40 protein-coding genes and 1 pseudogene are annotated in these 51151 nt (G+C 71.1%); 23 read left to right on the top strand and 18 right to left on the bottom strand.

Annotated elements, in window-relative coordinates; all coding sequences use genetic code 11:
* From AB0K18_RS42545 to AB0K18_RS42505, 9 genes and pseudogenes are all read left to right on the top strand, one after another.
* A pseudogene (locus tag AB0K18_RS42545) lies at window positions 1–3549 on the top strand (hypothetical protein); the annotation flags it as partial.
* A complete protein-coding gene (locus AB0K18_RS42540) occupies window positions 3542–4219 on the top strand; it encodes a GntR family transcriptional regulator (protein ID WP_364926571.1) in 678 nt (225 codons plus the stop codon). The pseudogene AB0K18_RS42545 and the gene AB0K18_RS42540, both read left to right, overlap by 8 nt.
* 90 nt (window positions 4220–4309) lie before the next feature.
* A complete protein-coding gene (locus tag AB0K18_RS42535; RefSeq protein ID WP_364926569.1) occupies window positions 4310–5929 on the top strand; it encodes an ABC transporter substrate-binding protein in 1620 nt (539 codons plus the stop codon).
* Window positions 5929–6888: an ABC transporter permease gene (locus tag AB0K18_RS42530; protein WP_345398858.1), complete on the top strand. Its 960-nt coding sequence runs from the start codon at window positions 5929–5931 to the stop codon at window positions 6886–6888. Before AB0K18_RS42535 ends, AB0K18_RS42530 begins: the two co-directional genes overlap by 1 nt.
* The gene (locus AB0K18_RS42525; protein WP_345398855.1) at window positions 6881–7726 is read left to right on the top strand and encodes an ABC transporter permease; all 846 of its coding nucleotides are present in this window, start codon (window positions 6881–6883) and stop codon (window positions 7724–7726) included. Before AB0K18_RS42530 ends, AB0K18_RS42525 begins: the two co-directional genes overlap by 8 nt.
* The gene (locus AB0K18_RS42520) at window positions 7723–8688 is read left to right on the top strand and encodes an ABC transporter ATP-binding protein (protein ID WP_364926567.1); all 966 of its coding nucleotides are present in this window, start codon (window positions 7723–7725) and stop codon (window positions 8686–8688) included. The genes AB0K18_RS42525 and AB0K18_RS42520 overlap by 4 nt, the downstream gene beginning before the upstream one ends.
* Window positions 8685–9653 carry an oligopeptide/dipeptide ABC transporter ATP-binding protein gene (locus AB0K18_RS42515; protein ID WP_364926565.1) on the top strand — a complete coding sequence of 323 codons (969 nt, stop codon included), beginning with the start codon at window positions 8685–8687 and terminating at the stop codon, window positions 9651–9653. Before AB0K18_RS42520 ends, AB0K18_RS42515 begins: the two co-directional genes overlap by 4 nt.
* 52 nt (window positions 9654–9705) lie before the next feature.
* Entirely contained in the window at window positions 9706–11460 is a 1755-nt protein-coding gene (locus tag AB0K18_RS42510) for a gamma-glutamyltransferase family protein (RefSeq protein WP_364926575.1), read from the top strand.
* Window positions 11457–12203, top strand: coding sequence for a sulfite exporter TauE/SafE family protein (locus AB0K18_RS42505; protein ID WP_364926563.1), 747 nt, complete (start codon window positions 11457–11459; stop codon window positions 12201–12203). The genes AB0K18_RS42510 and AB0K18_RS42505 overlap by 4 nt, the downstream gene beginning before the upstream one ends.
* 6 nt (window positions 12204–12209) lie before the next feature.
* On the opposite strand, the gene AB0K18_RS42500 is transcribed toward AB0K18_RS42505, so the two are convergent.
* From AB0K18_RS42500 to AB0K18_RS42490, 3 genes are all read right to left on the bottom strand, one after another.
* On the bottom strand, window positions 12210–13295 hold the full coding sequence (locus tag AB0K18_RS42500; protein ID WP_364926561.1) for a glutamate--cysteine ligase: 1086 nt from the start codon (window positions 13293–13295) through the stop codon (window positions 12210–12212).
* A gap of 75 nt (window positions 13296–13370) precedes the next feature.
* Window positions 13371–14021, bottom strand: a complete 651-nt coding sequence (locus tag AB0K18_RS42495) for a M15 family metallopeptidase (RefSeq protein WP_364926559.1) — start codon at window positions 14019–14021, stop codon at window positions 13371–13373.
* Window positions 14022–14033: 12 nt separating this feature from the next.
* The gene (locus AB0K18_RS42490) at window positions 14034–15182 is read right to left on the bottom strand and encodes an ROK family transcriptional regulator (RefSeq protein ID WP_364926557.1); all 1149 of its coding nucleotides are present in this window, start codon (window positions 15180–15182) and stop codon (window positions 14034–14036) included.
* A gap of 137 nt (window positions 15183–15319) precedes the next feature.
* Here AB0K18_RS42490 and AB0K18_RS42485 point away from each other — a divergent pair, with 137 nt between their 5' ends.
* The 4 genes from AB0K18_RS42485 to AB0K18_RS42470 all read left to right on the top strand — a co-directional run bounded on the left by AB0K18_RS42485 (window position 15320) and on the right by AB0K18_RS42470 (window position 20003).
* Entirely contained in the window at window positions 15320–16633 is a 1314-nt protein-coding gene (locus AB0K18_RS42485) for an extracellular solute-binding protein (protein ID WP_364926555.1), read from the top strand.
* A gap of 2 nt (window positions 16634–16635) precedes the next feature.
* A complete protein-coding gene (locus tag AB0K18_RS42480) occupies window positions 16636–17646 on the top strand; it encodes a sugar ABC transporter permease (protein ID WP_364926554.1) in 1011 nt (336 codons plus the stop codon).
* Complete coding sequence (locus tag AB0K18_RS42475; RefSeq protein WP_364926552.1) at window positions 17643–18494, top strand: carbohydrate ABC transporter permease; 852 nt, start codon at window positions 17643–17645, stop codon at window positions 18492–18494. Before AB0K18_RS42480 ends, AB0K18_RS42475 begins: the two co-directional genes overlap by 4 nt.
* Before the next feature lie 69 nt (window positions 18495–18563).
* Complete coding sequence (locus AB0K18_RS42470; protein WP_364926550.1) at window positions 18564–20003, top strand: glycoside hydrolase family 3 protein; 1440 nt, start codon at window positions 18564–18566, stop codon at window positions 20001–20003.
* A gap of 39 nt (window positions 20004–20042) precedes the next feature.
* Here AB0K18_RS42470 and AB0K18_RS42465 read toward each other — a convergent pair whose 3' ends face one another.
* The gene (locus AB0K18_RS42465) at window positions 20043–21224 is read right to left on the bottom strand and encodes an ROK family transcriptional regulator (RefSeq protein WP_364926548.1); all 1182 of its coding nucleotides are present in this window, start codon (window positions 21222–21224) and stop codon (window positions 20043–20045) included.
* A gap of 182 nt (window positions 21225–21406) precedes the next feature.
* Between AB0K18_RS42465 and AB0K18_RS42460 the strand changes: the two genes are divergently transcribed.
* Window positions 21407–21856 carry an Rrf2 family transcriptional regulator gene (locus tag AB0K18_RS42460; protein ID WP_345398828.1) on the top strand — a complete coding sequence of 150 codons (450 nt, stop codon included), beginning with the start codon at window positions 21407–21409 and terminating at the stop codon, window positions 21854–21856.
* 99 nt (window positions 21857–21955) lie between these two features.
* On the opposite strand, the gene AB0K18_RS42455 is transcribed toward AB0K18_RS42460, so the two are convergent.
* From AB0K18_RS42455 to AB0K18_RS42445, 3 genes are all read right to left on the bottom strand, one after another.
* Window positions 21956–23029, bottom strand: a complete 1074-nt coding sequence (locus AB0K18_RS42455) for a hypothetical protein (protein WP_364926546.1) — start codon at window positions 23027–23029, stop codon at window positions 21956–21958.
* 111 nt (window positions 23030–23140) lie between these two features.
* The gene (locus AB0K18_RS42450; protein ID WP_364926544.1) at window positions 23141–25051 is read right to left on the bottom strand and encodes a serine/threonine-protein kinase; all 1911 of its coding nucleotides are present in this window, start codon (window positions 25049–25051) and stop codon (window positions 23141–23143) included.
* Window positions 25048–26967 carry a serine/threonine-protein kinase gene (locus AB0K18_RS42445; protein WP_364926542.1) on the bottom strand — a complete coding sequence of 640 codons (1920 nt, stop codon included), beginning with the start codon at window positions 26965–26967 and terminating at the stop codon, window positions 25048–25050. The genes AB0K18_RS42450 and AB0K18_RS42445 overlap by 4 nt, the downstream gene beginning before the upstream one ends.
* A 143-nt stretch (window positions 26968–27110) precedes the next feature.
* Here AB0K18_RS42445 and AB0K18_RS42440 point away from each other — a divergent pair, with 143 nt between their 5' ends.
* Entirely contained in the window at window positions 27111–27890 is a 780-nt protein-coding gene (locus tag AB0K18_RS42440) for a DNA-formamidopyrimidine glycosylase family protein (protein WP_364926540.1), read from the top strand.
* Here AB0K18_RS42440 and AB0K18_RS42435 read toward each other — a convergent pair.
* The 7 genes from AB0K18_RS42435 to AB0K18_RS42405 form a co-directional block, all read right to left on the bottom strand.
* Window positions 27887–28243, bottom strand: coding sequence for a helix-turn-helix transcriptional regulator (locus AB0K18_RS42435; protein ID WP_345398809.1), 357 nt, complete (start codon window positions 28241–28243; stop codon window positions 27887–27889). The genes AB0K18_RS42440 and AB0K18_RS42435 overlap by 4 nt on opposite strands.
* Window positions 28244–28529: 286 nt before the next feature.
* The gene (locus tag AB0K18_RS42430) at window positions 28530–29021 is read right to left on the bottom strand and encodes a nicotinamide-nucleotide amidohydrolase family protein (protein ID WP_364926538.1); all 492 of its coding nucleotides are present in this window, start codon (window positions 29019–29021) and stop codon (window positions 28530–28532) included.
* A 3-nt stretch (window positions 29022–29024) separates the two neighbouring features.
* Window positions 29025–29600, bottom strand: coding sequence for a CDP-diacylglycerol--glycerol-3-phosphate 3-phosphatidyltransferase (gene pgsA, locus AB0K18_RS42425; protein WP_364926536.1), 576 nt, complete (start codon window positions 29598–29600; stop codon window positions 29025–29027).
* Entirely contained in the window at window positions 29597–31009 is a 1413-nt protein-coding gene (gene rimO / locus AB0K18_RS42420) for a 30S ribosomal protein S12 methylthiotransferase RimO (protein WP_364926534.1), read from the bottom strand. The genes pgsA and rimO overlap by 4 nt, the downstream gene beginning before the upstream one ends.
* 82 nt (window positions 31010–31091) lie before the next feature.
* Window positions 31092–31853: a RodZ domain-containing protein gene (locus AB0K18_RS42415; protein WP_364926532.1), complete on the bottom strand. Its 762-nt coding sequence runs from the start codon at window positions 31851–31853 to the stop codon at window positions 31092–31094.
* Window positions 31854–31935: 82 nt separating this feature from the next.
* Complete coding sequence (locus AB0K18_RS42410; RefSeq protein ID WP_364926530.1) at window positions 31936–34446, bottom strand: DNA translocase FtsK 4TM domain-containing protein; 2511 nt, start codon at window positions 34444–34446, stop codon at window positions 31936–31938.
* Between the two features lie 93 nt (window positions 34447–34539).
* The gene (locus tag AB0K18_RS42405; protein ID WP_364926527.1) at window positions 34540–34800 is read right to left on the bottom strand and encodes a hypothetical protein; all 261 of its coding nucleotides are present in this window, start codon (window positions 34798–34800) and stop codon (window positions 34540–34542) included.
* Between the two features lie 95 nt (window positions 34801–34895).
* Between AB0K18_RS42405 and AB0K18_RS42400 the strand changes: the two genes are divergently transcribed.
* Window positions 34896–37343, top strand: a complete 2448-nt coding sequence (locus tag AB0K18_RS42400; RefSeq protein WP_364926526.1) for a SpoIIE family protein phosphatase — start codon at window positions 34896–34898, stop codon at window positions 37341–37343.
* A 1-nt stretch (window position 37344) separates the two neighbouring features.
* Here AB0K18_RS42400 and AB0K18_RS42395 read toward each other — a convergent pair whose 3' ends face one another.
* The 3 genes from AB0K18_RS42395 to AB0K18_RS42385 form a co-directional block, all read right to left on the bottom strand.
* The gene (locus AB0K18_RS42395; RefSeq protein WP_364926524.1) at window positions 37345–38277 is read right to left on the bottom strand and encodes an aldose epimerase family protein; all 933 of its coding nucleotides are present in this window, start codon (window positions 38275–38277) and stop codon (window positions 37345–37347) included.
* Window positions 38274–39236 carry a LacI family DNA-binding transcriptional regulator gene (locus tag AB0K18_RS42390; RefSeq protein WP_364926522.1) on the bottom strand — a complete coding sequence of 321 codons (963 nt, stop codon included), beginning with the start codon at window positions 39234–39236 and terminating at the stop codon, window positions 38274–38276. The genes AB0K18_RS42395 and AB0K18_RS42390 overlap by 4 nt, the downstream gene beginning before the upstream one ends.
* 112 nt (window positions 39237–39348) lie before the next feature.
* Window positions 39349–40143: an NAD(P)-dependent oxidoreductase gene (locus AB0K18_RS42385; protein ID WP_364926520.1), complete on the bottom strand. Its 795-nt coding sequence runs from the start codon at window positions 40141–40143 to the stop codon at window positions 39349–39351.
* 235 nt (window positions 40144–40378) lie between these two features.
* Between AB0K18_RS42385 and AB0K18_RS42380 the strand changes: the two genes are divergently transcribed.
* The 5 genes from AB0K18_RS42380 to AB0K18_RS42360 all read left to right on the top strand — a co-directional run bounded on the left by AB0K18_RS42380 (window position 40379) and on the right by AB0K18_RS42360 (window position 45142).
* Window positions 40379–41593: a sugar ABC transporter substrate-binding protein gene (locus AB0K18_RS42380; protein WP_364926518.1), complete on the top strand. Its 1215-nt coding sequence runs from the start codon at window positions 40379–40381 to the stop codon at window positions 41591–41593.
* Window positions 41590–42519, top strand: a complete 930-nt coding sequence (locus AB0K18_RS42375; RefSeq protein ID WP_364926516.1) for a sugar ABC transporter permease — start codon at window positions 41590–41592, stop codon at window positions 42517–42519. Before AB0K18_RS42380 ends, AB0K18_RS42375 begins: the two co-directional genes overlap by 4 nt.
* On the top strand, window positions 42516–43376 hold the full coding sequence (locus AB0K18_RS42370; protein ID WP_355429370.1) for a carbohydrate ABC transporter permease: 861 nt from the start codon (window positions 42516–42518) through the stop codon (window positions 43374–43376). The genes AB0K18_RS42375 and AB0K18_RS42370 overlap by 4 nt, the downstream gene beginning before the upstream one ends.
* Window positions 43377–43443: 67 nt before the next feature.
* Window positions 43444–44214 (top strand): IclR family transcriptional regulator, encoded by a 771-nt coding sequence (locus AB0K18_RS42365; protein WP_364926513.1) that lies wholly within the window; start codon window positions 43444–43446, stop codon window positions 44212–44214.
* Window positions 44183–45142 carry a 5-dehydro-4-deoxyglucarate dehydratase gene (locus AB0K18_RS42360; RefSeq protein WP_364926573.1) on the top strand — a complete coding sequence of 320 codons (960 nt, stop codon included), beginning with the start codon at window positions 44183–44185 and terminating at the stop codon, window positions 45140–45142. The genes AB0K18_RS42365 and AB0K18_RS42360 overlap by 32 nt, the downstream gene beginning before the upstream one ends.
* A 606-nt stretch (window positions 45143–45748) precedes the next feature.
* Here AB0K18_RS42360 and AB0K18_RS42355 read toward each other — a convergent pair.
* Entirely contained in the window at window positions 45749–47218 is a 1470-nt protein-coding gene (locus AB0K18_RS42355) for an aldehyde dehydrogenase (NADP(+)) (protein ID WP_364926511.1), read from the bottom strand.
* A gap of 89 nt (window positions 47219–47307) precedes the next feature.
* Here AB0K18_RS42355 and AB0K18_RS42350 point away from each other — a divergent pair, with 89 nt between their 5' ends.
* Both AB0K18_RS42350 and AB0K18_RS42345 read left to right on the top strand, forming a co-directional pair.
* Window positions 47308–48579: a glucarate dehydratase family protein gene (locus tag AB0K18_RS42350; protein ID WP_364926509.1), complete on the top strand. Its 1272-nt coding sequence runs from the start codon at window positions 47308–47310 to the stop codon at window positions 48577–48579.
* Window positions 48580–49663: 1084 nt separating this feature from the next.
* Window positions 49664–50848 carry a hypothetical protein gene (locus AB0K18_RS42345; RefSeq protein ID WP_364926507.1) on the top strand — a complete coding sequence of 395 codons (1185 nt, stop codon included), beginning with the start codon at window positions 49664–49666 and terminating at the stop codon, window positions 50846–50848.
* The last annotated feature ends 303 nt before the right edge of the window (window positions 50849–51151 follow it).

Raw genomic sequence — 51151 nt, 5'->3', positions numbered from 1 at the left:
GCGCCCGCGGACCAAAGCCCGGCGAACGGGGTCGCCGGCAAGCACGACACCGCCGCCATCCCCGGTGCTCTGCCCGCCGGTTCGGCGCTGCCCGCCACCGTCCCGGCCGTCGCCGCGGCCGTCCATCCCGTGGAACCGGCCGAACAGGTCACCGCCGAACAGATCACCACCGACCAGGACGCGTCCGACCGGGACGCAGTTGGGCGGGACACGACCGGCTCTCGGGACGAACAGGCCGGCACCGCCCAGCGCGACACCCCCGCCCATCACCCCACCGGGCGCGACACCACCCCGGACGTCACCGGACGTGACACAAGGCCCGACTCCGCCCAGAACGCGGGAAGGGACACGTCCCCCGACACCCGGCAGGAGACCTCCGGCCCGAACGCCCAGCGGGCCCCCGTCGCGACCACCGACCAGCAGACGATCGTCGCCCCGCCGCGTACGGACACGACCGCGCCGCCCCCGCCACCCGCGCGCCAGGCCCACGGCGACCGGCCCGCCGACGTGATCGTCGCCCCTGCCCGGCCGCACGACGTGCCAGGGCTCCCCGCCCATGATCAGACCTCCGCGGCGAGAACGCAGACCCCCCGCACACCCGTCCCGGAGATCGACCGACCCGCACAGAACGGACGGCCCCAGGGCGAGGACGGCCGCCGGCCCGCCGACGCGAGCCCGGCCGGCGAGACCGGCCAGTCCCAGGAGCGTGGGCCCGGCCTGTCCTCGGAGCGGGTGGCGGCGCAGCCGCCCGAGCGGGTAAGCGCCCAGTCGCCGGAGCGTTCGGGCGAGGCGGTCGGTCGCGGCGCCCCGCACGACCAGAACATCCGCCCCAAGGCGGCCGAGCACGCGCCCGAGGCGGGAGTGGCGTCGCAAGAGGCGCGGCGGCCGCTCGTGGCGGCGTCAGGCGGGCCGGATGCCGTGCTGGTCGGCGGGCACCCGGCGGTGGCGCCTTCGCGGCCGCGCAGCTTCGCCGAGGCCGAGGCGACGTTCCACCGCTGGACCCCCGGCAACGGCGAGGGCCGCGCCGACGGCCCCAACCGCATCGAGCGGCTGCTCACCGGCCAGGGCGACGAACGGGGCGACGGACGGGGAGGCGCCACCCGGCCGGATCCCGAGTTCCTGCTGCCCGGCTGGGCCCTGATCAACGAGTTGCCCACGGTGCGCGCCGACGAGGCGACGGCCCTGACCCTGGCGCAGATGCACGCGAGCCTGCCGAGGGAGAATTCGAGGGTCGCGATCGAGAACCTGGCAGAGGAGCTGTTCGACAGCAGGTACGCCGTGGACGCCGTGGTGGAGCTCTACCAGGACGCCCAGCGCCAGGGCATGGCCCCGGAGGTGGCACGCGGCAGTGCCATGCTGGCCGACGCGCTCCGTCTCGCGATGCCCCACGACGATCTTCGCTGGCTCGGTTACCAGCATCGGGCGCTGCTGGACGTGACGACCCCGGAGGACGCGCGCACGCTCGGGCTGCTGGTCAACATGATGTCGCCGCACCTGAGCCTCGAGGGGCTCCACACCTACCTGTCCCCTTGGATGCAGCAAGAGGGGCTCATCCGCTACCACCAGGTGCTACCGCTGGTCCGGGCGGCGGACGCCGCCGGATTCCTTCCTCCTGGGCTGCACTACGTGGCCGAGTTCCATGCGGTGATGGCGGCGTTCCGGCAGGTGGAGCCGGAGCTGTGGACGGGCGTGGTGGCGTCGGTGAAGCTGGGCGTCGACGGGCTCAGCCCGGCCGACGCCCGGATGCTCGGTTCGCTGCACGGCATCGCCGGGGCGCCGGACGTGCCGCCGGGGATGCCCCATCAGCAGCCGCTCGAAAGCCTGGCGCAGCAGCTGGGCCAGGGAGGATCGATCGAGCAGCTGCTCCGTCTGGCCGCGGACGCCCGTACGCACGGCTCCGACCCGACGCGGGCGGCCGACCTGCAGGAGCTCCATGAGCTGCTGGCGACGCATCGGGCGCGGGATCCCCACCTGTGGAACGGCCTGCGGCTGGCCGACGACCACCACCTTCCCGCCGTGCGCGACGACCAGGCACGTGTCCTGAGCAGGCTGGCGGAGCTCGCCGGGCCTGCTCAGGACCGGCCGGCCTGGGTGTTCGACCCGCTGCGCCGGCTCGCGTACGACGCCGGGCTCGGGCACTCGGTGCCGGAGCTGGTGCGGCGGGCGGAACAGGCCGGGGGCAACGGCCTCGACCTCTCCGGTCCGGTGGACCGCCGGCAGGTGGTGGACGCGCTGCGGGGCCCGGGCCCGCGCGACCCGTACGGCGTGGCGGGCGACGGCCGCCCGATGCCCCTGCGTGACGCCGAGCCCGGCCTGCACAATGTGACGCCCGAGGAGGCGCGCGCCGCGCGGCGGTTCGCGGAGCAACGCTGGGAGGAAGCCTTCCGGAACGTGAATCGCATCTTCAACCGCGGCGCCCACACGGCCCCCGAGGAGTGGCGAGCGGCGAAGGCCGAACTCGGCCTGTGGAGTGATCACTGGAGGGCGTGGGGGCGCCGGCCGGACGTCCCCGAGATGTCGTTCACCGGCGATTTCGCCGCCTACCGGCGCGCTTACGAGCGGGCACTGGCGCGGGTGGCCGACGGCGAGACGCTGATCCCGTACATGATGCATAACGTCACCGCGGGCGTCGGTACGCATGACCACGGGCACGGGTTCGCCGTGAAGATCGAGTTCGACCTACCGGCCAGGATCAAAGACGACGCCCTCGCGACCATCGACGCTGTCCTGCGCCAGGCCCGGCTGATCGACGGTGAGCACGGGTGGCAGCTGCTGAGGAGCGCCCCGGCGCACAGCGTGCTGGTCTCACCCCTCATGCACGACGTGCGCTCGACGTGGTCGAACCTGAAGCAGGCCGTCGAGATCATCAACGCTTTCGGCGGCGTCGCGACGTACCGGACCGCCGCCCGCGTCGAAGTGAGCACCGGTCCCATCGGCCGCATGGTGGACGCTCAGCGCGCCCTGGCCACGTACGTCGATCACCACGCCGACACGCTCTTCCGGCTGGCGCAGAACCCGGCACGTGAGGAGCACAACGGGTTGTGGCAGCGCGAGCCGAATGAGGAGCCGCTCGGCCGGGACGCCTCGGCGGAGGAGATCCCGCGCGGGCACGGCCGGTTCAACGCGGTCGACATGACCGGCATCCGAGGCGGGGATGACGACCGGGTCGAGTTCCGGCTGTGGGACGGCTCGCTCGATCCGGCCGTCATCCAGACGCAGGTGAAGCTCTCGCTGGCGATCGTGGAGGCCGCCGTGCGCAACGCGGGCATGGAGGCGCTGCCGAACGGCGGCCATCTGGACGCCGTCGGCAGTCACGACGTCTACCGCGAGGCGGGCGCCGCGGCGGACCTGACGGAGATGGGCAGCCTGAGCTTCCGGATGCTGGCGGACGAGCTGTTCTGGCGGGCCGAGGACAAGGAGCAGCTGCTGGCGCTGTTCGCGGCGACCCGCTGGCCGTCGAGGAAGCTGTGGCAGGGGCCGCCGACCTTGCCGGCGAGGCCGACCCCAGAAGACTTGTCCGTTGTATACGATAAGTTCCTCTATGACTGATCTGACGCTGGGCGCGGCCCATCGGACCTTGCGCGACAAGGTCACCAAGGAGCTTCGCCGCCGCATTCTCTCCGGCGAGCTGGCCCAGGGTGAGCGACTGGTTGAGGACCGGCTGGCCGCCGCGCTCGGCGTCTCGCGCAACCCCGTACGCGAGTCCATCAGGGTCCTGGCCGCCGAGGGCTTCATCGAGGTCGTCCCCCGGCTCGGCGCCACCGTCGCGCGCCTGTCGGCGGAGGAGGGCGAGGAGCTCTTCGACGTCCGCATGGCGATCGAGGGCCTCGCGGCGCGGCTGGCCGCGCGCAAGCACACCCCCGAGGCCGTGGCGAGGCTGCGTCACGTGCTGGAGCAGGCCAAGGCGGCGGTGGACAGCGGCAGCCTCGAAGAGGTCGCCGACCTCAACACCGCCTTCCACCTGGCGGTGGGCGAGGCGGCGGGCAACTCCTACCTGGCGCTGATGATGACGCCGATGCTGCAGCGGGCGCAGTGGGTCTTCAGCCAGACCGCCGCCGTACGCGGCCCGCACTCGTGGCAGGAGCACCTCAGCCTGTGCGAGGCGATCGAGGCGGGCGACGAGGACGAGGCGCAGGCCAGGGCGGTCGCGCACGTGGCGGCGGCGCGGCGGTCGTTCCTCGCGGCGGCGAGCCGGAAGCCAAAACCGGCAAACGATTAGGAAACACTCAGGTAACGACATAGGGTAACGAAACACCACTGAAATGTCAGACCTTGTATACAGTCTCCTAAACGTTTAACCGGAGGCACCATGCGACCGTCACACAAGGTCGTCGCGGCGCTCGTCACTCTCCCCCTTGCCCTGACGGCCTGTGGTGGAGGCGGAACGAGCAGCACCCCCGCGGCACCTAGTTCCATAGCGACCGCCTCGGCCGACCACCGGCCGGTCAAGGCCGGTGGCACGCTCAACATCGCGCTGAACGCCGACCCAGACGCACTGGACCCGAGCGTCTCCACCACGCTCGTGGGCCGCGAGGTCTTCACCAGCATGTGCGAGAAGCTCTACGACATCGATGCCTCGTCCGCCCTCGTCCCGCAGCTCGCCGCGGCCCCGCCCGAGCTGTCCGACGACGGCAAAGAGGTGACGATCAAGCTGCGTGCGGGCGTGAAGTTCAACGACGGCACGCCGCTGGACGCCGAGGCGGTCAAGAAGTCGCTGGACCGGCACCGTACGTGGGAGAAGTCCGCCCGGCAGGCCGACCTGGCCGCGGTGTCGAAGGTGACGGTGGCGGACCCGTCCACGGTCAAGCTTGAGCTGACCCAGGCGTTCACGCCGCTGACCGCGCAGCTCGCCGACCGCGCCGGCATGATCATGTCGCCGAAGGCGCTCGACTCCGAGGGCGACAACTTCGGCGCCAACCCGGTGTGCGTGGGCCCGTTCAAGTTCGCGAGCAGGACCTCGGGCAGCCAGATCGTGCTGGAGAAGTCGCCCGACTACTACGACGCCGCCAAGGTCAAGCTGGACAAGCTCGTATACAAAATCATCGTCGACCCGAACGTACGGGCCGCGAACCTCAAGTCCGGCGACGTGCAGGTGGCCGACCAGCTCGCCACCAACACCGTCAAGGGCGTGCAGGACGACCCCAACCTGACCGTCGTCTCCGGTGGCGGCCTGGGCTACTACGGCTTCCAGATCAACATCGGCAACGTCAAGGGCTCGACCGCGAAGCCCGGCCCCGTGGACACGCCGCTGGGCAAGAGCCCGCAGCTGCGCGAGGCGTTCGAGCTGGCGCTCGACCGGGACGCGATCAACAAGACCGTCTACAACGGGCTGCACGAGGTGGACTGCTACCCGGTGCCGGGCGACAGCCCGTACCGGGCGAAGGACCTGCCGGCCTGCCCCAAGCGTGACCTGGCCAAGGCCAAGCAGCTCGTGCAGGCGTCCGGCGTGCCGACGCCGATCACGGTCACCATGGCCACCCCGAACGACGCCGTCAACCAGCGCCTCGCGCAGGTCATCCAGTCGATGACCAAGGAGGCCGGCTTCGACGTCAAGGTGCAGACGGCCGAGTTCGTCAGCGTGCTGGAGCAGGGCAAGGCGGGCAAGTTCGACGTGCTGCTGAGCGGCTGGTCGGGCCGGGTGGACCCGGACGGCAACCTCACGAACCTCATCACCACGCAGGGCAGCAACAACTACGCCGGCATGTCCGACCCCGGCATCGACGACCCGATCAAGCAGGCCGCGGCCGAGACCGACCAGGCCAAGCGCGCCGAGCTCTACGGCGCCGCCATGAAGAAGGCCGCCGAGCTACGGGGCGTCGTGTACCTGTACCACAACCTGTACTACCTCGGCATGAACAAGAACGTCGCCGGCGTCCAGTACTTCAAGGACGGCCTGCCGCGCTTCGTCACCGCCGGGTTCGCCGCCTGATGCTCTGGTTCATCCTCCGGCGCTGCGGGTCGGCCGTGATCGTGCTGTTCCTGTCGAGCGTGCTGATCTTCCTGGGCGTACGGGCGCTGCCCGGCGATCCGGCCACCGTCATGGCCGGCCAGGAGGCGTCGCCCGCGGCGATCGAGGCGATCAGGCACGAGTTCGGCCTGGACAAGCCGCTGCCCGCGCAGTACCTCGACTACCTCGGCCAGACGCTGACCGGCAACTTCGGGCGTTCGACGCAGGACCAGCTCCCGGTGGCCGACATCCTCCTGGAGCGGCTGCCGGTGACGCTGGAGCTGTCGGCGCTGGCCATGCTGGTCGCGGTGATCGTCGGCGTGGGCGCGGGCATCGTGGCCGCCGTACGGCGCGGCAAGGTCGCCGACTACCTGGCCACCGGCTTCGGCCTGGCCGGGTTGTCGGTGCCGCACTTCTGGCTGGGCCTGCTCGGCATCCTGTTGTTCGCGGTGACCTGGCGGGTGCTGCCCGCCTCCGGGTACGTCCCCTTCACCGAGGACCCCGTGCAGAACCTGCAGCGGATGATCCTGCCCGCCGTCGTGCTCGGCACGGGCTTCGCGGCGATCCTGATGCGGCAGACCCGCTCGGCCATGCTGGGCGCGCTGTCGGCCGACTACGTCAGGACCGCGCGCTCGAAGGGCCTGCCCGAAGTCAAGGTCGTCGGCGCGCACGCGCTGCGCAACAGCCTGACGACCGTGGTGACCGTGCTCGGCCTGCAGCTCGGCGCGCTGATCAGCGGCGCCGTGGTGACCGAGCAGATCTTCGTCATCCCGGGTTTCGGCAAGCTGACCGTGGACGCGGTGCTGACCAGGAACTATCCCGTCATCCAGGCGGTCGTGCTGGTCACGGTCGTCGGATACGTGCTGGTCAACCTGCTGGTCGACATCGCCTACGCCTTCCTCAACCCGCGGATCCGGTTGTCGGGAGGCGGCCATGACTGAGGTGATGCGCAGGACGCGGCTGTGGCGGCGCTTCCGCCGCAGGCCGATGCCGATGGCCGGGCTCGTCCTTGTGGTCGCGTTCGTGCTGCTGGCGCTGCTTGGCCCGCTCGTGACGGGCGACCCGGCGGCGCAGGACTACATGGCCACACTGGCGCCGCCGTCGGGCGCCCACCCGATGGGCACCGACGACCTGGGCCGCGACGCGTTCGCCAGGATCGCGCACGGCGCGCAGGTCTCACTGCAGGCGGGCGTGCTGTCCACGCTGCTCGCGATGGTGGTCGGCATCCCGATCGGGCTGGTCGCCGGGTTCTACCGGCGCTGGCTGGACCCGATCGTGATGCGACTGGTGGACGTGACGCTGGCCTTCCCGTTCCTGGTGTTCGCGGTGGGCCTGGCCGCCATCATCGGTCCCTCGCTGAAGGGCGTGGTGCTGGCGCTGGGCTTCTCCCAGCTGCCCGCCGTCATCAGGATCACCCGGGGCGAGGTGCTGGCGGTCAGGGAGATGGACTACGTGGCCGCGGCCGTCGCCGACGGCGCGGGCGACGGGCACATCATCTTCCGCTACGTGCTGCCGAACTGCCTCAGCCCGCTCATCGTGCAGGCCACGGTGGCGATCCCCGCCGCGATCATCGGTGAGGCCACGCTGTCGTTCCTCGGCCTGGGCGTGCAGCCGCCGACCCCGTCGTGGGGCGTGATGCTGACGACCGCGCAGCAGTATCTGAGCGACGCGCCCTGGCTGGCGATCTGGCCCGGCCTGATGATCGCCCTGGCCACGCTCGGCTTCAACCTGCTGGGCGACGGGCTGCGTGACGTACTGGACCCGAGGAGCGCCCGATGAGCCTGCTGGAGATCAGCGACCTGAGCGTGGGCTTCGCCACCGAGGACGGGCTCGTGCAGGCGGTCAGGGACATCTCGCTCACCCTGGACGAGGGCGAGATCCTGGCGCTGTGCGGCGAGTCCGGCTGCGGCAAGTCGGTCACCGCGATGTCGGTGCCGCGGCTGCTGCCGCCCGAGACGACCCGCCTGAAGGGCTCGATCACGCTGGACGGCCGCGAACTGACCACACTGCCCGAGCCGGAGATGCGGCGGGTGCGCGGCAAGACGGTCTCGGTCGTCTTCCAGGAGCCGATGACCTCGCTCAACCCGTCGTTCACGGTCGGCTACCAGATCAGCGAGGTGCTGCGGCGGCACGAGAAGCTGTCGCGGCAGGCCGCCGCCGCGCGCGCGGTCGAACTGCTGGAGCTGGTCGGCATCCCGGCGCCGAAGCGGCGCATGAAGGAGTACCCGCACCAGCTGTCCGGCGGCATGCGGCAGCGCGTGATGATCGCGATCGCGGTGGCCTGCTCGCCGCGCGTGCTGATCGCCGACGAGCCCACCACGGCGCTCGACGTGACGATCCAGGCCGGCGTGCTGGACGTCTTCCGTGACCTGCGCGACCGGCTCGGCACCGCGATCATCCTCATCACGCACGACCTGGGCGTGGTGGCCGACATCGCCGACAGGGCCGTCGTCATGTACGCCGGCCGCGCCGTCGAGCAGGCCCCGGTGACCGAGCTGTTCGCCAACCCGCGTCACCCGTACACGCTGGGCCTGATGAAGGCCCTGCCGTCGGCGGCGGTCGACGGCCGGCTGGCGGAGATCCCCGGCATGGTGCCGTCGCCGCTGTCGGACCCCGACGAGTGCGCCTTCCACGACCGCTGCCCGCGCGCCCAGGCCGACTGCCGGCTGTCCAGGCCGCCGCTCACCCGCCAGGGCGATGGCCACCTGGCGGCCTGCTACCACCCGGGAGGTGACCGGTGATCCTGCGCATCGACAACCTGGTCAAGCACTACGGCCCCGTACGCGCCGTGGACGGCCTGTCGCTGGAGATCGGCGAGGGCGAGGTGCTCGGCCTGGTCGGCGAGTCGGGCAGCGGCAAGTCCACGGTCGGCAAGTGCGTGCTGCGGCTGACCGAGCCGACCGCCGGCTCGATCGAGCTGGCCGGCCGGGACATCACCCACCTGTCGCGGCGGGCCATGCGGCCGCTGCGCAGGGACGTCCACATGGTCTTCCAGGACCCGTTCTCCTCGCTCAACCCGCGCTTCACGATCGAGCAGATCGTGGCCGAGCCGCTGCTGCGGCACAAGGTGGGCGACCGTCGCGAGGTGACGGCCAAGGTGGCCGCCATGCTGGAGAAGGTCGGCCTGCGCCAGGAGATGCGCAGGCGCCACCCGCACGAGCTGTCCGGCGGGCAGCGGCAGCGGGTGGGGCTGGCCAGGGCGCTCGTCCTTGAGCCGAAGCTGGTCGTGGCCGACGAGCCGGTCTCCGCGCTGGACGTGTCGGTGCAGGCGTCGGTGCTCAACCTCATCACCGACCTGCAGCGGGACATGGGCTTCTCGTGCCTGTTCATCACCCATGACCTGTCGGTGGTGGAGTTCCTGGCCGACCGGATCGCGGTCATGTACCTGGGCCGGATCGTCGAGTCGGGGCCGACGGCTGAGATCTTCGCGCAGCCGCGGCATCCGTACACGCAGGCCCTGCTGTCGGCGGCGCCGGTGGCCGACCCGGTCAGGCAGCGGGAGCGGCGCAGGATCGTGCTGGGCGGCGACGTGCCGAGCCCGGTCGATCCGCCGGCCGGGTGCCGCTTCCACACGCGGTGCCCGCTGGCGTACGACGAGTGCCGCACCGCCGAGCCCCTCTTGAACGACCCACGTGGCAGCGGTCACCCCGCCGCCTGCCACCTGGTAACGGCGGATCGCGTCCCCGACGCCGCCGCCCCCCGATGAGAAGGAGAAAGTCTTGTTCACCACCAGGCCCGAGCTGTCGGGCGACTTCGGCATGGTCGCCAGCACGCACTGGCTGGCCTCGGCCACCGGCATGGGCGTGCTGGAGCGCGGCGGCAACGCCTTCGACGCGGCGGTGGCCGCCGGGTTCGTGCTGCAGGTGGCCGAGCCGCACCTGAACGGTCCCGGCGGCGAGGTGCCGATCCTGCTGTGGAGCGAGGAGGAGCAGAAGGTGTCGGTCGTGTGCGGGCAGGGTGTGGCGCCCGCCGCGGCCACCATCGAGCGCTTCGCCGAGCTGGGCCTGGACGTCGTGCCCGGCACGGGCCTGCTCGCGGCCACGGTGCCCGGCGCGTTCGGCGGATGGATGCTGATGCTGGAGCGCTGGGGCACCTGGGAGCTGGCGGACGTGCTGGCGCCGGCCATCCACTACGCCGAGCACGGCGTGCCGGTGCTGGAGCGCATCTCGGCCACGATCTCGTCGGTCGAGAGCCTGTTCAGGGACGACTGGCCCACCTCCGCGGCGACGTGGCTGCCCGGCGGGAACGTTCCCAAGCCGGGCACGAAGCTGGCCAACCCGGTGCTGGCGGCGACGTACCGGCGGCTGGTCGCCGAGGCCGAGGCGGCGTCGAGCACCCGTGAGGGCCGCCTGGAGGCCGCCAGGAGGGCCTGGTACGAGGGCTTCGTCGCGGAGGCGATCGCCGAGTTCAGCGCCAAGACGGCCTGGCGCGACAGCTCGGGCGAGGTGCACGGCGGCCTGCTGACCGGCGACGACCTCGCGGGCTGGCGGGCGTCGGTGGAGGAGCCGCTGACCTTCGACTACCAGGGCCACACCGTGGCCAAGACGGGCCCGTGGGGTCAGGGCCCGGTGTTCCTGCAGCAGCTCGCCCTGCTGGACGGCACCGGCCTGGAGTCGATGGAGTTCCTCGGCGCCGACTACGTGCACACCGTGACCGAGGCGGCCAAGCTGGCCTTCGCCGACCGCGAGGCCTGGTACGGCGACACCGACGTGCCCATGGCCGACCTGCTGAGCCCGGCCTACAACGCCGGGCGGCGCACGCTGATCGGCGCGCGGGCCAGCCTGGAGCTGCGGCCCGGCGCCCCCGGCGGGCGCACGCCCAGGCTGCCGGTCTTCCCCGACCCCGGCACGTTCAGCGCCGCGCCCGGTGTGTCGGGCGGCCGCAAGCCGCAGGGGGTCGGCGAGCCGACCGTGGCGCGGGACGGCATGGTCAAGGGTGACACGTGTCACGTGGACGTGGTGGACCGCTTCGGCAACATGGTCTCCGCCACGCCCAGCGGCGGCTGGCTGCAGAGCTCCCCCACGATCCCGCAGCTCGGCTTCTGCCTCGGCACCAGGGCGCAGATGTTCTGGCTGCAGGAGGGCGTGGCCACCGCGCTGCGGCCCGGCGCGCGGCCGCGTACGACGCTGTCGCCGTCGTTCGCGCTCAGGGACGGCAAGCCGTGGCTGGCGTTCGGCACCCCGGGCGGCGACCAGCAGGACCAGTGGAGCCTGAACTTCTTCCTCGCGGTCGTGCACGGCAAACTGAACCTCCAGGAGGCCGTCGACGCCCCCATGTTCCACAGCGAGCACTTCCCCAGCTCGTTCTTCCCGCGCGGCTCCCGCCCCGGCGTCATGCACGTCGAGGACCGCGTGGACCCGGCCGTCGTCGCGGAGCTGCGGCGGCGCGGGCACGAGGTCGAGACGCAGGGCCCGTGGTCGCTGGGGCGGCTCAGCGCGGTGGCCCGTGACGGTGACCTGCTCAAGGCCGCCGCCAACCCGCGTGGCGCCCAGGGCTACGCCGTCGGCCGATGACCCTCCACGACCTGCTCTTCCTGGCGGGGGCGGGCCTGCTGGCCGGCGTGGTGAACGCGCTGGCCGGCGGCGGCACGCTCGTGTCCTTCCCGGCGCTGCTCGCGCTGGGCTATCCGGGCCTGACCGCGACCGTGACCAACGCGGTCGCGCTCTGGCCCGGGTACCTGGGCGGCGTGCTCGGCTACCGCGCCGAGCTGCGCGGCCAGCGGCGCCGCGCGACCGCCCTGTCGGTAGCGGCGGTGCTGGGGGCCTGCGTGGGCAGCGCGCTGCTGCTGCTCACGCCGGGCCGGCTGTTCGAGTCGCTGGTGCCGTGGCTGGTGGGCTTCGCCAGCCTCGCGCTGCTGGCCCAGCCGTGGCTGCGCAAGCACCTCGGCGGCGAGGAGGGCGCCGGGACCAGCCGCCTGGTGTACGCGGGGGTGTTCGTCGGCGGCTGCTACGGCGCCTACTTCAACGGTGGCATGGGCGTGGTGCTGCTGACCGTGCTGGGCATGTTCCTGCACGACAACCTGCACCGCGTCAACGCGGTACGCGCCGCGCTCTCGCTGGTCATCAGCTCGGTCTCGGTGGTCGCGTTCTCGCTGTTCGGCCCCGTGCGCTGGCAGGCCGTGGCGGTGATCGCGCCGGCCAGCCTCGCGGGCGGCTTCCTCGGCACCCGCGTGGCCCGGCTCATGCCGCCCGCCGTGCTGCGCGGCGTGGTCGTCGTGTTCGGGCTTGGCGTCTCGATCGCGCTCGCTCTGCGCTGAGCCGGTTCAGGCGACAGTGGCCTCGATGAGGTCGTCCACCACCTCCGCCAGGTCGTTGCCCCGCTCGTACGCCCTGCGCTGCCGCATCGCCCCCGACCCGTCGCGCAGCAGCCGGTCGAGGCCCTCCTGGACGAAGCGCAGGTCACCGGCATCGGCCAGCGCCGGGCGCACGTGCTCGAGCAGCCGCCCGGCCAGCACCGCCGCGGGGACGAGCGAGCCGTCGCGCACGTCGAGGATCTCGCCTTGCAACCCGTAGCGCGCCGCCCGCCAGTACGCGGCGCGCAGCACCTCCCCCGGCACCGGCGGCCCCAGGTCACCGCGCCTGACCGCGCCGAGCGCGGTGACCACGAGCGCTCTGATGAGCCCGATCATGGTGAGGCTGTCGGCCACGTCGAGCGGCACGTCGGCCACCCTGATCTCCACGGTCGGCAGGAAGGGTGACGGCCTGGCATCCCAGTAGACGGTCTTGGCGTCGAGCAGCGCCCCCGACCTCGCCAGGGCCTGTAACGCGCCCTCGTACGCCCCGTAGGAGGGGAAGTACGGCGGCGCGCCCGAGACCGGCCAGCGCCCCCAGCTGATCACCCGCCAGGAGGCGTAGCCGGTGTCGCGGCCCACGAAGAACGGCGAGTTGGCGGCGAGGGCGATGAGCGTCGGCAGCCAGGGCCGCAGGTGGTTGCCCACGTAGACGGCGTGCTCCGGATCGGGCACGTCCACGTGCACGTGCAGGGCGCAGATGCTGATCTCGTCCTGCAGCGCCCGGTAGAGCACGCGGCCCTGAAGGTAGCGGTCGTCGTCGGTGAGCGGCGGCGGCATCACGTTGCCGAGCACCGGGATGCCGCTGGCGACGACCGCGAGCCCACACGAGCGGGCTGCGCCCGCCACCTCCTCGCGTGCCGCGCGCAGCCGCCGGCCCAGTTCGCTCAGGTCGGCGGAGGGCGGCGTGCGCGCCTCCACCTGGAAGCGGGTGATCTCTTGCACCACGTCGAGCACGTCCGTTGCGGCGGCCAGGACCTCGGCCGCCCGGGGGGCGACGTGGCGGGTGCGGGGATCGACGACGAGGTATTCCTCTTCGATCCCGATGAGCGGAATCATGCCCACACCTCGCTGGGAGTCCACATCTCCGTAGGGAGTTGTGCCCCCACCTCACCGCCCGGAAAACCCGGGTTGTCAGGGTGTGAACTCGACGGGGCCGTAGAGCGCGTGGTCGTTCTTGGTGGACATCGCCCAGTAGCGGTCGCCGTAGGACCAGTGCCACCACTCGGTGGGGTAGTTGACCAGGCCGGCGGCCTCCAGCGCGACGCCGAGCAGCTTGCGGTGGGCGCGGGCGTCGTCGGAGATGTCGGGGGCGGCGGTGTAGCAGGCGCCCTCGCTCTGCTCGGGGTTGTCGTTGACCTCGGTGCCCATGTCGTACTCGGTGCCGTCGGGCGAGACCAGGGTGAGGTCGACCGCGGCGCCCGCGGTGTGCGGGGCGACCTCGACGGGCGAGACATAGCGGCTGGCGGCGACGTACGACTCCTCGGGCGTCAGCCCGGTCAGCGTGGCCCGGTAGCCGTCGAAGATGCGGCGCTGGGTCGCGACCGGCCGGTAGCCCTCGACGACGAGCAGGTGGTATCCGGCGGGCAGCAGGCTCTCGGCGTGTTCGAGCCGCCGCAGCACCCCGGCCCGCAGGTGGGCGTAGGCGCCCTGGTCGTCGGCCAGGCGGGGGTCGACGCGGAGCCGTCCGCGTACGTCTTCGAGCGGTTCGCCGACCTCCTTGACCGGGATCGAGGTCACACGGGAGTCGGAGATGAGCACGACATCGTTCGGGGACTGCCACATGGGCAGTGATTCTCACACAGTGTCGGAGAAGACCTGCTCCCGGGCCTGCTCCAACGCCGCCACGAGCGCGCCGCGCAGCACCGGGTTGCCCGCCACCTGAGTGGTGACGACGGTCGGCGGGGTGGGGCAGAGACCGGCCACCGCCTCCTGCACCTTCTCGGCCAGCCGCGCGCCGCCCGCTCTGCCGACGTCGCCGCTGAGCACGATGAGCCCGGGGTCGAGCACGACGCTGACGGCCGCCGCGCCGACGGCGATGCGCGCCGCGACCGCGTCGAGGAAGCCGTCGCCGCCGCCGCGCAGCAGGTCGGGCACGGTGTTGCCGGTCACGCCGTGCTCATCGGCGAGGCCGCGCAGCGCGGCGTGGCCCACCAGCCGCTGGTAGGAGCCCGACTGCGGCTCCGCGACGTCGGTCGGCAGCGGCTCGCCGGGCACCGGCAGCCAGCCGATCTCGCCCGCCCCGCCGGTGCTGCCCCGGTGCAACCGGCCGCCGAGCATGACGCCCATCCCCTGGCCGACGCCGGCCCAGATGACCACGAAGTCGTCGTGGCCGACGGCCGCGCCGTAGCGGTGCTCGGCGAGCGCGACGAGGTTGACGTCGTTCTCGATGGTGACGGACGCGCCGAGCGTCTCGCGCAGGCTGGCCAGCACGCCGACGTGCCAGGACGGCAGGTCGTACGACCAGCGCACGTCCCCGCTGCCGGGATCGACCACGCCGCGGCTCCCGATGACGAAGGCCCGCAGCCGCGACAGGTCGATGTCGGCCGCGTCGCAGGCCCGGCGCACGGCGGCGTGCACGGCCTTGACCGGGTCGCGCCCGTCGGCGGGGTCGAGGGTGATCTCGATCACCGTGCGGCCTGTGATGTCCGCCACACCGACCTTGAGGCTGTCGGGCAGGACTTCGAGGCCGGCGACGTACGCGCTGGACGGGACCACGGCGTACAGGGCCGCGTGCGGCCCCCTGCCCCCCGCCCTTTCGCCCGCCACCTCGACCAGGCCCCGCTCTTCCAGTCGAGCGAGAAGCTGACCTGCGGTTACCTTGGACAGGCCGGTCCGCTCGCCGAGCTCGGCGCGGGTGAGCGGGCCGTCTCCGAGGAGCAGTTCGAGTGCCGCGCGGTCGTTCAGCCGGCGCAGCAGCCGGGGGGTTCCCGGGTCTCGGCTCATCGGTGCCCTCTCTCCGTCACGATCGGCTAACGAGCGTTTTTTTTAAGAAAGTTTCTTGTTAGTTTAACACCATCGTTCGACATATGACGATCAGCCTGGTGCGGACCGTTGGCCAGCACCCGGGAAGGGAGAACCCTGTGAGGATCGCGAAGATCACAGCCGCCGCGGCCACCTCGGCCGCGCTGGCTTTGGGCCTGGCCGCCTGCGGCGGAAGCGAAGAACCCACCACGTCCTCACCCAGCGCCGCCGCCTCGGGCCCCGCCTTCGCGGGCAAGACTTTGAGCGTGTGGCGTCTCGGCGACAGCAACCCCGCCGCGGCGAAGTACATGGAGGAGCTCAACGCCGAGTTCAAGGCCAAGACGGGCGCGGACGTCAAGCTCGAGTGGATCCCGTGGCCCCAGGTGGCCGACAAGTTCGCCGCCGCCGCCACCGGCACCGGCCCCGACGTTACCGAGATCGGCAACGACCAGGTCCCCATGTGGCAGAGCCAGGACGCGCTTGAGCCGCTCACGGACATCGCCCGCGAGGGCGACCGCGCCCAGATCCCCGAGAACCTCTACGGCTACGAGACCGTGGACAACGAGATCTACGCCATCCCATGGGGCGCCGGCGCCCGCGCCGTGCTCTACCGCAAGGACTGGTTCGAGGACCTCAAGATCGAGGTCCCGAAGACCTGGGACGAGCTCGTCGCCGCCGCCAAGAAGATCCAGAAGGAGAAGGGCGAGGGCGTGGACGGCTTCGCCTTCAACGGCGGCTCCGACGCCAACCACCTCCTGGCCGCGTTCGCCTGGTCCGAGGGCGGCGAGTACGCCGTCAAGGAGGGCGACAAGTGGGTCGGCAAGCTCACCGAGCCCGGCTTCGCCGCGGGCTTCGCCACCTACACGGGCCTTGTCCAGGACGGCCTGTCCGGCAAGGCCAACCTGACCCAGAACACGACCGACATCCGCAAGCGCTTCGCCAACGACAAGGTCGCGATGTACCTCACCGCCGGCTGGGACCTGCCCGGCATCGAGGAGGACTCCAAGGGCAAGCTGAAGGGCGACAAGCTCGACTTCTTCCCGCTGCCCGCCAAGAGCGGCGGCGTGGCCCCGTCCTTCTTCGGCGGCAACGACATCGCGCTGTGGGGCGGCACCCAGCAGGCCGAGCTGGGCAAAGAGTACATCAAGCTGGCCACCAGCAAGACCTGGGCCGACCGCTACGCCAAGGAGGGCGGCCTGCTCCCGGTCTACCCCGACACCCTGGCCGCGCTGAACGAGGACCCCGCCCAGGGCGCCTTCGCCCAGGCCTTCGCCAAGGCCAAGGCGTTCCCCGCCGACCCCAACTGGTCGGAGGCCGACGCCACCAAGGCCGTGCTGCAGAACGCGGCCCGCGACGTCATCGAGGGCAAGAAGGACGCCAACACCGCCCTCGCTGACGCCAACAAGGAACTCGAAGAGATCCTGAACCAGTAACGATGGCCGACACGACGACGGTCGCCCGGGGCACGGGCTCCTCCCCCGCCCCGGGCCGCCGGAAGAAGAACGACCGGGCTCCGCGCGCCGGGGGCCTGCCGGACTGGAGCATCCCGTACGTCCTGCTCGTCCCCGGTCTGCTGGTCATCGCCGGGCTGCTGCTCTACCCGATGGTCCAGCTCGGCATCATGGCCTTCCAGAAGGTCGGTCTCGCGCAGATCAGGGGCACCAGGCCCGCCGAGTGGGTGGGGCTGGAGAACTTCGAGAAGGTCCTCAGCAACGACATCTTCTGGTCGGCCCTGCGCAACACCGTCGCGTTCGCGGCCGTCGCCGTCAGCATGACGCTCATCGTCGGCACCGCCGTCGGCGTGCTGCTGCACCGGCTCAGCAAGCGGATGTCGCTGTTCGTGGTCATCGGCTGCATGTTCGCCTGGGCCGTGCCGCCCGTCGCGCAGGGCGTCATCTGGCGCTCCCTGTTCGACGCCGAGTCCGGCATCATCAACTGGGCGCTCAACCTGCTGCCCGACTGGCTCGCCGCGCCGCCCGACGGCCAGACGAGCTGGACCGGCACCCCCTGGCTCAACGACACCATCCCGCTCTACATCGCGCTGGTCGTCTGCGTGGTGTGGGCCGGCTTCCCGTTCGTCGCCGTCTCGGTGCTCGCCGGCCTCAAGGGCATCCCCAACGAGCTGTACGAGGCCGCCAGGGTGGACGGCTCCGGCCCGTGGCACACGTTCAGGAACATCACGCTGCCGCTGCTCAAGCCGGTCTTCGCGGTCCTGACGATCCTGTCGATCATCTGGGACTTCAAGGTCTTCAGCCAGCTCTACGTCCTGATGAACGGCCCGACGAACCGCGACGGCTTCAACCTGTCCATGTACGCGGTCGCCGAGGCGTTCCGTCCCCCGCAGAAGCTGGGCACCGGCGCGGCCATCTCGGTGGTGCTGACGATCATCCTGCTCATCGTCACCGTCGTGTACGTCCGGCAGATCGTGAAGCAGGAGGAGATGTGACCCCCCTCGCCCGCAAGAGGCTCGGCAAAGTCCTCCTGAACACCGCCGGAGTGCTGGTCTTCCTGTACGCGGTCTTTCCCGTCTACTGGATGGTCTCCACCGGCTTCAAGGAGAACGACCAGATCTTCACCACGGAGTTCATCCCGTTCCCGACGCACTTCACCTTCGACCACTTCGCGCGGGTGCTGACCGAGGGCGTCGCGAACAACTCCATCTGGCTCTACATGCGCAACAGCGCGATCGTGGCGCTCGGCACCGTGATCATCGGCTCGGCCTTCGCGCTGCTGTCGGCCACCGCCATCGCCCGCTTCCGCTTCAAGGGCCGCGGACTGTTCCTGGTGGTGCTGCTCGTCGTGCAGATGCTGCCCGCCGAGGGCCTGCTCATCCCGCTCTACATGATGGTCAAGCGGGTCGGGCTCGGCGACCAGCTCATCGGGCTGATCGTCACCCAGGTCGCGCTGACGCTGCCGTTCGGGGTGTGGATGCTGCGCACGTTCGTCGCCGCCGTGCCCAAGTCGCTGGAGGAGGCGGCCTGGATCGACGGCGCGGGACGCATGACGACGTTCTGGCGGGTGCTCTTCCCGCTCGTCGCACCCGGTCTGGTGGCCACCAGCATCTTCTCGTTCATCACCGCGTGGAACGACCTGGTCTTCGCCCTCTACCTGATGTCGGGGTCGGAGGGATACACGATGCCGGTCGCCCTGCAGTACTTCTTCGGCCAGAAGGGCGTCGACTGGGGCGCCATCATGGCCGGCTCGACCCTGATGACGCTGCCCGTCGTCGTCTTCTTCCTGCTCGTGCAGCGCCGCATGGTCTCCGGCCTGGTGGCCGGTGCCGTCAAGGGCTGAACGACACCGCACGGGGTCCCCGCACGGCCCTTCGCCGTGCCCAATCTTCCTGCCAACTGATGAGGAGCCATGAGTCAGAGTGATCGGGGGCTGCGCCGCCTCGCGGCCGGCACGCTGCTCGTCGCCTTCCAGGGCACCACGGCGCCCCCGTGGGTGCTGCGCGAGCTGGAGCACGGCCTCGGCGGGGTGACGCTCTTCGGGTTCAACGTGGCCGGTCCGGGCCAGGTGCTCGACCTCACCACCACGCTGCGGTCCGCCGGCGAGCCCGTCATCTCGCTGGACGAGGAGGGCGGCGACGTGACGCGGCTGGCGTACCACGTCGGCAGCCCCTACCCCGGCAACGCGGCGCTCGGGGCCGTGGACGACGTCGAGCTGACCAGGCGCGTCTACCGCGCCATCGGCTCCGAGCTGGCCGCGTGCGGCATCAACCTCGACATGGCGCCCAGCGCCGACGTCAACAGCGAGGCCGACAACCCGGTCATCGGCACCCGGTCGTTCGGGCCCGAGCCGGGGCTCGTCGCCCGGCACACCGTCGCCGCCGTCGAGGGCCTGCAGTCCGTACGCGTGGCCGCCTGCGTCAAGCACTTCCCCGGCCACGGCGCCACCCGCGTCGACTCGCACCTGGCCGTGCCCGTCGTGGACGTCGGCTTGGACGTGCTGCGCGAGCGCGAGCTGGCGCCCTTCCGCGCCGCCATCGGGGCGGGCGCCAAGTCGGTGATGACCGCGCACGTCGCGGTGCCGGTCGTGACGGGTGACACGCCCGCCACACTGTCCGGCGCCGCGCTGACCGGGCTGCTCAGGGGCGAGCTCGGGTACGACGGCGTGGTCGTCACCGACGCGCTCGACATGCACGCCATCACCCGCAGCGTCGGCCTGGCGGGCGGTGCGGTCATGAGCATCGCGGCCGGGTCCGACCTGCTGTGCCTCGGGCCCTTGCCGACGTACGACGACGTGCAGGGCATCATCGACGCGGTCGTCGCCGCCGTGCGCGAGGGGCGGCTGCCGCTGGAACGGCTGGAGCAGGCCGCGGGCCGGGTCGCCGCGCTGCGCTCCTGGTTCGGCGAGGGGGAGCGGATCGCGGCCGAGCAGAACGTCGTCGGCCTGCACGCCGCCCGCCGCGCCGTCCGGCTCACCGGCCGCGCCAAGCCGCTCGTCGAGCCGCTGGTCATCGAGGTGGACACGCCGCCCACCATCGCCGTGGGCGACGTGCCGTGGGGGGTCGGGCCGTGGCTGCCCGAGGCGGAGATCGTCCGCGTCAAGCCGGCCGCCGCCGACGCGCCCGCCCTGCTCGCCAAGGCGGTGGACCGCTCGCTCGTCGTCGTGGTCAAGGACGCGCACCGCCACCACGAGAGCCGCGAACTCGTCTCCGCCCTGGTGGCCGCCCGCCCGGACACGACCGTGATCGAGATGGGCCTGCCGGTCTGGCAGCCGGACACCGCCGCCTACATCGCCACGTACGGCGCCGCCCGCGCCAACGCCCAAGCCGCCGTAGAACTCCTCACCGCCTGACCGTGCCCCCCGCCCTGCCGGAACCGCGGTGGGGCGGGGTCAGGGGGCCAGGAGTTCTTCGCGGGCCTCGTCGAGGGCGGCCAGAACCGCGCCGCGGCGTACCGGATTGTCGTCCGTGACCGTGGTCGTCACCACCTGGGGACGTACGGGGCAGATGCGGGCGACCGCCTCCTCCACCCGCGACGTCAGCGCCTCCCCACCGGCGTGCCCCACCTCGCCGGACAGCACCACGAGCCCGGGGTCGAGGATCACGCACACCGCCGCCACCCCCAGCGCCAGCCGGTGGGCGATCTCGTCGAGCAGCGGCTCGCCCTCGGCCCCGGCCGCCACCGCGACCTTGACGCACTCGGTGGCGCTGCCCACCGCGAACCCGTAGCTGCGCGCCAGCTCGGTCACCGCCTCCGCGCTGACCAGCGACTGCAGGCCGCCCGCCAGCGAGGGCAGCCGTCCCGGCTCGGTGCGGATGTCCTCGGGCAGCGGCACCCCCGGCACCGGCAGGTAGCCGATCTCGCCCGCGCTGCCGGACCGCCCGCGGTGCAGCCGCCCTCCGAGCATGATGGCCAGCCCCAGCCCCCGGGACGCCCACAGCAGCACGAAGTCGTCGAGCCCCTTGGCCGCGCCGTCGGCCCGCTCGGCGATGGCGGCGAGGTTGACGTCGTTCTCGATGGTGACCTTGCGCCGCAGGTCGCCCGCCAGCGCCTCGTGGATGCCCTCGTGCCAGCCGGGCAGGTCGAAGGAGAAGCGCACGTCACCGCTGCGCGGATCGACCACGCCCGGGGTGCCGATCACCACGCCGCGCAGCTTCGACAGGCTGACCTTGGCCCCCCTGCACGCCTTGACGATGGCGTCGTGCACGACGGAGACCGGGTCGTCGTCGGCGGCCGGCTCGACCACGACCTCGGAGATCGTCCGGCCGTGGATGTCGGCGACGGCCGCGGAGATCAGCTCGGGCCCGACTTCGAGGCCGGCGACGTACGCGCTGGAGGGGATCACGGAGTAGAGCGCCGCGTTGGGCCCCCGCCCGCCCGCCTGGGTGCCGACCACTTCGACCAGCCCGCGCTCCTCCAGCCGCGCCAGCGTCTGGGACGCCGTCACCTTCGACAGCCCGGTCAGCACGCCGATCTGGCCACGCGTCATGGGACCGGTCGCCAGCAACAGGTCCAGCGCGGCCCGGTCATTGATCTCCCTGAGCAGTCTGGGCACACCAGGGCGTCGCTCCACGCTGAATCCCGCCGTCGCACTCGAAGGGCCGTTATCGAAAAGGTTGTTGGAAGTTTAGCGCTCCGCCTTTCACCCGCCGTCGCAGGTGACACGTGGCCAGGTATGGCCGATGATCGCAGTTTCCCACCCGATCTGACGACCTTGCGCCTAACCAGTCTTGACCAGGAGGGATAATCGAGAACATGCGTCTATCCGCTCGTGTCGACTACGCCCTCCGCGCCGCCGCTGAACTGGCCGCCGCCGGTGCAGGCCCGACCACCGTGGGCGAGCTCGCCAAGGAGCAGGACATGCCGCCCAAATACCTCGAGAACATCCTGCTGCAGATGCGCAGGGCCGGGCTCGTCCGCGGCCAGCGCGGCCCCGAGGGCGGCTACGTCCTGGCCCGCCCGGCGGCCGAGATCTCGCTGGCCGACGTGATCCGCGCGGTCGACGGCCCGCTGGCCAACGTGCGGGGCGAGCGCCCCGAGCACGTCGGCTACCGCGGGCCCGCCGAGTCGCTGCAGCAGGTGTGGATCGCGTTGCGGGCGACCGAGCGGTCGATCCTGGAGGAGGTCACGCTGGAGCAGGTGGCTTCCGGCGCCCTCCCCGAACGCATCCGCCAGCTGGCCGCCGACCCCGCCGCCTGGGACTGACCCACCCCACCGGCCCACCCCGGCCCGACCCACCGCCCGCCCCAGCGGTCTGAAGCGCTGTGGGCACACCCCCGCCGCAGCCAGGCACGCCCCACCCCCTCAGCCTGCCGCGCCGTCGGTGGGGGTGAGGGCCTCGCGGCGGCGGCGGAGGCGCTCGTCCTGTCCGAGGTCCTTCAGCCGCTCCGCGCCGAACGCGTGGAGCGGCTCGAGCATGCGGTGGCGCTCCCCCGGCTCCCGCACGAGGATCGCCCGGTCGGCCAGCGACTCCAGGAGTTGCGGCAGTTGCCAGGTCGGCAGCCGGTCGTCCCCGCACACCTCCTTGGCCGCGACCGCGTCGAAACTCCCGGCGAAGACCGAGGCCCGCGCCCACAGCAGCCGTTCGGCGGTGGTGCAGAGCCGGTGGGTCCAGGCGACGGTGACGTGCAGCGCGTGCTCCCCTGGCTGCTCCAGCACCTGCCGCCCGCCAGAAGAGCCGCCGTACGCGTGGTGATCGCTCGCGGAGAAGTGGTCGTCGAGACGCCGGGCCAGCACCTCGACCGGCAGCTCGCGCAGCCGCGCGGCGGCCAGCTCGACGGCGAGCGGCAGCCCTTCGAGCCGCCGGCACACCCGCAGCACCGCCTGCTCGTCCAGCCCGGTGACCGCGCACCCGGGCACCGCCGCGACGGCCCGCTCGGCGAACAACGCCCCGGCGTCCTCAAGAGGGAGCGGCCCCACCGGCAGCACCCGCTCGCCACGGCAGCGCAGCGGCCGCCGGCAGGTGGCCAGCACCCGCAGCCCCGGCGCGGCGGCCAGCAACGTCGTGACCACCGCCGCACACGCTTCCATCAGGTGATCGCACCCGTCCAGCACCAGCAGCGCCTCCCGCTTGGCGAGGCGACGCGCCAGCCCGTCGACCGTCGTCCCCGCACTCGCGGCAGGAAACAGGGCGGAGGCGATCGCGTACGGCAGCTTCCCCGCCTCCTGCGGCGCCGGCACCAGCCACGCCCCACCGGCGTCCCGCAGCTCGGCGGCGGCCCGCAGCGCGACCCTGGTCTTGCCGGCGCCACCCGCCCCTGTCAAGGTCACCAGCCGCGACCGGCCGAGCAGCTTCTCGACGGCGGCCACCTCAGTGAGGCGGCCGACCAGCGGCGTGGTCTCGCCGGGCAGGTTCCCTCGCCGGCGGCTGGCGTGCATGGAGCTCACCTCATCGGGCTCGGCCTGCGTTCCAGTGTGCCCGAGCGACTCCCGCACCGTCACCAAAAGTGAGAAGACGACCACTCAGCGCCAGATCGCCGCAAGAGACCTTCACTTCCTGGAGAACCAGAAGACGGCGTCGTCCAGCTCCGCACGGGTCGCGCTGACCAGGGTGCGGACGGGCCTCCCCGTGGTGTCCGCCATGACGACGCGGGCCCGCCTTCCCTCACGCACGGTGGCCAGCAGGTGGGCCCCGTCCAGCCAGCCGTGGAAGACGGCGCCGGCCGGCAGCCTGGCCGTGCCCTTCCTGGCCCCGGTCCGCTCGTCCCAGAAGCAGATGTCCCTCGACGTACCCGGGCAGGCGGTGGGGAAGACCGTGCCGAGCGCGCTCCTGACGGCTCCTCCGGCCTCCAGCTCCCCCACGTCCTCGAAGCTCCGCAGCACCGTCCCGTTCAGGTTCAGCACGCGCACGGACCCGTCACCCGCCCGCTGGAGCACGCCGGCGAAGTCCGAGCCCCAGGCGTACCTGGAGCGGAACGGGCCCGGCGCCTCCGTGACCAGGACACCACCCGTGACCGCGTCCACGACCGCGAACCCCACGGTCCGCGTCTCCTTGTCGCCGCCGTAGTCGTAGTCGACGACGGTCGCGAGCAGCCGCCGCCCGTCCTCGGCCCACACCGGGTCCATGAGCGTGCGGGGCTTGTCCACGGTCCGCGGCTTGCGCTCCTCGCGGGTGGCGCGGTCGCGGATCGTGATGGTCTCGAAGCCGTCGCTCAGCAGCCGCGTGTACGTCAGCGAGGCCACGAAACGGCCGCCGGGCGAGACGATCGGCTCCTCCAGGTTGCCGAAGAAGGCGAAGGCGCCGGTCGCGGGATCACGGACGTGGCCGGTGACCACCGAGGAGGACATGCTGCGGTAGGACGAGACCCAGAGAGGATCGGCCGGGTTCTCGTGCAGCACGATCCCGGTGTCGGGCACCTTCGTCTCCGTGACCGGCTCGGGGGCCATCGTCCCGGGGCTGGGCGTGGGCAGCGGCGCGGAGGCGGCGGCGGGCGGGCGCGGCGCGGCCTCGGGCGCGGGACGCAGCAGCAGCACGGCGACGCTGACGGCCAGGGCCGTACCGACCGCGGCGACCCCCAGAGGCCACCGGGAGCGGCGGGGCGGTGCCGCCGACCGCTGCCCCTGGTCGAGCAGCCGCTGCTCGCCGGTGTCACGCAGCACGTCGCCTGGATGCCCGAGCAGGGTGAGCAGCGCCTGCGTCGCGGTGGGCCGGGCCGCAGGGTCCTTGGCCAGGCAGCGTGCGGCCAGCTCGCGCAACTCGCCGTCGAGGTTCCCGAGGTCGGGCTCGGTGGTCAGGATGCGGGCGATCAGCGCGGGCAACTCGCCCGTCCCGAACGGCGGGCGTCCCGTCGCCGCGGCCACCATCGTCCCCGCCCAGGCGAACATGTCGGCCGCCGGCCCGATCGGCGCCCCGCCGAACTGCTCGGGCGCCATGTACGGCGGCGTGCCCACGATGTGCTGCCCGTCGGCCTCCACCTCCTCCAGCGCCCTGGAGATGCCGAAGTCGATCACCCGTGGCCCGTGCCTGCTGAGCAGCACGTTGCCCGGCTTGAAGTCGCGGTGCACCACGCCTGCCTGGTGGATGGCGGCCAGCGCGGTCAGCGTGCCGATCGCCAGCCGGCGCAGCTCGGGCCCGCGCAGCGGCCCCCGGCGGACGAGCACGTCGGCCAGCGCGGGCCCGTCGACGTACTCGCTGACCACGTACGGCGTGCCCGCGTACTCCCCGCTGGCCAGCACCTGCGCGGTGCAGAACGCCTTGACCCGGCGCGCGTACCCGATCTCCTGCCGGAAGCGGTCGCGCGCCTCGGGGTCGTCCAGCCCCGAGCCGAGCATCTTGATCGCGACCGGTGTCCCCGCGGGCGCCTCGCCGAGGTAGACGACGCCCTGGCCGCCCTGGCCCAGCCGCCCGACGACGTGGTGGCCGTCCACCTCGGCGGGGTCGCCGGCGAGCAGCGGGTTCACGAGCCCGGCTGGTACGCGAACTGGAGCATGTGCGGCTTGTCCGTCGCGAGGTCGGCCAGCACGCGTGTGGTCCTTCCGAGGAAATCGATGATCTTGATCTGCATGGTGCCCTTCTTCTTGCCCGGGTCCTGCACCAGCAGGTGCTTCTCGTTGAACCAGCCGAGGAAGGCGCCCTCGCCCTTGGTGAACGGCACCGTCGCCTGCCGGGCGCCCGTACGGACGTCCCAGACGCAGTACTCCTTCTCGCTGGGGCAGATCGTGGCGAGCCGGGCACCGGACGGGGAGAACCACTCGCCGCCCTTGGGATGGCCCACCCAGTGCATCGTCTTACTCACCTGTCCGGACATGTCGTAGAACGCGATGCCCCTCTGCCGGCCGTCCCAGTAGGTGCGCACCACGGTGCCGTCGGGGGCGAAGGTGTGCACAAGGGTCGCGTCGTCGGCGTACTCGGTCTTGACGTGCACGGCCCTGCGCGCCGCGACGTCCACGACCACGAAGCCGACGACCAGCTCCGGCTTCTTCTCCGTGTCATAGACGGAGAGCAGCAGCTTGGAACCGTCACGGGACCAGAACGGCCGCATCGTGTTCAGCGGCTTCTTCACCGTGCTGACCACGAAGGACTCGCCCGTCGTCAGGCTGGTGAACTTCACCTGGTCCGTGTCGGTGCCCTGGAACTTGATGAGCGGGTTCAGCGCCACCCAGTCCCCGCGGGGCGACAGCAGGGGCTGCTCGTACTTGCCGACGGCCTTGAAGGCGCCGCTCTTGTCGCGGACGTAGCTGGTGAAGTCGCCTGAGGCACCCAGGTACGACACCAGCCGCATCGCGTCGCCCGGATGCTCGTGCAGGACGCCGTCGATGTCCTTGATCTCCAGGTCGGCGGCCGCCTTCTCCTCGACCTCGTCACGGGGCGCCGCCGTCTGCGAGACCGCCACGGTGGGCGTCACGGTGGGCGTCACCGTGGGCGTCGCCGTAGGGGTTGCTGCGGCGGCCTGCCGTACGGTGGTGGTCCTGTCGCCGGTGAGGACGTAGACCCCCGTACCCGACAGCAGCGCCCCCACCACGAACGCCGCCACCGGCACGGCCAGGCCCCGCGGTCCCCGTCCCGACGCCTTCTTCTCCACGAGGTCGCCCGCCGGGGCGGCCAGCAACGACGTCTGCCCGACCAGCCGCAGCAGCACGTCGCTGGCGGCCGGCCGGGCATCGGGGTCCTTGTCGAGACAGCGCACGATGAGGTCGTGCAACTCCCCCAGGTCGGGCAGCACGGGCGGCTGGTCCGTGATGCGCTCGACGGTGGCGCTCATCGAGCCGCCCTCGAAGGGCGAGGCGCCGCTGACGGCGAACACCATGGTCGCCGCCCACGAGAACACGTCGGCGGCCGGCCCGGCGTCGCCGCCGCGTAAGCGTTCCGGCGCGGTGTAGGCGGGCACCGCCACCTTCCTGGTGGACACGGACGCCGCCGCCAGCGCCTGCTCCAGGCCCGCGTCGGCCACGCGCGGCCCGTCGGGGCCGAGCAGCACGTTGCCCGGCCGGATGTCGCCGTGCACCAGCCCCGCCTGGTGGACGGCGACGAGCGCGGTGATGGTCCCGGCCGCCAGCCGGTAGAGCCCCACCCCGTCGAACGTCCCGCCGGCCTCTTCGAGCGCGGGCCCGTCCACGAACTCGGTGACGAGGTACGCCCGCCCGTCCGCCACCCCGGCGTCCAGCACCTGCGCGGTGCCGACCGCGGAGATGCCGCGCAGCGGCTCCATGGCGGCCAGGAACGGCCGGGGCTCGACTTCAGGTGGCAGGAGCCGGACCACCAGCGCCTCGCCGGCCTCCGACCGCCCTATGAAAACGTGAGAGGCCAGCCGCCCGGTCAACCGGTAGCCCGCGACCTCGCTGGGTTCTCCCGCACGTAGATCCGTGATCTCCGGCATGCGCCGCCCAAGCCTTCCGTCAAGGCCAAGTCCAGATCGTCATTATGACCAGCAAGACCACGGAAAGCAGCCATCCGCAGCAAATCATCACAGACAGTACCCGGCCGACGCCGAGGGGAGGCGGGATTTCTACACTGAGAGGCGTGCCTGAAGGAGACGCCGTCTACCGCGCGGCCGCCCGCCTGCGGGGCGCGCTCGACGGCCGCGTGCTGGTGCGCTCCGACTTCCGCGTCCCCCGGCACGCCACCGCCGACCTGTCGGGACGCGCGGTCATCACCACGCGCTCACGTGGCAAGCACCTGCTCACCCGCGTCGAAGGCGACCTCACGGTGCACACCCACCTGCGCATGGAGGGAAGCTGGCTGGTCATGCCGACCGGCCGCCGCACCAGACCGGGCGACCAGGTGCGGCTGATCCTGGCCAACGAGGAGTGGCAGGCGGTCGGCGTGCGGCTGGGGATGGTCGATCTCGTCAGGACGGCCGACGAGGCGCGGCTGGTGGGGCATCTTGGGCCCGACCTGCTCGGCCCGGACTGGGACCTGGAAGAGGCCGTGCGAAGGCTGCGAGCGGCACCCGGCAGGACCATCGGGGAGGCGCTGCTCGATCAGCGCAACCTGGCGGGGATCGGCACGATCTATCGCGCCGAGACCCTTTTCCTGCGCGGAATCTGGCCGTGGAAGACGGTCGGGGAGATCGAGGATCTCGACGGGGTCGTGTCGCTCGCCCAGCGGCTGCTGGAGGCGAACAAGGGGCATGCGGGCACGGTGACCACAGGTGATCGCCGCCCGGCCAACGCGACCTGGGTCTACGGCAGGTCCGGGAGACCCTGTCGCCGATGCGGCACCCGCATCAGCCGTGGGGAGATGGGGGCGCAGCCACAGGAACGGCTGATCCTGTGGTGTGCGGGCTGCCAGCCTCGCTAGGCAGCCACCATGTCCTTGACCTCAGGGAAGACGGAGTCGGAGATCGCCCCGCCCACCGGCTCGGAAAGGGCCAGGCGCTCGTGCTCGGGCACGTCGGCCAGCACAGGAGTGGCCTGCAGCTCCGCCAGCGCGAACTGGTCGGACACCTCACGCAACACCTGCGAAAGCGGCACGCCGAGCGCGCCGCAGATGGACGCGAGCAGCTCGGACGAGGCCTCCTTCTGGCCGCGCTCCACCTCGGACAAGTAGCCGAGCGAAACCCGGGCCAGCGTGGACACCTCGCGTAGCGTGCGCCCCTGCCGGACCCGCAACCGCCTCAGCACGTCGCCGAGCAGCTGACGCAGCAGAATCATCTGTCGCTCCCTCCCCGGCGCGGATGACTTCACCACGCCCCGCGCGATCGGTTCGTGCCGCACATCGGTCTTCTTAGCTTCGTACATACTCCTCGCCGTCATCATGGGGCTTCGCCGGCCCTGAACCGCCGCTCGTGGCTCGTTGCGCGACTCATCAGGCCCGCCTGCCGGGCGCTCGGTGCTTGCAGTTGGCTCACGGACCTCACTCACAGCTCCACCGTACCCGTATCCACCGACACCGCGTCAGACCGCACATCGCATGTTCGCTCGGGACGTAACACGGTAATCACCCGGAATGTTCCCCTATGTTCGCCTTCAGCACACCTGACAGGAGATCGACTGCCTCGTCCACCGTCTCTACCCTGATACGTTCGCGCGACCCCTGAAGTCTCAATTCCCGCGCCCATTTCCGGCCTCCCGGCCCCGCGACGCCGATGTGGACCGTGCCCACGGGCCTGCCGTCCTGCGGCTCGGGCCCGGCCACCCCCGTCACGGCCAGCCCGTACGTGGCCCCGCACAGCCGCGCCACCCCCGCCGCCATGCCCGCGGCCACCTCGGGGTGCACCGCGCCTTCACGCCGCAGCAGCTCCGCCGGCACCCCCAGCAGCTCGTGCTTGAGATCGGTGGCGTAGGAGATCACCCCGCCGCGGAACGCCTTGGACGCTCCTGGCACCGAGGTGATCGCCGCCCCGATGAGCCCCCCGGTCAGCGACTCGGCCACCGCCACCGTCGCGTCCGCGCCGGCCAGCAGGTCGAGCATCTCGGCCACGTCTGCCATGGATCACTGCCCCTCGCGTGCTCGCCTCGCCACCTTGCGCAACCGGATGGCGCGGAGGACGTAGTCGACGCCCGTGCCCACGGTGACCACGACCGCCGCGCCCATCACCGCCCACCGTACGGGACCTGGCACGAACGGCAGCAGGTAAAGGACGATGGCAGTGATCTGCAGCACGGTCTTGACCTTGCCGCCGTAGCTGGCCGGGATGACCGCGTGGCGCAGCAGCACGAACCTGAGCGCGGTGATGCCCAGCTCTCTGCCGAGGATCACGATCGTGACCCACCAGGGCAGCTCCTGCAGGATCGACAGGCAGACCAGCGCGGCGCCGGTGAGCGCCTTGTCGGCGATCGGGTCGGCGATCTTGCCGAAGTCGGTGATCAGGCCGTAGCGCCTGGCCAGCTCCCCGTCGAGGTGGTCGGTGATCGAGGCCACCGCGAAGACGGCCAGCGCGGCCACCCTCCAGCCCGTGCCGGGCACGAAGAGACAGACGACGAAGAAAGGGACGAGCGCCAACCGGAGGACCGTGAGGACGTTGGCGATGTTCCACGGGCTGACGACCCGGCGCTCGTCCCTTTTCATGGACCGGCCTTGATGCGCGCGATGAGATCGACGCCCTCGGCGTCGACCGCGACCGCGCGCACGATCTGTCCCTTGACCAGGCCGATGCCCTGGACCGTGACCGAGCCGTCGACCTCGGGCCCCTGGTGGGCGGCCCTGCCCTCGTAGCCGCCGTCGCCCAGGTCGTCCTCGATCAGCACGTCGAGCTCGGTGCCGATGCGCTCCTCCGCGCGCTGCGCGGTCAGCTCCTCGGCCAGCTCGGTGAGCACGCGCACGCGCTCGTCGACGACCTCCTGGGGCAGCTTGCCCGGCAGGGTGGCCGCCTCGGTGCCGTCTTCGTCGGAGTAGCCGAACACGCCGATCACGTCGAGCCTGGCGGCCTCGAGGAAGGTGACCAGGTCGGCGAACTCCTCCTCGGTCTCGCCGGGGAAGCCCACGATGAAGTTGGAGCGCACGCCCGCCTCGGGCGCGCGCTCGCGGATGCCCTCCAGCAGGCCCAGGAAGCGCTCGGGGTCGCCGAAGCGGCGCATCCGGCGCAGCACGGTGCCGCTGGCGTGCTGGAAGGACAGGTCGAAGTAGGGGGCGATGCCGTCGGTGCCGGCGATCACGTCGATCAGGCCGGGACGCAGCTCGGCCGGCTGGAGGTAGCTGACCCGTACGCGCTCGACGCCCTCGACGGCGGCGAGCTGTGGCAGCAGCTTCTCCAGCGACCTGAGGTCGCCGAGGTCCTTGCCGTAGGACGTGGAGTTCTCGCTGACCAGGACGAGCTCGCGCACGCCACGGTGGGCCAGCCAGTCGGCCTCGGCGAGCAGCTCGTCGGGCCTGCGGGAGACGTAGGAGCCGCGGAAGGCGGGGATGGCGCAGAACGTGCAGCGCCGGTCGCAGCCGGAGGCGAGCTTGAGCGAGGCCACCGGGCTCTCGTCGAGCCGCTTGCGCAGCACGCGCGGCCCGCTGGCGGGCGCGAGGCCCGTCGGCAGGTCGCCGTGGCCGGGGATGGCGGTCGCGGGCGCGGCGGCGGCCCGCTCGACCGGCGTGATGGGCAGCAGCGTGCGGCGGTCGCGCGGGGTGTGCGGCTTCAGCGAGCGGCCGGCCACGACGTCGTCGAGCCTGCCGCCGATCTCGGCGTAGTCGTCGAACGAGATGACGGCGCTCGCCTCAGGCAGTGCGTCGGCCAGCTCGTTGCCGTAGCGCTCGGCCATGCAGCCCGCGGCGACCACCTTGGCGCCGGAGTCGGCGGCGGCCAGGAGCGTGTCGATCGAGTCTTTCTTGGCTGAGTCGATGAAGCCACACGTGTTGACGACGACGACCTCGGGGTCGTCGTCGTCGAGCTGCCAGCCGGCAGCCTCGAGTCGCGCGGCCAGCTCCTCGGAGTCGACCTCGTTGCGTGCGCAGCCCAGAGTGATCAGCGATGCGGTTCGGCGGGATGACATGGTGAACACTACGGTATCGGGAGTTGGCCACCACCCGATGCACGGGCTCCCCCGCCGGCCGCATCGCGACCCCTCACCTGACCTATCGCGACTGCGGTTTCTGCGGCCCGAACGAGCGCCGCACCACGTCTCCCCTGCCGCCGAGACCCTTCACCCGCTTGCCGTTGACGTGCAGCGTCACGGCTCCGGCGTCGGCCAGCAGCACGTTGACCTTGTCGGGCGCGCGCCAGGTCGAGGTCTTGCCCGCCTTGAGCGTGCCGGCGAAGAGCTTGCGCCCCTTGGCGTCGTGCACGTTGACGTACGACGACCGCTTGGCCTTGATACGGACCGTGACCATGTTCTTGGCCGCCACCGCGGACGGGCTCGGCTTGGGCGCCTCGGTGATGGGCGTGTTCGGCGGGACGCTGGGCCGGGCCGACGCGGCGCGCACGTCGCCCGTACGGACCTGGTCGCCGCCACCTCCCAGCACCCGCATCATGCCGAAGACCACCACGATGGCCAGGGCCACCCCCAGGGCCATCGTCCAGTTGGGCCCCCGCCGCTCCGGCAGGTTGATCTTGCGGTCGGCCTGGAAGACCGACGACGCCGGCATGGGCTGTGGAGCCCCGCCGTGCTGCTGGTCATAGAGATGGACGGTGGCCTCGGGGTCGAGCCCCACGGCCTTGGCGACCGCCCTGACGTGCCCTCTGGCGTAGAAGGCACCTCCGCAGTCGCCGTATTCGTCCCGCTCCATGCAATGGATGATCGCCTCGCGAATCCTGGTCGCCGCAGCGACCTGCGCGACCGTCAGCCCTGCCGACTGCCTGGCTGCCGCCAGCATGGCCCCGATGCTCTGCTCCTGCACAGCGAACGCCCCCCACCACACCGACTACTCTTCGTGGTAGGAGATATTCAATCAGTTATCGCCAGGCAAGCACGCATTGGGGTCATTCGCCACGCAGACTCGCCAGCAAACCCGGGAGGTCGTCGGGCTTCACGAGCACCTCGCGGGCCTTCGACCCCTCGCTCGGGCCGACCACGTCGCGGCTCTCCAGCAGGTCCATCAGGCGTCCCGCCTTGGCGAAGCCGACCCGCAGCTTGCGCTGCAGCATCGAGGTCGAGCCGAACTGGGTGGTCACGATCAGCTCGGCCGCCTGGATGAGCAGGTCGAGGTCGTCGCCGATGTCCTCGTCGATCTCCTTCTTGACCGGCGCCGCCGCGACGTCGTCGCGGTATTCGACCTGCATCTGCTCCTTGCAGTGCCCGACGATCTCGGAGATCTCCTTCTCCGAGACGAACGCGTTCTGAATGCGGATCGGCTTGCTCGCGCCCATCGGCAGGAAGAGCGCGTCGCCCTGGCCGACCAGCTTGTCGGCGCCCGGCTGGTCGAGGATGACCCGCGAGTCGGTCAGCGAGGAGACCGCGAACGCCAGCCGCGACGGCACGTTGGCCTTGATCAGGCCGGTGACCACGTCGACCGACGGCCGCTGGGTGGCGATGACCAGGTGGATGCCGGCCGCGCGGGCGAGCTGCGTGATGCGCACGATCGAGTCCTCGACGTCGCGCGGCGCCACCATCATGAGGTCGGCCAGCTCGTCCACGATGACCAGCAGGTACGGGTACGGCTGGTAGACGCGCTCGCTGCCGGGCGGCGGCTGCAGCTTGCCCGCCCGCACGGCCTTGTTGAACTCGTCCACGTGCCGGAAGCCCGACGCCGCCAGGTCGTCGTAGCGCCGGTCCATCTCGCCCACGACCCATTCGAGAGCCTCGGCGGCCTTCTTCGGGTTGGTGATGATCGGGGTGATGAGGTGGGGGATGCCCTCGTACACGCTGAGCTCGACCCGCTTGGGGTCGACGAGCACCATGCGCACCTCGTCAGGGGTGGCGCGCATGAGGATGCTGGTGATCAGGCCGTTGACGCAGACGGACTTACCGGCGCCGGTGGCGCCGGCGATGAGCAGGTGGGGCATCTTGGCGAGGTTCGCCACGATGGTACGGCCCTCGACGTCCTTGCCCAGGCCGACGATCATGGGGTGGTGGTCGGCCTGCGCCACCTGCGAGCGCAGCACGTCGCCGAGTGCCACGAGGTCCTTGTCGGCGTTCGGGATCTCGACCCCGATGGCCGACTTGCCGGGGATAGGCGACAAAATCCGGACATCGGCGGACTTGACGGCGTACGCGATGTTCTTCGTGAGCGCCGTGACCTTCTCCACCTTGACCGCGGGCCCCAGCTCGATCTCGTAACGCGTCACCGTCGGCCCCCGGGTGAACCCGATGACCTGCGCGTCGATGCCGAACTGCTCCAGCACGCTGGTGAGCGCGTTGACCACGGTCGTGTTGGCCTTGGTCTGCGGCTTGGGCGCGGTCCCCGGCTTGAGGTGGGCCAGGTCGGGCAGGCTGTAGGGGCCCGCCTGCGGCGACAGCACGAGTTGCTCGACCTTGCGGGGCGCGGGGGTCGGCTCCGGCGGCTCAGGACGCCTCTCAGCCTCGGGAACGGGCGCCTCCTCCTCGTCGGTCAGCCCGGGCACGATCTCCGGCGAGTGGTCGGGCCGCTTGTCCTTCTCGGCGAGCACCGGCGTGTCGTACGGCTTGACGACGTCGCCGCCCTCGCCGTCGTCGCCCTTCTTCGTCCTGACCCGCTTCTTGGCCGGCGACTTCGGCGTCTCCGGCTCGGCGTGCCGCTCGAACAGCAGGTGCTTGAGCTCGGCCAGCCGCTCGGGGATGCGGTGGACGGGCGTGGCGGTGATCACCAGCACCCCGAACCCGGACAGGAGCAGCAGCAGCGGGATCGTCACCCACGCCGGCAGGATGCTCATCGGCGGCGCCGATACCAGGAACCCGACCATGCCGCCGGCCTGCGCCACCTTGTCCATGCCCTGGCCCTGGCCGGCCGGGTAGGGAGTGCCGTTGGAGACGTGGATGACGCCGAGCACGCCGACCAGCAGCGCGGCCCAGCCGATCACCATGCGGCCGGTGTCGGCGGAGTGGTCGGGGTGACGCAGGTAACGCCAGGCCAGCAGGCCGAGCAGCAGCGGCAGCACCCAGGCCAGCGAGCCGAACACGCCGCGTACGGCCGCGTCGACCGCCCCCGACACCGCGCCGTCCGAGGCGCGCCAGGTCATCGCCGCGAGCACGATCGCGCCCGCCAGCACCGTGAGCCCCACGCCGTCGCGCCGGTGCGCCGGGTCGAGCTCGCGGGCGTTCTTGCCCACCGCCCGCGCGGCGCCGCCGATGCCGTTGGCGAACAGCATCCACAGCCCCACGATCAGCTTCCCGATCATGGTGAGTACCCAGGTGATCGGGTCGGGGTGGGTCACCGGGGATTTACGGCCGGACGCGGATGCCTTCGTCCTGGACCGTCCCGCCTGCGTCGTCCCGCGCTTGGCGGGGGTCGAGCGAGACGAGGTCGACCGCTTCGCCGGCCCCTTCGATGCGCTTTTCGGCGTACGGGTGGCCATGATGCCAAAGGTACGACGGAGACACCTCGGTACGCGCGTAGGCTCGCCGGTGTCCTGACATGTGACCACCCGAACTGTGACGCGCGGGCACGCTCAGCCGCGTCCCCGCACGGTCGGGACCGCCTCGAACGCCGACTGCTTGGCCCCCACCCGATCGGCCGGGTCCTTGACCGTCTCCCGCAGCGCGTCGTGCGCGGCGCCGTAGCCGGCGATGAACGCGGGCGAGCCGTCGGGCAACTCGAGCCACGTGCGGAAATTGCCGTCGCGCAGCCCTTGCAGGGCCGTGAGCAGGGGACGGAGGTCCTTCGGGTGGAGCGATCCAGCGGTGTGAAGGGAGTCCAGCTGCGCGACCATGGCGGCCTTCTTCACAACTGGAGGTATCAGCGGCATCAGTCTGCCACTCTGAGAGTGACCGAACTGCCACATCGAGTGATGTTCTAGGACGCAGAGTGGACACGACCAGAGTGTCGAGCACGGCCTTCGACGGCACTCCGCAAGCACCGGCGCACGCACGCAAGTTCGTCCGCCAGGTGCTCGGCGAGTGGCGCCTGAGCCACCTCGCCGAGGACGCCGTCCTGCTGACCAGCGAGCTCGTCACGAACGCCGTGCTGCACGCGGGCACCGGCGTCGAGCTGACCTGCCGGCTGGACGTCGACGCGACCCCGGCCAAACTCGAGATCGAGGTCGACGACCACCATCCCGCCCGCGCGATCCCGCCCGCCGGGAGACCGCCCGCCGGCGACGCGACCTCGGGCCGCGGCCTCGCGCTGGCGGGGATGCTGGCCGACGCGTGGGGCGTCACCTACACCAAGCGCGCCAAACGGGTCTGGGTCCGCATGGAGATCGGCGACGGCTTCGAGCCGCACGAGCCGCCGGGCCGGCTCGGCGTGCCCCCGGTCGTACCGCTGGAGACCCTGCACGTGGGCGTGCTGGTGACCGACCTCGACGGCGTCGTGGAGTCGTGGAACACCGAGGCGGAGAAGCTGCTCGGCTGGCCGGCCGAGCAGGTCGTCGGCCGCTCGCTCAAAGACCTGGTGGCCTGGCAGGGCCACGGCCCCTACGCGCTGTCGCTGATCGACACGCTGGCGCTGTGCCGGTGGCGGGGCGAGGCGCGCATGCGCCACCGCGACGGAGGGCTCGTCCCCGTCTACGTCTCTCAGCTGCGCGGCAGGGGGCACGCGGGTGAGCGCAGGTCGATCTGGATGGTGGTGCCCGCCGAGCACCGGGGCGTGCTGACGCCGCCGTCGGCGCCGATGCGCAGGGAGGCGGGCCGGCGGATCAAGGAGCTGCTCGACCACGACATGCCGTTCACCGAGCTGCTGGACACGATCGCGCAGATCGTCCAGGTCTCCAGTGGGGGCGACGCGGCGTACGTGCTGCTGTCGGCCGAGGGCGGCGACGGGTTCGGGGTGGCGGCGGGCGCGGGCGCGACGGCGGGGCTGGTCGGGGTGCTGGCCGCGGGCGTGTTCGGGCCCGAGCGCAGGACGCCGGCGATGACCGAGGACCTGCTGGCCGACGACGTCGAGCTGGCCGACCAGCTGCGGGCCAGGTCGATGGCGTGCGCGCCGCTGCTGGTCGGCGGCGCGGTGATCGGCTACCTCGTGGTCACCGCGGCGAGGCCCGGCCACTTCGACCAGGAGCTGACGATCAGCCTGCAGCACATCGCCGGCCAGGTGGCCGCCCCCGTGCAGCGGGGGCGGCTGGCCGAGCAGGACCGCGCGCACAGGGGGCGGCTGTCGTTCCTGGCCGAGGCGGGCGAGCTGCTGGCGGGCGTGCACGACGAGGAGCTGATCGCGGCGCTGACCGCGCAGCTCGTGGTGCCCAAGATCGCGACGTGGGCGGCCGTCTATCTCACCGACCTGACCGGCATGACCAGGCTCGCGCACATCTGGCACAGCGACGAGCGCAACAACGCCGACCTGCGCAAGTCGCTGCCCGCCATCCCCCGCTCGGCGCTCGACCAGGTCGACTGGCCGATCGGCCCGGAGAACGTGCTCGCCTTCCCGCTGCTCACGCAGGGCAGGTCGTACGGCGCGCTGGTGATCGGCCGCACCGAGCCGACGCTGCCCCTCGAGCTGGCCGACCTGCTGGCGGACCTGTGCCGGCTGGTCTCGCTCAACCTGCACACCGCCATGCTGTACGCCCGCCAGGCCACCACTTCCCGCGTGCTGCAGCGCAGCCTGCTGCCCATGCGGGTGGCCCCGATGCCGGGCCTGGAGTCCGCGGTGGTCTACGAGCCGGCCGAGGAGGGCGCCGACGTCGGCGGCGACTTCTACGACCTGTTCACGGTGGCCGACCACTGGTGCTTCGCGCTGGGCGACGTGTGCGGCAGCGGCCCCGAGGCGGCCGCGGTGACCGGCCTGGCCAGGCACGCCGTACGCCTGCTCGCCAAGGAGCACTACACGGTCGCCGACATCCTCGACCGGCTCAACCACGCCCTGCTGGAGGAGGGCGACGAGGGCAGGTTCCTCAGCCTGCTGTGCGGCGAGCTGACCCCGCTCCCCCAGGGCGGCGCGCTGTGCACGATAGCCTCGGCGGGCCACCCGCCGCCGCTGCGGCTGCGCCCCGGCGGCGAGGTACGCGCGATGGCGGCCCCGCAACTGCTGCTCGGCATCGAGGCGAGCGCCCGCTTCCACGTGGAGACGTTCGAGCTGGCGCCGGAGGAGGTGCTGCTGTGCGTCACCGACGGGGTGACCGAGCGGCGCAACGGCGACCGGCTGCTCGACGACGACGACGGCCTGGCCGCGCTGCTGTCGGGCTGCACGGGGCTGAGCGCGCACGCGGTGGCCGAGCGGGTGCGGCACGCGGTCGAGACGTTCGCCCCCGAGCCGTCGCAGGACGACGTGGCCCTGCTGGTGATCAAGGCCTCCGCCGCCCTGCGTCAGGGCGTCAGGTGAGTCAGCGGAACCGGTAGGTGGTGGTGGAGGTGCGGCGCTCCCCCGGCCGCAGCACCGTGGAGGGGAACTGCTGCTGGTTCGGCGAGTCGGGGAAGTGCTGGGTCTCCAGGCACAGCCCGGCGAACGGCCCGTACGGCGTGGCGGCCCCGTCGAGCATGCCGCCCGCGTAGAACTGCACGCCCGGCTCGGTGGTGGTGACCTCCATGGCCAGGTCGCCGCCGGTCACCGTGACCCCGCCGTCGAGCACGAAGCAGTGGTCGTAGGCGCCCTCGAAGCGCTCGCCGACGGCGTGCGGCTCGGTGAAGTCGAACACCGTGCCCTTGACCGGCGCCAGTTCACCCGTGGGGATCTTGTCGTCGTCGACCGGCAGGTAGTGCTCCGACTCCATGCGGATCACGTGGTCGAGGACGTCGCCCTCGCCCTTGAGGTTGAAGTACGAGTGGTTGGTCAGGTTGACCACGGTCGGCGCGTCGGTCTCGGTGGCGTAGTCGATGCGCAGCGCGTCGTCCTCCAGCGTGTACGTCACCGACGCGCTCAGCGTGCCGGGGAAGCCCTGGTCGCCGTCGGGGCTGACGAGCGTCAGCGTCACTGACGAGTCGCTGCGCCCGGCGACCGTCCACACCTTGGCGTCGAAGCCCTCGGTGCCGCCGTGCAGGCAGTTGGGCCCGTTGTTGGCGGGGAGGGAGAACTCGACCCCGTCGAGGGTGAAGCGGGCACCTGCGATGCGGTTGCCGTAGCGGCCGACGACGGCGCCGAAGTAGCGGCTGCGGGTGCGGTAGTCGTCGAGCGTGTCGAGCCCGAGCACGACGTTGACCCCCGACACCTCCAGCCTGCGCACGATGGCGCCGTACGTGAGCACCTCGGCGCGCAGCCGCCCCGACGACAGCTCTATCTGCTCGACCTGCCGGCCAGACGGCAGCGTTCCGAAGATCATTTCTGTGCCCTTCCCGTGGACTCGCGGACTATGAGGGCGGTGTCGAGGGTCACCGTCGCGCCCTCGCCCCCCGACTGCAGCAGCAGATCGACCGCCATTCTGCCCGCCTGCACGGCCGGCATGGCGACCGTGGTCAGCTTGGGCCGGTTGAGCCGTCCCGGCAGGATGTCGTCGAACCCGACCACACTTATCTGGTCTGGTACCCCTATCTCCATCGCCGACAGCCCCTCGATGAGCCCGAGTGCCACGAGGTCGTTGTAGGCGAGCACGGCGGTGGCGCCGCAGGCTGCCACCTCGGGGGCCACCGACAGCCCGCCGGCCTCGGTCGGCTGGTTGGGGCCGAAGAAGATCAGGTCGAGCCCTGGGGTCTCGGCGGCCACGCCCTGCATCTCGTTGCTGGTCCACGAGCCGATCGGGCCCGAGACGAGCGCGATCCTGCGGTGGCCGAGCCCGGCCAGGTGCTCCAGCGCGAGCTTGGCGCCCTGGGCGACGTTCATGAGCACGGACGGCATGCCCTTGATGCGCCGGTTGACCACCACGAACGGCACGTCCTCGGCCAGGCGCTCGATCATCTTGTTCGACAGGCGGGGGCTGCACAGCAGGACGCCGTCCACCTGTTTGGTGAACGTCCTGATCAGCTCCTCCTCCACGCGCGGGTCCTCGTCGGTGTCGGCCACGAACACGTGGTAGTCGCGGCCTCTGGCCTGCGACTGGGCGGCCTTGATGAGCGGCGGGAAGAACGGGTTGGCGATGTCGGCCACGATGAGGCCCATGTTGTACGTGCGCCCGGTGGTGAGCGCCCTGGCCGCCCGGTTGGGCCGGTAGCCGAGGTCGTCGGCCGCGGCCAGCACGCGGCTCCTGGTGGCGGGGTTGACCAGGTGCGGCGCGGAGAAGGTGCGCGACACAGTCGACACGTGAACGCCGCAGGCACGGGCCACGTCCTTGATCGTCGCCGCCATCGCCGTCCTCCCTTGCAAACGGTTGCCACAGTAAACCCTGGCCGTCCCGGATAACGGCGTCAAGGTTTCTGCAACCGGTTGCTACGGCAGGCGGCGGCTCACCCGGCCGGGTTCACCACTTCCCGCCGAGTTCGTTCAGCGTGAAGACACCGCCGGCGCGGTTGTGCAGGGGCTCGTTCAGGTCGGGCTCGCCCTGCTCGGCGATGAGCGCGTCGGCGAACGGCTCGGAGGAGTCGTGCGAGACGTACCCGATCGCCTTGGCCTCCTCCAGCGACCACCAGCGGCGCGGGCTGTCGGAGACGCCCCAGACGACGTGATAGCCGTCGGCGGTCAGGCCCGCCTCGACGAGCCTGGTCAGGTCGTCGGCGGAGATCCAGGTCGCCAGGCCGCGGGTGTCCACGGGGCCCTCGTTGCAGGTGCCGAGGCGGATGACGGTGACGTTCATGCCGAAGCGGTCGTGGTAGAGGCTGCCGAGCGCCTCCATGACGACCTTGCTCACGCCGTAGAAGGTGTCGGGGCGGGGGAAGGCATAGTCGGGCAGGTCGGCGCCGTCGGCCGGGCGGGTGTGGTAGCCGGCGGCGTGGTGGCTGCCCATGAGGACGAGGTGCTCGACCCCCTCCTTGTACGCCGCCTCCATCAGCACCTGCGTCCCCTCGATGTTGGCCCGCAGGATGTCGGCCCAGGGGTGCTCCCTGCTCTGGCCGCCGAGGTGCAGCACGGCGTCGACGCCCTTCATGGCCTCGGCCACGGCGTCGGGGTCGGCGAGGTCGGCCGTCACCCATTCCTCGCCGGGCCCCGGCTCGATCGGTTGAATGTCGGAAAGCCGCAGCGTGCGGCCTTCGCGGGCGAGCCGGGGCCGGAGCAACGTCCCGACCTTTCCCGCGGCTCCCGTCATGAGAATGCGCATGCATCCATGATGTACACGATTCTGGCCGAAATTCACATCCTTGAATGTTGACCGTGAGCCGCGTCACTAGTTACGTTCACAGGCACACATTCAAGTCCACGACTCATGTCCACGTATGTGAACAGGAGGCGGTCTGATGTCACGTCGTTTGCTGGGGGTCGCGCTCGCCGCGACCCTCGCCGTAGGACTGACAGGCTGCGGTTCCGGGGGATCGTCAAGTTCGGGGGACAACACTTTGGAGATCTGGATCAGGCAGCCGCCCGATTCCGACTCCGCCAAGACCGCCAAGAAGCTGGCCGACGGATTTACCAAGGCCAGCGGGGTTCCGACGAAAGTCGTCGCGCTTTTCGACGACTTCGAGACCAAACTGAACCAGCAGGCGGCACAGCGGCAACTGCCCGACATCGTCATCAACGACACCGCGCAACTCGGCACCATGGTGTCACAGGGCTGGCTCCAGCCCGTCGACAAAGCCACCCTGGCGGGCGCCGACCAGCTCGCGGAAACCGCGTGGAAAGCCGCCGCCGGCAGCGACGGCAAGTATTACGCCGCGCCATTCTCCGCCCAGTCGTTCGCGTTGATCGTCCGTAAGGACTGGCGCGAGAAAGTCGGCATGGAACCGCCCGCCACATGGGAGGACCTGTCCGAACTCGCCGTCGCGTTCACCGAGCGGGACCCCGACGGCAACGGCGAGAAGGACACCGCCGGCTTCGTCGCCCCCGCCGGCACCAAACGCGGCTACGCCTCCTGGTACGCCTCCTCCCTCATCTACGCCAACGGCGGCGACTTCCTCGCCTCCGCGGGGAACGGCAAGTACACCGCCACCGTCAACGACCCCAAGACCGTGGAGGCCGTCCAGTTCCTGCAGGACCAGTTCTGCAAGACCAAGACCGTCAATCCCGGCGCCGTCAGCAACGACACGACCGTCACCCATGAGGTGTTCGAGAAGGGGCAGGGCGGGATCTACCTGGTCGGCCCGTACGTGCTGGCCCGGTTCGTCAACAGCATCGGCACCGACAAGATCGAGGTGCTCCCCGTGCCCAAGGGCCCGTCGGGCGGCCCCGGCACCCTCGGCGAGGGCGAGAACGTCTACATGATGGCCGGCTCCGAGAACCAGGAGGGGCAGAAGAAGTTCGCCGAGTTCGCCATCTCCCCCGAGGGCCAGCGCATCGGCATGAACAAGGACGCCAACGGCGCCATCGTCCGCCTGCCGGTCAACACCACCGTGGACATGGCCGCGGAGCGGCAGGACCCGCGCTGGAAGGTGTTCCAGGAGTCCTATGAGCACGCGGTCTACGCCCCGCCGGTGCCCAACTGGGCGCCGATCCGCCAGACCTCGGCCGACTCCATCAACGCCGTGTGGGCCGACTGCTCAGCCGACGTCAAGACGGCCATGGATGAGCTGAACAACAAGCTCACCCAGGAACTGCAGAGCCAGAAAGCCTCATGACCTCGACACTCACCCCGGCGCGCGGCCGGACCGCGTCCCCCGGCCACCCACCCCGATCGGTGCGGTGGCGGGGGCCGCTGATCGCCTGGCTGTTCCTGGCGCCCGCGCTGCTGCTCTTCCTGTACTTCAAGTTCATCCCCATGTTCGTGGGGCTGTGGAAGAGCCTGTTCAAGGTGCAGACCTTCCTCGGTGACGAGTGGGTCGGCCTGCAGAACTACCAGACCATCGTCAGCGACGACGAGTTCGCCTCGGCCATCTGGCACAGCGTCGTGCTCGCCCTCGGCACCACGGTCGGCTCGATCGTGCTCGGCCTCGGCCTGGCGCTGCTCATCGAGGGGCCCGCCCGCTACCTGTGGTTCGTCAGGACCGCGGCCTTCCTGCCGGTCGTCACCACGATGGCGGCCGTGGCCGAGGTGTGGCGCATCATGTTCCACCCGGCCGACAGCGGGATGCTCAACGTCATCATCGGCTGGGCGGGCATCGACCCGCAGCCCTGGCTGGCCAGCGAGAACTCCTCGCTCTGGTCGATCATGCTGATGAGCATCTGGCGTGGGACGCCGTACGACATGATGATCTTCCTGGCCGGGCTGGTCGGCGTGGACCGCGCGCTGTACGAGGCGGCCGCCGTGGACGGCGCCTCCACCTGGCGGCGGCTGCGCCACATCACGCTGCCGGCGCTGCGGCCGGTGTTCTGGATCCTGTTCACCCTGGCCGCCATCCGCGGGCTGCGGGTCTTCGTCGAGGTCTACGTGCTCACCAACGGCGGCCCGAACGGCTCGTCCGAAGTGCTCATGACGTTGATCTACAAGCTCGGCTTCCAGAAGAACGAGCTGGGCGTCGCCTCGGCGGGCGGGATCGTGCTGTTCCTCGCCACGCTGGCGCTCACCGTGATCGTGCAGATGCTGCGCAGGAGGCAGGCGACATGAAGTTCGACAGCGCGCTGGGCCTGGAGGCGCGGCGGGGCCCGGTCGCCCGCGTCGGCAAGGTCCTCATCTACGCCGCGATGGTGATCGTCTTCACCGGGCCGCTGGTCGGGCTGCTGATGAGCTCGTTCAGCAAGACCCTCGACCCGACCTCCTTCTCGCTGTGGCCGGACGAGTTCACGCTGGAGAACTTCATCCAGGCCAAGGACAAGAACGTCTACCTCTACCTGCTGAACTCCTTCATCGTCGTCGGCTTCGGGCTGCTGCTGCAGGTGCTGGTGAGCGTCTTCGCGGCGTACGCGCTGGCCCGCAAGAAGTTCCGCGGCATGACGTTCGTGATGCTGCTCATGCTCACCACGATGATGCTCCCCGAGGAGATCATCGCGATCCCGCTCTCCCTCGTCCTCGCCGACATGCCGTTGCTGAACGTCAACCTCATCGGCACGTACGCGGGCATGATCCTGCCCGTCGGCGCCTGGGGCTTCTCCATCCTCGTCATGACCGAGTTCATGAAGGAGGTGCCGGTGGAGCTGGAGGAGGCCGCGCGCATCGACGGGGCCGGCGAGCTGCGCATCTTCGCGACCATCATCGTGCCGCTGTGCCGCCCGGCGCTCGGCGTGATCGGCGTCTTCGGCTTCACCATGATCTGGGACCAGTACCTGCTCCCGCTGATCGTGGCCCCCGAGTCGGACATGTGGACCCTGCCCATCGCGCTACGCTCGCTCCGCTCCGACGAGGAGGTCGGGATCGGCGTGCTGCTGGCGGCCTCGCTGCTGGCGCTGCTGCCGTCGATCATCGCCTTCCTGGCCTTCCAGCGGCAGTTCATGCGCGGTCTGACGAGCGGCGCGGTCAAGGGTTAAGCGTCCATGTATCTGGACGCTATCCAATATCCTGGATGTCCGAAGCCGCCGAAGGATACGAGATGGGATGAGCATGGAGCAGCCCCCGCTGGTCAAGTCCGCGGAGCGGACCGTACGCATCCTGGAGACGCTCGCCGAGTCGCACGACCACCTGACGCTCTCCGAGCTGCAGCAGCGCACCGGGTTCCCGCGCAGCAGCCTGCACGCGCTCATGCGCACGCTCGTCGAGCTCAACTGGGTCGAGACCGACTCGGCCAGGTCCGCCTTCGGGATCGGCCCCCACGCGCTGCTGACCGGCACGGCCTACCTCGACAAGGACCCGGCGCTCCCGTTCGCCCAGGACTGCCTGGAGGACCTGCGTGACGAGATCGGGCAGACCGTGCACTTCGCCCGGCGCGACGGCGCACACGTCCTCTACCTCGCCACCCGCGAGTCCCGCGAGGCCGACCACGTCATCCCCCGCGTCGGGCGGCGGCTGCCCGCCCACGTCACCGCGCTCGGCCAGGTGCTGCTCGCCCAGCTCACCGACGACGAGGTGGTCGCCCTGCTCCCGACCCCGCTCGTCGCGCTCACCGAGCACACCATCACCGACCTGACCAAGCTCACCGGCGAACTCGACCAGGTCCGCACCCGCGGCTGGTCCTACGAACGCGAGCAGGGCACGCCCGGCGTGGCCTGCGTGGCCGTCGCGGTCGACTACCGCATCCCGGCCACCGACGCGATCAGCTGCTCGATGCCCGCCGGGCTGCCGCCCGGCGAGGTCGAGCGCATCACCGAATCGATCATCAAACACACCCGCAAGCTGGCTGCCACCCTGCGCAGGGAGGGCATCCGCTAGTCCCCAGGAAGGACCGTTGATGCGGTTAGACGGCGTTCTCTTCTTCCCCGTGACCCCCTTCGGCCAGGACGGCGGCCTCGCCGAACCCGTCCTCGCCCGCCACGTGGCCGCCGGGGTCGCCGCCGGAGCCGGAGGAGTGTTCGCCGCGTGCGGCACCGGCGAGTTCAACGCCCTCGACCCCGCCGAGTACACCCGGGTCGTCTCCACCGCCGTCACCGCCACCGCCGGCCGCGTCCCCGTCTTCGCCGGGGCCGGCGGCCCGCTCCCCACCGCCCGCGCGCTCGCCAGGGCCGCCGCCTCCCAGGGCGCCGACGGCCTGCTGCTCATGCCGCCCTACCTGGTCACCGGTCCCACCTCCGGCCTCATCCGGTACGTCCGCGACGTCGCCTCCGTCACCGACCTGCCCGTCATCGTCTACCAGCGCGGCACCGCCCGCTTCACCCCGTCCGCCGTCGCCACGCTCGCCGCCGACGTGCCCCAGGTGGTCGGCTTCAAGGACGGCCTGGGCGACTTCGACCTGCTCCAGCGCATCATCCTGACCGTCCGCCAGGCCACCTCGGAGCCCTTCACCTTCTTCAACGGCCTCCCCACCGCCGAGCTCACCGTGCCCGCCTACCGCGGCCTCGGCGTCACCCTGTACTCCAGCGCCGTCTTCGCCTTCGCCCCCGAGATCGCCCTCGCCTTCCACAAGGCCGTCACCGGCGGCGACGAGGTCCTGGTCCAACGCCTGCTGACCGACTTCTACCTCCCCCTCGTCCAGCTCAGGGACCTCGCCCCCGGCTACGCCGTCTCCCTGGTCAAGGCGGGCGTACGGATGCGGGGACTGGAGGTGGGCGGCGTCCGGGCCCCCTTGGTGGACCCCGACCGAGAGCATTTGAAAAAGCTCGAACAAATCCTCAGTACGGGCCTCTCCCTGACCGGCCCCTAACTCGTCCCCACCCTCGGCCGCCCTCGGCCGCCCTCGTCCCCACCCTCGGCCGCGCTCGGTCGCAACCGGCCGCGCTCGGTCGCGCCCGATCACCGCCCGATCACCGCCCGATCGCGCTGGAGCGTCCTCCTCATGCCCAACCACCCACTCAGGCCGCTCCCCTTGCGCCCACGAGCACCCCGCGCACATACCCCCGAGCACGCCACCCCTCCCCATGCCACCCCCGACACCCGATCGCCCACCCGGACGCGCCACCCCTCCCCATGCCACCCCCGACACCCAATTGCCTACCCGGGCGCGCCACCCCTCCCCATGCCACCCCCGACACCCGATCGCCCACCCGAGCGCGCCACCTCTCCCATGCCACCCCCGACACCCAATTGCCTACCCGGACGCGTCATCTCTCTCTGCGCGCACCCCCTGCCGCCCCTCTGTCGGTCGCGCACCCGAGCTTCCTGCCCCTCGCATCCGGGCCTTTCATCCCCCGCGTCCGGCCACCAGCCCAACGTGGCCGGAACGACGAAGGGCCCGCCGGACCGGGCGAGGTGGGAATCACCTCATCGCCCAGCCGGCGAGCCCTCCTGCCGGCTCACCTCGTCCGAAGGCTCACACCTGGAGGCGGCCGTCCACCCGGCGCGGGATGGACAGCGGGTTCGCGTCCTTGAGCTCCTCAGGCAGCAGCGCCTCAGGCCAGTCCTGGTACGCCGTCGGCGCCACCCACCGCTCGATCGCGGTGGCCCCGACCGACGTGGAGGTCGTGGTGGCGGACGGCCAAGGCCCGCCGTGGTGCATGGCCCAGCACACGGCGACCCCGGTCGGCCACCCGTTCCAGATGAGCCGCCCGGCTTTCCTGCCCAGCACCTCGACGACCTCGGACGCCTCCTCCGGCGCCACCCCGTGCACGCTGGCGGTCAGCGACCCTTCGAGCCGCTCGAGCACCGGCCGCAGGTCGGCGACGTCGCGGTAGGTGACCACGATGGACGCGGGCCCGAAGCACTCCTCCCCGATCTCCGGCAGCTTGGCCGCGAAGGTGTCGAGGTCGGCGGTGAACACCTTCGGCGTGACCGCCCAGCTGCCCTCACCCGGCTTGCCCTCGGCCAGCAGCTGCAGCTCACCCAGCCGCTCGACGCCGCCGAGGTAACCGTCACGGATGCGCTCGGCCAGCATGGGACCGCCGGCCGTACCCTCGACGGCCTCCACGATCGCCTTGCGCAGCTCGTCACCTTCGGGCACGAACAGCAGGCCGGGGTTGGTGCAGAACTGCCCGACCCCGAGCGTCAGCGACGCGGCGAACCCCGCCGCCACCTCCTTGACCGGCGCCGACGGCAGCACGACCACGGGGTTGACGCTGCCGAGCTCACCGTAGAACGGGATGGGCGTCTCCCGCTCGTCGATCAGCTTCTGGATGGCCTTGCCGCCGGCCACCGACCCGGTGAACCCGGCCGCGACGACCGCGGGGTGCTGGACGAGGTCGGCACCGGCCTGCATGCCCTGGACCAGGCCGAGCAGGTCGGGGTTCGGCAGCGCCTCGCTGATGATCTTGGCGACCCGCTCGGACGTGTTGGGGTGCCCGGGATGCGCCTTGACGACCACGGGGCACCCGGCCGCCAGCGCCGAGGCGGTGTCGCCACCGCCCACCGAGAACGCGAACGGGAAGTTGCTGGCCGCGAACACCGCCACCACACCTGGCAGCGCGTGCTTCATCCGGCGTACGTCGGGCCTGGGCGGCGTCAGCGAGGCGTCGGCGTGGTCGATGATCGCCTCAAGGTAGCCGCCGTCCCTGATGACCTCGGCGAACAGCCTGAACTGCCCCGCGGCGCGCGCGACCTCGCCGCGCAGGCGTCCCTCGCCGAGCGCGGTCTCCTGGTCGGCGATCTGCCACAGCTCGTCCACGTGGGCGGAGAGCGCGTCGGCGACGGCTTCCAGCGCGACGGCCCGCTCGGCCGCCGGCGTCGCCCGCCACGCCGCTCCGGCAGCGGCCGCCGCGGAAACGATCCTGTCGACACCGGCGCTGTCGGTCTCGGGCAGGGCGGCGCCCACGGTTGCGCCGGTCCTGGGGTCGTGTCCGTAGATCATCGAAAGGCCCTTCGGATGCTTGACACTTCTTCCACCTGATTCTTACAGTTGCGGCAACTTGTCCACAAATCTGGCCATTGTTCACATACATGGACGGCGAGCGCATGATCATCAGGCAGGTCCACGTAACTCCCGTCGCCTTCAGGGATCCGCCTCTTCTCAACGCCGCCGGAGTCCACGAGCCGTGGGCCCTGCGTACCATTGTCGAGGTCGTCACCGACGAAGGTCTGAGCGGGTTGGGCGAGACCTACGGTGACCTGCACCATCTCGCCAAGGTACGCGACTGCGCCGATGCTCTGGTCGGCCTCGACGTCCACGCGCTCAACGAGATGTACGCGAGGATCGCCGCGACCGTCGGCGGCACGGTGACCGACCTCCATGGCCTGACCGGCGCCGCCACCAAGGAGAAGAGCATCGACCGCGTCTTCTCCCCCTTCGAGGTGGCCTGCCTCGACATCCGCGGCAAGGCGGCCGGCGTACCGGTGAGCGACCTGCTGGGCGGCAAGGTCAGGGACGCCGTCCCGTACAGCGCCTACCTCTTCTACAAGTGGGCCGGCCACCCGGGCGAGGAGCCGGACCGCTTCGGCGCCGCCCTGGACGAAGCGGGCATCGTGCAGCAGGCGAAACTGCTCATCGACGAGTACGGCTTCGAGTCCATCAAGCTCAAGGGCGGCGTCTACCCGCCCGACCAGGAGATCTCCGCGATCCGCGCCCTGCACGACGCGTTCCCCGGCGTACCCCTTCGCCTGGACCCCAACGCCGCCTGGTCGGTGGCGACCTCGATCCGCGTGGGCCGCGAACTCGAGGGCGCGCTCCAGTACCTGGAGGACCCGACGCCGGGCATCGACGGCATGGGCGAGGTCGCAGCCGCCGTCCCCATGCCCCTCGCCACGAACATGTGCGTGGTCACCCCCGAACACTTCCCGCCCGCCATGGCCGCCCGCTCGATCGGCGTACTCCTCCTCGATCACCACTATTGGGGTGGCCTCGTACGCTCGTCGCACGTGGCCGCGATGTGCGACGCCTTCGGTCTTTCGATGTCGATGCACTCCAACTCCCACCTCGGGATCAGCCTGGCCGCCATGACCCACCTGGCCGCCACCGTCCCGAACCTGACGTTCGCCTGCGACACGCACACGCCCTGGCAGGACGGCCAGGACGTGGTCAAGCCCGGCGCCCTCCGCTTCGAGAACGGCGCCGTCCCCGTCCCCACCGCCCCGGGCCTCGGCGTAGAACTCGACCGCGACGCGCTGGCGACGATGCACGAGCAGTACAAGAAGTGCGGAATCACAGCGCGGGACGACACGTCGTACATGCAACGCTTCACCCCGTCCTTCACCGCCGCCCGCCCCCGCTGGTAACCCGCCCTTGCCCAACACGCCCGTTTTCACCCCGCTTCTACTCAAAGACAGAAGCCCGCTCCACCCACCTCAGGCCGGAGACGCAAGCCCCCTGCACCCACGTCTGCTCGAAGACGGAAACCCTCCGCACCTGCTCCTGGCCGGAGACAAAAGCCCTCCGCGCCCACGTCTCGGAAGCCCCCCGCACCCACCTCTGCCCGGAGACGGAAACCCCCCGCCCCCACCTCTGCTCGAAGACGGAAACCCTCCGCACTCACCTTCAGTCAGCAGCGGTAGAAACCTTCCGCGCCCACCTCCAGGCAGCGACGGAAGCCTCCTGCGCTCCCAGTCGGTCGGCCACAACAGACATCCCCACCTGCCTCACGCCAGAGCCACACGACTTCTCCACCCACCTCTGGCCGGACAGAGCACGCTTTCTCACCTGCCTCACGCCAGGCCCGAAGGCCCTCCCACCCACCTCAGGTTGAAGCCGCAAGCCCCTACACCCACTCTGAGGCTCGGGACGGAAGCCGTCTTCCCCACCCCAGCCTCAGACCACGGGCAGAGGCCCTCTCGCCCACTCTCAGGCTGGAGGCAGAAACCCCTCAGGTTGAGGGCAGAAGCCTTCACCTGCCCTCAACCTGAGAGCGGAACCCCTCACCCACCTTCGGTCCCAGGCCGAAAGCTCCCTCCCCACCTCAGACCGGGGCCGAAGCGCTCTTCACCTCCGCCCCCACAAGGGAGGACGCGCCCTGGCTGGCCTGCGATCAGATCGAGAAGCACCCTCATCCACGAACCGTGCCCCACGAACCGTGCCCCACGAACCATCACCTACGGAGTCCAATCCCGAGGGACGGATCGAACCGACTCCCATTTGCGCGGAACGAACCACCGACTCACATGCGCACGAACGGACCCCACCGACTCCTATCTGCGAGAACCATCACCCACAGAGCACTACCGGCAAGGACGGACTGGACCCCACCGTTCCTCCGTTCCGGCTGGGGAGGAGCGCCCTTAGCCCTTTCCTATGACTGCCACCGACAAATCCATCGACCTATCCCCTATCCCTAAACGAAGACACTTCCAGCAAGGAGACCCTGTGGTGAACGTCGCCTACCTGTACCCCTGGGACGTGGTCGGTGACCCGTCGGCCCCCAGCCGTCTGGCCGACCTGGGCGTCGAGGCGGTCGCACTGGCGGCCAGCTACCACTCGACACGAGCGGCCACGCCCTACCACCCGGCCCACCGCGTGCTGGACGTGCCGTACCCGGCCTTCTACCTCCCGATCCGCCCCGCCTCCTGGTCCCGCCTGGTACCCACCGCCCCCACCTGGACCCCGGCAGACGCCTACCTCCAGGCCAGGGACGCCCTCAAGGCAGTCGGCCTCCAAGTGCACGCCTGGACGGTCCTCACCCATAACTCCCACCTCGGCGCCGCCAACCCCGAGCTGGTCGTCCGCAACGCATTCGGCGACGCGTACCCGTACGCCCTGTGCCCATCGCACGAGGACGTCATCGAATACTGCGAGACCCTGGTCAGAGAGACCCTGACACTAGGAGAACCGGACGGCCTGATCCTGGAGGCCTGCGGCCCCATGGGCTTCGGCCACCAAACCGTCCACGAAAAGACCTCCGGCGCCGACTGGACCCCGGCGGACATCGACCTCCTCTCCCTGTGCTTCTGCAAGAACTGCGCCACCCGATACCCCGACCAGACAAGGTCAGTGGTCCGCTCCGCAATAGACCGCACCACAACACCCAGCCACCCCAGCGAAGCCTCTGCCACGCAGACAACGGCAAGCACAGCTCGCGCTACCACCCCTCCCCTCTCAGCCGAACAAGCCCTAGGTGACCTGGCAGACGGGGTACGCGAAGCCCGCACCACCCTGACCGCCACCCTCCGCCAACGCCTGATCGCAGTGGCGAAGGAAACCGCCCCCCACGTCCCCATCACCCTCCACGCCAACCCGGACCCCTGGTCGACAGGCGCCTTCGCCCCTCTCCCCGCAGGCGAACCGAACGCCGACGTCCTGGTAGCCAACTGCTGGGGCGACCCGGTCACGGACGCCACCCGCCTGACCCACCTCAAGGCTTTGACGAACGAGCCCCAACGAGTAGGCGCCTACGTATTGGCCCTCCCCCCACGCCCCGCCGACCCAGAGGTATTGGCCGACCAGCTGAGGACGTACAGCAAGGCAGGAGCCACGGAATACCACCTGTACCACGCCGGCCTAGCCTCCCCCCAACGCCTGTCCGCCCTGGCGCAGGCCCTCACCCTCCTGCCCTAATCCACAACGTCTGTGCTGGGTGGGAGGGAGGCCGGCCGCACGTTCCCAAACCGCTCCGGCCTCCCAGCCCACTCCACCACCCCACACCTCCACACCCCAGCTCACACCCTCACACCCTCACGCCCTCGCCACCCGACCTAAGCACCGCCCCACGCACAGCCCTCGCCACCCCGACCTAAGCACCGCCCCACGCACAGCCCTCGCCACCCCGACCTAAGCACCGCCCCACGCACAGCCCTCGCCACCCCGACCTAAGCACCGCCCCACGCACAGCCCTCGCCACCCCGACCTAAGCACCGCCCT

The organism is Nonomuraea sp. NPDC049421, from assembly GCF_040677005.1.
Lineage (GTDB): Bacteria > Actinomycetota > Actinomycetes > Streptosporangiales > Streptosporangiaceae > Nonomuraea > Nonomuraea salmonea.
Note: the sequence above shows the minus strand (reverse complement) of the source record. Positions and strands in the feature narration are given on the sequence as shown.

Excerpts from the sequence above, each read along its gene's own strand:
- AB0K18_RS42540 (WP_364926571.1), top strand. The coding sequence starts at position 3,542 with ATGACTGATCTGACGCTGGGCGCGGCCCATCGGACCTTGCGCGACAAG.
- AB0K18_RS42535 (WP_364926569.1), top strand. The coding sequence starts at position 4,310 with ATGCGACCGTCACACAAGGTCGTCGCGGCGCTCGTCACTCTCCCCCTT.
- AB0K18_RS42530 (WP_345398858.1), top strand. The coding sequence starts at position 5,929 with ATGCTCTGGTTCATCCTCCGGCGCTGCGGGTCGGCCGTGATCGTGCTG.
- AB0K18_RS42525 (WP_345398855.1), top strand. The coding sequence starts at position 6,881 with ATGACTGAGGTGATGCGCAGGACGCGGCTGTGGCGGCGCTTCCGCCGC.
- AB0K18_RS42520 (WP_364926567.1), top strand. The coding sequence starts at position 7,723 with ATGAGCCTGCTGGAGATCAGCGACCTGAGCGTGGGCTTCGCCACCGAG.
- AB0K18_RS42510 (WP_364926575.1), top strand. The coding sequence starts at position 9,706 with ATGGTCGCCAGCACGCACTGGCTGGCCTCGGCCACCGGCATGGGCGTG.
- AB0K18_RS42505 (WP_364926563.1), top strand. The coding sequence starts at position 11,457 with ATGACCCTCCACGACCTGCTCTTCCTGGCGGGGGCGGGCCTGCTGGCC.
- AB0K18_RS42500 (WP_364926561.1), bottom strand. The coding sequence starts at position 13,295 with ATGATTCCGCTCATCGGGATCGAAGAGGAATACCTCGTCGTCGATCCC.
- AB0K18_RS42495 (WP_364926559.1), bottom strand. The coding sequence starts at position 14,021 with ATGTGGCAGTCCCCGAACGATGTCGTGCTCATCTCCGACTCCCGTGTG.
- AB0K18_RS42490 (WP_364926557.1), bottom strand. The coding sequence starts at position 15,182 with ATGAGCCGAGACCCGGGAACCCCCCGGCTGCTGCGCCGGCTGAACGAC.
- AB0K18_RS42480 (WP_364926554.1), top strand. The coding sequence starts at position 16,636 with ATGGCCGACACGACGACGGTCGCCCGGGGCACGGGCTCCTCCCCCGCC.
- AB0K18_RS42470 (WP_364926550.1), top strand. The coding sequence starts at position 18,564 with ATGAGTCAGAGTGATCGGGGGCTGCGCCGCCTCGCGGCCGGCACGCTG.
- AB0K18_RS42460 (WP_345398828.1), top strand. The coding sequence starts at position 21,407 with ATGCGTCTATCCGCTCGTGTCGACTACGCCCTCCGCGCCGCCGCTGAA.
- AB0K18_RS42455 (WP_364926546.1), bottom strand. The coding sequence starts at position 23,029 with ATGCACGCCAGCCGCCGGCGAGGGAACCTGCCCGGCGAGACCACGCCG.
- AB0K18_RS42445 (WP_364926542.1), bottom strand. The coding sequence starts at position 26,967 with ATGCCGGAGATCACGGATCTACGTGCGGGAGAACCCAGCGAGGTCGCG.
- AB0K18_RS42435 (WP_345398809.1), bottom strand. The coding sequence starts at position 28,243 with ATGATTCTGCTGCGTCAGCTGCTCGGCGACGTGCTGAGGCGGTTGCGG.
- AB0K18_RS42430 (WP_364926538.1), bottom strand. The coding sequence starts at position 29,021 with ATGGCAGACGTGGCCGAGATGCTCGACCTGCTGGCCGGCGCGGACGCG.
- pgsA (WP_364926536.1), bottom strand. The coding sequence starts at position 29,600 with ATGAAAAGGGACGAGCGCCGGGTCGTCAGCCCGTGGAACATCGCCAAC.
- rimO (WP_364926534.1), bottom strand. The coding sequence starts at position 31,009 with ATGTCATCCCGCCGAACCGCATCGCTGATCACTCTGGGCTGCGCACGC.
- AB0K18_RS42410 (WP_364926530.1), bottom strand. The coding sequence starts at position 34,446 with ATGGCCACCCGTACGCCGAAAAGCGCATCGAAGGGGCCGGCGAAGCGG.
- AB0K18_RS42405 (WP_364926527.1), bottom strand. The coding sequence starts at position 34,800 with ATGGTCGCGCAGCTGGACTCCCTTCACACCGCTGGATCGCTCCACCCG.
- AB0K18_RS42395 (WP_364926524.1), bottom strand. The coding sequence starts at position 38,277 with ATGATCTTCGGAACGCTGCCGTCTGGCCGGCAGGTCGAGCAGATAGAG.
- AB0K18_RS42390 (WP_364926522.1), bottom strand. The coding sequence starts at position 39,236 with ATGGCGGCGACGATCAAGGACGTGGCCCGTGCCTGCGGCGTTCACGTG.
- AB0K18_RS42385 (WP_364926520.1), bottom strand. The coding sequence starts at position 40,143 with ATGCGCATTCTCATGACGGGAGCCGCGGGAAAGGTCGGGACGTTGCTC.
- AB0K18_RS42375 (WP_364926516.1), top strand. The coding sequence starts at position 41,590 with ATGACCTCGACACTCACCCCGGCGCGCGGCCGGACCGCGTCCCCCGGC.
- AB0K18_RS42370 (WP_355429370.1), top strand. The coding sequence starts at position 42,516 with ATGAAGTTCGACAGCGCGCTGGGCCTGGAGGCGCGGCGGGGCCCGGTC.
- AB0K18_RS42365 (WP_364926513.1), top strand. The coding sequence starts at position 43,444 with ATGAGCATGGAGCAGCCCCCGCTGGTCAAGTCCGCGGAGCGGACCGTA.
- AB0K18_RS42355 (WP_364926511.1), bottom strand. The coding sequence starts at position 47,218 with ATGATCTACGGACACGACCCCAGGACCGGCGCAACCGTGGGCGCCGCC.
- AB0K18_RS42350 (WP_364926509.1), top strand. The coding sequence starts at position 47,308 with ATGGACGGCGAGCGCATGATCATCAGGCAGGTCCACGTAACTCCCGTC.